The organism is Acetobacter musti (assembly GCF_011516835.1).
Taxonomy (GTDB): domain Bacteria; phylum Pseudomonadota; class Alphaproteobacteria; order Acetobacterales; family Acetobacteraceae; genus Acetobacter; species Acetobacter musti.
This window is the reverse complement of record NZ_WOTB01000016.1, coordinates 57672-108106: the sequence shown is the minus strand read 5'-3', so window position 1 is coordinate 108106 and position 50435 is coordinate 57672. Positions and strand designations below refer to the sequence as shown.

The 50435-nt window shown below is 59.8% G+C and carries 50 protein-coding genes, 1 tRNA gene and 2 pseudogenes (1 of these 53 only partly in view); 25 read left to right on the top strand and 28 right to left on the bottom strand.

Annotation, left to right across the window (positions count from 1 at the left end; genetic code table 11):
• Window positions 1-63 precede the first annotated feature (63 nt).
• On the bottom strand, window positions 64-372 hold the full coding sequence (locus GOB93_RS12795) for a hypothetical protein (RefSeq protein WP_173583888.1): 309 nt from the start codon (window positions 370-372) through the stop codon (window positions 64-66).
• Window positions 373-458: 86 nt separating this feature from the next.
• Here GOB93_RS12795 and GOB93_RS12790 point away from each other — a divergent pair, with 86 nt between their 5' ends.
• The 8 genes and pseudogenes from GOB93_RS12790 to GOB93_RS12755 all read left to right on the top strand — a co-directional run bounded on the left by GOB93_RS12790 (window position 459) and on the right by GOB93_RS12755 (window position 4879).
• Window positions 459-980 (top strand): hypothetical protein, encoded by a 522-nt coding sequence (locus GOB93_RS12790; protein ID WP_242010753.1) that lies wholly within the window; start codon window positions 459-461, stop codon window positions 978-980.
• Window positions 981-1128: 148 nt separating this feature from the next.
• Complete coding sequence (locus GOB93_RS12785) at window positions 1129-2562, top strand: DUF6880 family protein (protein ID WP_173583887.1); 1434 nt, start codon at window positions 1129-1131, stop codon at window positions 2560-2562.
• Window positions 2563-2654: 92 nt separating this feature from the next.
• Entirely contained in the window at window positions 2655-2891 is a 237-nt protein-coding gene (gene vapB / locus GOB93_RS12780) for a type II toxin-antitoxin system VapB family antitoxin (RefSeq protein ID WP_456304266.1), read from the top strand.
• Window positions 2891-3295: a type II toxin-antitoxin system tRNA(fMet)-specific endonuclease VapC gene (gene vapC, locus GOB93_RS12775; protein WP_173583886.1), complete on the top strand. Its 405-nt coding sequence runs from the start codon at window positions 2891-2893 to the stop codon at window positions 3293-3295. The genes vapB and vapC overlap by 1 nt, the downstream gene beginning before the upstream one ends.
• A 150-nt stretch (window positions 3296-3445) precedes the next feature.
• The gene (locus GOB93_RS12770) at window positions 3446-3691 is read left to right on the top strand and encodes a type II toxin-antitoxin system CcdA family antitoxin (RefSeq protein ID WP_194300056.1); all 246 of its coding nucleotides are present in this window, start codon (window positions 3446-3448) and stop codon (window positions 3689-3691) included.
• On the top strand, window positions 3692-3997 hold the full coding sequence (locus tag GOB93_RS12765) for a CcdB family protein (RefSeq protein ID WP_173583885.1): 306 nt from the start codon (window positions 3692-3694) through the stop codon (window positions 3995-3997).
• Between the two features lie 87 nt (window positions 3998-4084).
• A pseudogene (locus GOB93_RS22255) lies at window positions 4085-4144 on the top strand (hypothetical protein); the annotation flags it as partial.
• A 150-nt stretch (window positions 4145-4294) separates the two neighbouring features.
• Entirely contained in the window at window positions 4295-4879 is a 585-nt protein-coding gene (locus GOB93_RS12755) for a sce7726 family protein (RefSeq protein WP_173583884.1), read from the top strand.
• Here the strand turns inward: GOB93_RS12755 and GOB93_RS12750 are convergent.
• From GOB93_RS12750 to GOB93_RS12710, 9 genes are all read right to left on the bottom strand, one after another.
• Window positions 4845-5930: a beta family protein gene (locus GOB93_RS12750; RefSeq protein ID WP_173583883.1), complete on the bottom strand. Its 1086-nt coding sequence runs from the start codon at window positions 5928-5930 to the stop codon at window positions 4845-4847. The genes GOB93_RS12755 and GOB93_RS12750 overlap by 35 nt on opposite strands.
• The gene (locus tag GOB93_RS12745) at window positions 5917-7194 is read right to left on the bottom strand and encodes an XRE family transcriptional regulator (RefSeq protein ID WP_173583882.1); all 1278 of its coding nucleotides are present in this window, start codon (window positions 7192-7194) and stop codon (window positions 5917-5919) included. The genes GOB93_RS12750 and GOB93_RS12745 overlap by 14 nt, the downstream gene beginning before the upstream one ends.
• Entirely contained in the window at window positions 7191-7706 is a 516-nt protein-coding gene (locus GOB93_RS12740; RefSeq protein ID WP_198912699.1) for a DUF6932 family protein, read from the bottom strand. The genes GOB93_RS12745 and GOB93_RS12740 overlap by 4 nt, the downstream gene beginning before the upstream one ends.
• Before the next feature lie 51 nt (window positions 7707-7757).
• Complete coding sequence (locus tag GOB93_RS12735) at window positions 7758-7952, bottom strand: hypothetical protein (RefSeq protein ID WP_173583881.1); 195 nt, start codon at window positions 7950-7952, stop codon at window positions 7758-7760.
• Window positions 7953-8287: 335 nt separating this feature from the next.
• The gene (locus GOB93_RS12730; protein WP_173583880.1) at window positions 8288-9025 is read right to left on the bottom strand and encodes a M48 family metallopeptidase; all 738 of its coding nucleotides are present in this window, start codon (window positions 9023-9025) and stop codon (window positions 8288-8290) included.
• Between the two features lie 2 nt (window positions 9026-9027).
• Complete coding sequence (locus GOB93_RS12725) at window positions 9028-12324, bottom strand: type I restriction endonuclease subunit R (protein WP_173583879.1); 3297 nt, start codon at window positions 12322-12324, stop codon at window positions 9028-9030.
• A gap of 30 nt (window positions 12325-12354) precedes the next feature.
• Window positions 12355-13527 (bottom strand): restriction endonuclease subunit S, encoded by a 1173-nt coding sequence (locus GOB93_RS12720; protein WP_173583878.1) that lies wholly within the window; start codon window positions 13525-13527, stop codon window positions 12355-12357.
• Window positions 13517-15043 carry a type I restriction-modification system subunit M gene (locus GOB93_RS12715; protein ID WP_173583877.1) on the bottom strand — a complete coding sequence of 509 codons (1527 nt, stop codon included), beginning with the start codon at window positions 15041-15043 and terminating at the stop codon, window positions 13517-13519. The genes GOB93_RS12720 and GOB93_RS12715 overlap by 11 nt, the downstream gene beginning before the upstream one ends.
• 35 nt (window positions 15044-15078) lie before the next feature.
• Window positions 15079-15675, bottom strand: a complete 597-nt coding sequence (locus GOB93_RS12710) for a restriction endonuclease subunit S domain-containing protein (protein WP_173583876.1) — start codon at window positions 15673-15675, stop codon at window positions 15079-15081.
• 654 nt (window positions 15676-16329) lie between these two features.
• On the opposite strand from GOB93_RS12710, the gene GOB93_RS12705 reads away from it, so the two are divergent.
• The 5 genes and pseudogenes from GOB93_RS12705 (at window position 16330) to GOB93_RS22135 (ending at window position 19591) form a co-directional block, all read left to right on the top strand.
• Window positions 16330-16527, top strand: coding sequence for a hypothetical protein (locus tag GOB93_RS12705; protein ID WP_173583875.1), 198 nt, complete (start codon window positions 16330-16332; stop codon window positions 16525-16527).
• Between the two features lie 123 nt (window positions 16528-16650).
• Complete coding sequence (locus tag GOB93_RS12700) at window positions 16651-17325, top strand: hypothetical protein (RefSeq protein WP_242010752.1); 675 nt, start codon at window positions 16651-16653, stop codon at window positions 17323-17325.
• 354 nt (window positions 17326-17679) lie between these two features.
• Window positions 17680-18279, top strand: coding sequence for a helix-turn-helix domain-containing protein (locus GOB93_RS12695; RefSeq protein ID WP_173583874.1), 600 nt, complete (start codon window positions 17680-17682; stop codon window positions 18277-18279).
• Window positions 18280-18359: 80 nt separating this feature from the next.
• Window positions 18360-18545: pseudogene (locus tag GOB93_RS22250) on the top strand (helix-turn-helix domain-containing protein); the annotation flags it as partial.
• A 14-nt stretch (window positions 18546-18559) separates the two neighbouring features.
• Complete coding sequence (locus GOB93_RS22135; RefSeq protein WP_173583873.1) at window positions 18560-19591, top strand: tyrosine-type recombinase/integrase; 1032 nt, start codon at window positions 18560-18562, stop codon at window positions 19589-19591.
• A gap of 58 nt (window positions 19592-19649) precedes the next feature.
• Here GOB93_RS22135 and GOB93_RS12685 read toward each other — a convergent pair.
• Window positions 19650-19725: transfer RNA gene (locus GOB93_RS12685), tRNA-Glu, on the bottom strand.
• Between the two features lie 82 nt (window positions 19726-19807).
• Window positions 19808-20929 carry an OmpA family protein gene (locus tag GOB93_RS12680; RefSeq protein ID WP_173583872.1) on the bottom strand — a complete coding sequence of 374 codons (1122 nt, stop codon included), beginning with the start codon at window positions 20927-20929 and terminating at the stop codon, window positions 19808-19810.
• Window positions 20930-21071: 142 nt separating this feature from the next.
• Between GOB93_RS12680 and GOB93_RS12675 the strand changes: the two genes are divergently transcribed.
• The 3 genes from GOB93_RS12675 (at window position 21072) to GOB93_RS12665 (ending at window position 23693) form a co-directional block, all read left to right on the top strand.
• Window positions 21072-21761 carry an ATP-dependent Clp protease proteolytic subunit gene (locus GOB93_RS12675; protein ID WP_173583896.1) on the top strand — a complete coding sequence of 230 codons (690 nt, stop codon included), beginning with the start codon at window positions 21072-21074 and terminating at the stop codon, window positions 21759-21761.
• 103 nt (window positions 21762-21864) lie between these two features.
• Entirely contained in the window at window positions 21865-22878 is a 1014-nt protein-coding gene (locus GOB93_RS12670) for a ferritin-like domain-containing protein (RefSeq protein WP_173583895.1), read from the top strand.
• Window positions 22875-23693: a hypothetical protein gene (locus GOB93_RS12665; RefSeq protein ID WP_173583871.1), complete on the top strand. Its 819-nt coding sequence runs from the start codon at window positions 22875-22877 to the stop codon at window positions 23691-23693. Before GOB93_RS12670 ends, GOB93_RS12665 begins: the two co-directional genes overlap by 4 nt.
• A 65-nt stretch (window positions 23694-23758) precedes the next feature.
• Here GOB93_RS12665 and GOB93_RS12660 read toward each other — a convergent pair whose 3' ends face one another.
• Window positions 23759-24277: a phage fiber-tail adaptor protein gene (locus tag GOB93_RS12660; protein WP_173583870.1), complete on the bottom strand. Its 519-nt coding sequence runs from the start codon at window positions 24275-24277 to the stop codon at window positions 23759-23761.
• A 424-nt stretch (window positions 24278-24701) separates the two neighbouring features.
• Here GOB93_RS12660 and GOB93_RS22030 point away from each other — a divergent pair, with 424 nt between their 5' ends.
• On the top strand, window positions 24702-24827 hold the full coding sequence (locus GOB93_RS22030; protein ID WP_277877266.1) for a hypothetical protein: 126 nt from the start codon (window positions 24702-24704) through the stop codon (window positions 24825-24827).
• Between the two features lie 262 nt (window positions 24828-25089).
• Here GOB93_RS22030 and GOB93_RS12655 read toward each other — a convergent pair whose 3' ends face one another.
• The 14 genes from GOB93_RS12655 to GOB93_RS12590 form a co-directional block, all read right to left on the bottom strand.
• Complete coding sequence (locus GOB93_RS12655; RefSeq protein ID WP_173583869.1) at window positions 25090-26016, bottom strand: 2-hydroxyacid dehydrogenase; 927 nt, start codon at window positions 26014-26016, stop codon at window positions 25090-25092.
• Window positions 26017-26037: 21 nt separating this feature from the next.
• Window positions 26038-26916, bottom strand: a complete 879-nt coding sequence (locus GOB93_RS12650) for a GNAT family N-acetyltransferase (RefSeq protein WP_173583868.1) — start codon at window positions 26914-26916, stop codon at window positions 26038-26040.
• Window positions 26913-28388, bottom strand: coding sequence for an NAD-dependent succinate-semialdehyde dehydrogenase (locus GOB93_RS12645; protein ID WP_173583867.1), 1476 nt, complete (start codon window positions 28386-28388; stop codon window positions 26913-26915). Before GOB93_RS12645 ends, GOB93_RS12650 begins: the two co-directional genes overlap by 4 nt.
• Window positions 28385-30253: an ABC transporter ATP-binding protein gene (locus tag GOB93_RS12640; protein WP_173583866.1), complete on the bottom strand. Its 1869-nt coding sequence runs from the start codon at window positions 30251-30253 to the stop codon at window positions 28385-28387. Before GOB93_RS12640 ends, GOB93_RS12645 begins: the two co-directional genes overlap by 4 nt.
• Window positions 30250-31059 carry an ABC transporter permease gene (locus GOB93_RS12635; protein WP_173583865.1) on the bottom strand — a complete coding sequence of 270 codons (810 nt, stop codon included), beginning with the start codon at window positions 31057-31059 and terminating at the stop codon, window positions 30250-30252. Before GOB93_RS12635 ends, GOB93_RS12640 begins: the two co-directional genes overlap by 4 nt.
• Window positions 31056-32042, bottom strand: a complete 987-nt coding sequence (locus GOB93_RS12630) for an ABC transporter permease (RefSeq protein WP_173583864.1) — start codon at window positions 32040-32042, stop codon at window positions 31056-31058. The genes GOB93_RS12635 and GOB93_RS12630 overlap by 4 nt, the downstream gene beginning before the upstream one ends.
• Window positions 32039-33625: an ABC transporter substrate-binding protein gene (locus GOB93_RS12625; RefSeq protein WP_173583863.1), complete on the bottom strand. Its 1587-nt coding sequence runs from the start codon at window positions 33623-33625 to the stop codon at window positions 32039-32041. The genes GOB93_RS12630 and GOB93_RS12625 overlap by 4 nt, the downstream gene beginning before the upstream one ends.
• On the bottom strand, window positions 33595-34902 hold the full coding sequence (locus tag GOB93_RS12620; RefSeq protein WP_173583862.1) for an NAD(P)/FAD-dependent oxidoreductase: 1308 nt from the start codon (window positions 34900-34902) through the stop codon (window positions 33595-33597). The genes GOB93_RS12625 and GOB93_RS12620 overlap by 31 nt, the downstream gene beginning before the upstream one ends.
• Window positions 34903-34958: 56 nt before the next feature.
• Window positions 34959-35627, bottom strand: a complete 669-nt coding sequence (locus tag GOB93_RS12615; protein ID WP_173583861.1) for a haloacid dehalogenase type II — start codon at window positions 35625-35627, stop codon at window positions 34959-34961.
• A 33-nt stretch (window positions 35628-35660) separates the two neighbouring features.
• Window positions 35661-35876: a hypothetical protein gene (locus GOB93_RS12610; protein ID WP_173583860.1), complete on the bottom strand. Its 216-nt coding sequence runs from the start codon at window positions 35874-35876 to the stop codon at window positions 35661-35663.
• 51 nt (window positions 35877-35927) lie between these two features.
• Window positions 35928-38366: a TonB-dependent receptor plug domain-containing protein gene (locus tag GOB93_RS12605; RefSeq protein WP_173583859.1), complete on the bottom strand. Its 2439-nt coding sequence runs from the start codon at window positions 38364-38366 to the stop codon at window positions 35928-35930.
• 289 nt (window positions 38367-38655) lie between these two features.
• Window positions 38656-39732, bottom strand: coding sequence for a tartrate dehydrogenase (locus tag GOB93_RS12600; protein WP_173583858.1), 1077 nt, complete (start codon window positions 39730-39732; stop codon window positions 38656-38658).
• Window positions 39719-40897 carry an amidohydrolase gene (locus GOB93_RS12595; RefSeq protein ID WP_173583857.1) on the bottom strand — a complete coding sequence of 393 codons (1179 nt, stop codon included), beginning with the start codon at window positions 40895-40897 and terminating at the stop codon, window positions 39719-39721. Before GOB93_RS12595 ends, GOB93_RS12600 begins: the two co-directional genes overlap by 14 nt.
• 15 nt (window positions 40898-40912) lie before the next feature.
• Window positions 40913-42397, bottom strand: coding sequence for an aldehyde dehydrogenase family protein (locus GOB93_RS12590; protein WP_338422370.1), 1485 nt, complete (start codon window positions 42395-42397; stop codon window positions 40913-40915).
• Window positions 42398-42665: 268 nt separating this feature from the next.
• On the opposite strand from GOB93_RS12590, the gene GOB93_RS12585 reads away from it, so the two are divergent.
• The 5 genes from GOB93_RS12585 (at window position 42666) to GOB93_RS12565 (ending at window position 47574) form a co-directional block, all read left to right on the top strand.
• Window positions 42666-42968 carry a (2Fe-2S)-binding protein gene (locus tag GOB93_RS12585; protein ID WP_173583856.1) on the top strand — a complete coding sequence of 101 codons (303 nt, stop codon included), beginning with the start codon at window positions 42666-42668 and terminating at the stop codon, window positions 42966-42968.
• Window positions 42950-44320 (top strand): FAD-dependent oxidoreductase, encoded by a 1371-nt coding sequence (locus GOB93_RS12580; protein WP_173583855.1) that lies wholly within the window; start codon window positions 42950-42952, stop codon window positions 44318-44320. The genes GOB93_RS12585 and GOB93_RS12580 overlap by 19 nt, the downstream gene beginning before the upstream one ends.
• The gene (locus tag GOB93_RS12575) at window positions 44317-45501 is read left to right on the top strand and encodes an NAD(P)/FAD-dependent oxidoreductase (RefSeq protein WP_173583854.1); all 1185 of its coding nucleotides are present in this window, start codon (window positions 44317-44319) and stop codon (window positions 45499-45501) included. The genes GOB93_RS12580 and GOB93_RS12575 overlap by 4 nt, the downstream gene beginning before the upstream one ends.
• An 18-nt stretch (window positions 45502-45519) precedes the next feature.
• The gene (locus GOB93_RS12570) at window positions 45520-46005 is read left to right on the top strand and encodes an Lrp/AsnC family transcriptional regulator (RefSeq protein ID WP_173583853.1); all 486 of its coding nucleotides are present in this window, start codon (window positions 45520-45522) and stop codon (window positions 46003-46005) included.
• A 207-nt stretch (window positions 46006-46212) separates the two neighbouring features.
• Window positions 46213-47574: an aminotransferase class III-fold pyridoxal phosphate-dependent enzyme gene (locus GOB93_RS12565; RefSeq protein ID WP_173583852.1), complete on the top strand. Its 1362-nt coding sequence runs from the start codon at window positions 46213-46215 to the stop codon at window positions 47572-47574.
• 174 nt (window positions 47575-47748) lie between these two features.
• Here GOB93_RS12565 and GOB93_RS12560 read toward each other — a convergent pair whose 3' ends face one another.
• Entirely contained in the window at window positions 47749-48303 is a 555-nt protein-coding gene (locus GOB93_RS12560) for a phosphate-starvation-inducible PsiE family protein (protein WP_173583851.1), read from the bottom strand.
• A gap of 254 nt (window positions 48304-48557) precedes the next feature.
• Between GOB93_RS12560 and GOB93_RS12555 the strand changes: the two genes are divergently transcribed.
• The 3 genes in view from GOB93_RS12555 to nuoC are tightly spaced (at most 4 nt apart) and all read left to right on the top strand, a layout consistent with a single transcriptional unit that may run on beyond the window.
• Window positions 48558-49007 carry an NADH-quinone oxidoreductase subunit A gene (locus GOB93_RS12555; RefSeq protein ID WP_173583850.1) on the top strand — a complete coding sequence of 150 codons (450 nt, stop codon included), beginning with the start codon at window positions 48558-48560 and terminating at the stop codon, window positions 49005-49007.
• Window positions 49004-49666, top strand: coding sequence for a NuoB/complex I 20 kDa subunit family protein (locus tag GOB93_RS12550; RefSeq protein ID WP_408742399.1), 663 nt, complete (start codon window positions 49004-49006; stop codon window positions 49664-49666). The genes GOB93_RS12555 and GOB93_RS12550 overlap by 4 nt, the downstream gene beginning before the upstream one ends.
• Window positions 49667-49670: 4 nt before the next feature.
• Window positions 49671-50435: the 5' portion of an NADH-quinone oxidoreductase subunit C/D gene (gene nuoC / locus GOB93_RS12545; RefSeq protein ID WP_173583849.1), read on the top strand. The gene runs 1017 nt beyond the window's last position; only the first 765 of its 1782 coding nucleotides appear in the window; its start codon is at window positions 49671-49673; its stop codon lies off the right edge, out of view.

Below are 50435 nucleotides of genomic sequence, written 5' to 3'. Positions count from 1 at the left end.
GAAAATGATCAAGCGAACCATGTTCGGAAGAGCAGGCTTCGAACTCCTCAGGGCGCGTGTCCTTCAGCCCGCATAATCAAAAAACATCATCACGAAAAGTGCGGAAGAACCCAGAATTGGTCCAAAATCGCTACTTAATTTTTGGATGGGATCGGGCACTCTGCCCGCAAGCCACTGATAACATTGCCAAATAAAATTGGCGTCCCGTACGGGATTCGAACCCGTGTTGCCGCCGTGAAAGGGCAGGGACAAATAGGCAATTTCAGGCAGATGAGCGCAATTATGCACAACTTCGGGCAACACCAAAACGGCAGAAAACAGCTCCGCGCAACTGTTTAAAGGTCCCATTGGACCACAACGGTTTTCCTGCACTTAGCATCCGCTTCATGCCTTGGGCGACAGGCCCGCCGTCATCTGCTGCGCACAAAATAGCCCGCAAATTTGAAGGAAACAGGATCATGTATGAAGACCGCGAAATGCGCGAAGAGATTCGGGGCAGAATGAAAGGCCGCATCCGTTTTAACGCCGGCACGGATGCGATCGAAGTCATCGTAGGGGAAGACCATGAAGTGCCCAGATGGCAACCGATCAACCGGCACACGATGGCTCAATACCTGCCTCCACTGGTCATAGAACGTCTATGGGACATGTTCGCCGATGCTGCTGGGAGCACCTATTATGCCGACGATCGTCTGGCGGGCGTAAAATTTCTTGGCTTGCATCGGGTCGCAGAGTTCATCGAGAAGGAAGGGTGCTTCCAGATCGAGGAAGACAACGCGCCACCGCTTTCCCTCCCTTCGCAGAAGGCTCTCAGTGTTGAGATCTTTCTGTCCGGGAAAACGAAAACGACACTGGCAGAAATCGCAAAGAATGTGAATGATCCTCCCTCAGAAAAAGATCTTGCAGAAATCCTGAAAAATGCAGGATGGGAATCACGAAGGACCGCCACGGAGCGCTTCTGGGCCAAAGGAACACAATAAAAAGAGGAATAATCGACATCGGATACGCCCGTCCTTTCCGGAGAGGCGTGTCTGATGAGGTTGTAGACAAAAATAGCAGGGACAAGCGCGTCCCCAGGACCAGCGCTGGGCGATTGTGCTTTCGGGGGTAGAGCCATAACCTGCTTCCATGACTCGAAATCCCTCTGAAAAGCCCAAGTCCCGTGCCTCAGCGAAAGTCGGCACGACTGTCACGAAGGATAATCTGAAGGCGCTTGGTGCGGACCGACTTGCGGACCTGCTCATCGAACTGGCAGGGCAGGACACCGCACTGACCCGCAGGCTTCGCATGGCGCTGACAGCGGTTCACGCGAAGGATAAACTCGGCAAGGAGATCGAAAAGAGACTGCGCACGATCCAGCGTTCCCGTGGGTTTCTGCCCTGGGACCGGATCCGTCCTCTGGCTGCTGAACTTGATACCTTGCGGCAATCCATCCTGGGTGACGTTGCCTCTGCCGATGTCGGGCAGGCCATTTCAGCCATGAGGCTGCTTGTGGAGATTGCCCCATCCGTCTACGAGCGCTCGGACGACAGTTCCGGATACCTGTCGGACGTCTTCCGGGAGGCCGCTTCTGATCTTGGCGTTCTCTGGGGACGACAGGCCAACCGGGATCCCGCCATCGTTGTCACAGACCTTCTTACGCTTCTCGATGATGACGGGTATGGCACCTGTGATCGTCTGCTCGCCGCGTGCGGCACGGCATTAGGCGAAACGGGCGCAGCCATGCTCAGAACTATGCTTCTGGCACGACTGCGCGACCTTCCTGCGTCAAAGGGGAATAGCGATTATCATACCGACATCGCGCGTATGCAGGTGATCAGGCACCTGCGGGATCTTGCGGATGCCATGGGTGACGTTGATGCGTATAGTGAAGCTGTCAGCCTGAGTGACCGCCAGTATGCCTATACCGGCGACGTCGCACGCCGCTTGCTGGACAAGGGGCGCGCCCGGGAGGCACTTGACTGGCTCGATCGGGAAACTGAAGAGAACTCTCGCTTTTACAAGGAAAACGACGATCTGCGGATTGAAGCATACGAGGCCGTTGGAGACCGAGACAAAGCTCAGGCTCTGCGATGGAACGTTTTTCGGGAACGCCTGAGCCTGCCGCACTGGAAAGCCTATCAGCGTCATCTCAGTGATTATGATGCGATCGACGCCGAAGAGCAGGCACTCGATCACATCCGGAATTTCCCGAATAGAAGCGTGGTCCTGTCTACTCTTCTGGAATGGCCCGCTCTCGACGAAGCTGCCCGTCTCGTGCGGCATCATACAGCGGAACTGGACGGACGGGACTACGGGACGCTGCGTCCGGCAGCGGAACGTCTATCTGAAGCTTATCCCAACGAAGCGACGCTGCTCTACCGTCTGCTGGTCGAGGCCGTGCTGGACAGGGCGCTTTCCCGTTACTACGCCTATGCCGCAAAGGATCTTGCGTCCTGTCAGCGACTTGCACCCATGTTGACCATGGCTGAAGGCATGGAATCCCATGAAACGTTCATGACCCGGTTGAAGGCTTCACATAAGCGCAAACTGGGATTCTGGTCATTGATCGCCGCGCCGTGAGAGCGGGCTTGGGGGAAACGGGTAGGTCAGTATGGCGAAGGAATTTTATTGCTACCCGGCAAGAGTTTGGATATACTATCGGCATATCCTTTGTGGAGGCTATAATGCTCACCCGCACGACGCTCTTCCTGTCCAATCGTTCCCAGGCCGTGCGCCTTCCCAAGGCGGTCGCGTTTGACGCGAGCCTCAAAGACGTCGTGATCATTCCGGACGGGGCGCGTCGCATAATCGCGCCTGCGAATGCCGCTTGGGACGATTTCTTTGCCGCTCCGGGCACTCCACTGCCTGAGCGCGATCAGCCGAGGATGCAGGAACGCGAAAGCTTCTGATGCTTCGTTATCTTCTGGATACAAACTTTTGCATCCGTGTCCTGCGCGATCGTCCGCAAGGCTTGCGTGAGCGTTTCAATGATAATGCCGAGGCGCTCTGCATCTCGGATGTCGTGCTTTACGAACTTCTCTATGGAGCCGAAAAATCTCACGATCCCGCAAAGATTCGACGTGAGGTTGAGCATTTTGCGGCACGTCTGTCTGTTTTGCCGTTTGATGATGACGCCGCAGCCCATACAGCGGAAATCAGGGCAGAGCTGGAAAAGCGTGGCTGTGTCATCGGCCCATACGATTTGATGATTGCCGGGCACGCTCGAAGCAGGGGGCTTGTCGTTGTGACTGGAAACTTACGAGAATTTACGAGGGTAGATGGGGTGCGATCTGAGGATTGGACGGCCGGTTAGGGGGTAAGAGGAGCTTCTGCCTTATGTCAGACGTAGCAGGAATTGCTGGAGTTTTCTGAAAGCAAGCATATAGCGAGATGATAATATAAGCATAGAAATGCGCATAAATATGTGCTATGTTTCAGTTCTCATGTAAATAGGATCAAAGCTATGGTTCGCGTGCATTCTACCACCCCGTCACGTCGTCCCACGAATGTGACGTTACCTGCTCAGTTACTCGAAGAAGCCAAATCGCTTGATCTCAATATATCGCACGCCTGCGAACAGGGGTTGAAGTCAGCGATCGCCTCGGTCCGTGCTCAACAATGGCTTGCAGAAAATCGCTCCTCTCTTGAAGCATCCCGACAATATGTCGAAAAGAATGGTCTTCCTCTGGCGGATTATCGGAACTTCTGAATGGCCCGTTTTGATGTGTATTGTTTGGCCGGACGAGGGGAGGCGCGTTTCGTTGTGGATGTGCAGGCAGACCTGCTGGACGAGTTGGGCACCCGCATCGTGGTGCCGCTTTTATCACAGAAAGTGGCACCCAAGCCGGCAAAGAGACTGAATCCGATTTTCGTAGTCGATGACCAGTCGTTCGTTATGATGACACAGTTTATGGCTGCTGTGCCTGACCGTGATCTGAAAAAAGTCGTGACTTCATTATCTCTTTATCAGGATGAAATCACTCAGGCTATTGATCTGCTTTTAACTGGTTTCTGAGAGACGGCCTTATAGCAACCGTTGATTGCTAGAACCTATGAGCCCAATCGCGCAGTCCGATTGACATGATGCGCCAGCCATGCCCGACAGGTTCTGACTGACTGGCGGGAAGACTACAATACGGTGCGTTCCCATTCCCAACTGGATGGCAGGACACCGGATCAGATCGCCAGACAAGGGTCTCGGGGCATGCCCCCGAGACCCTTGTCATCCCACCAACCCCAAGCCATAAAAAACGGGAACTCTCCTTTTGAGTGGATACAAAAAAGGGGGCACGTCAGCTCATATGTGATTGTGATGAAGAAGATCGAAACATCGGATTTAGAGATACGGAAGGCCTTGCACGCAAAATATTTGCGTCGTGCTAACTCACGTTCGAATACCCTTATCATTGATGAGCTCGGCCTGGTTCATGCAAAGAGTCGTATTGATATTGCAGTTATTAATGGGCATATTCATGGTTATGAAATAAAGAGCGAAAAAGATAATTTGGATAGGCTTGATATACAAATATCAACATATACAAAATCGCTTCAGAAGATTACTTTTGTCGCATCAAAAAAGCATTTGGAAGATATTGTTTCAGTTGTTCCTGAGTGGTGCGGTTTAATTTTAGCTGAGCGAGGTATAAGAGGTGGTATTAATTTTAGTGTTGTACGGACTGCTACCATAAACCCTTTGGTTGATCCGTTTATGATGGCACATTTGCTCTGGCGTGACGAAGTCGTCGATCTCTTAAAACAAGCTGGATACTCAGCTAAGGATCTTAGGCAGCCGAGAAAGCAACTTTATGAAATATTATGCAGAGTAATGACTCCTAAAGAGCTTACGGCCTCTATTCGATCTTTTATGGTCCAGCGCCGAACGTGGCGAGATCGCTGAGAACCTGCATAATATGATGGCTGATAGCAACTTCTTTCCATCTAGTCTGATTGCTATGTCCTTTTGTGCGTAAAGCACATTTATAAATGTAATCGTCGCCACTCGAAAACGCCGAACCTGAAAAGTCACCTGACGCTACAATTGATGCACAATGATCATGCATTTGTTCAGGGTGATCGCGGAAGGCGCCCCCTTTTCGGATTTCCCAGGTTTTAGGTGTCGTGTATACGAGTTTTCCAGACGCTTTAATCTTGCGCATGTCTACCGGCGCAAAATTTGGGTTAACTATTGCATAATCTCCATAATTAGGTCGCCGCATGTGAGTGGGTAAGGTTGTAATCAACGTCTGGTAAAATAGCCAATCGTGTCGCACAAGTTGATCTGCGCCGCGGGCAACATCCTTAAATGTTTCTGGGATCGCTGTGCTTATTATTGTGAAATTTCGGAATATTTCTAAATCGCCAAAACGTTGCAGTGCCACGGTCATCGCTCCCGCGAATGCACGATAAGGTTCGAAGTTTGGCGATCCAAGGTCAATTACGAGATCCGTTTCTTCAAGGCTAATCCCCAGCTTTGAACACAGAGTTTCGACGCGCAAACGAGCATCGGGCTTCATCAAATCTTCCATGCGTACCTTTATTGCAACTCCCAATTGATCGATAGCAATAATGTCCCTTACGACAGGAATAATGGCGAGTGGTGCATCTAATGGTAATGCTGGTACAGCATTTGTTTCGTATGCTCGAAGATTTTCAAAAATATACGTGAAAATATCCTGACCACTGTCCATCGGCTTTTCTAATATTTCAGGATGAACTGTAATCCATGCAGGTCTGTGTCCCCATTTGGTTTTAAAGCGATCCGGAAATGGTTCGACGTGCTCTTGAATGCTTTTTTTTGGTTTCCATAGTTCAAAGTCGAATTCGACCTCCGGTATAGTAATATAAGGGAAAATCAGATCTTTAGCTACGTTTGTTAGTCGATTGAGAGCTTGGTATTCTCCTAATCTCCAACGAAGTGCCGGTACGTACATTCCTTTAGTCAAGATCATGGGACACCTCTTCAAGCAATGATCGTACTTGCCCTTGGCCAACCAGATTGTTTAGAATGGTATAGTTATTTTGTTCTTTACGGATGCGGCCAGCAATTATGCTGGAATGAATGCCTACGGTTTCAGCATCAATTCTAACGGACTCTTCTGACAAGGCAAAACGAGAGAGGCATTGATCCCATAGATTTTCTGGTATCAACACATCCAGAGCAAACTTGTCGGCATCGATTTCAATTGTATCACTATCTCTCGCGTTCTCGTCGTCGAAGAAGTCAAAGCGTAATCCATCAAAAAGATGAAGAAAAATATGACCGAGTTCATGCATTAGCACGAACCAGAAGTTGTCGAGCCTATCATAACGTAATGTAAGGCCGATAACTGGTCGATCTCCATCAATGACCATTGCTGCGCCATCAAGATAAGAACCAGGCAAATGTGGTTCAATAATGAGAGTAATTCCATGCGTGGCTAATAAATCTCGCGCAAGAAGTGGTCCATTTTTCTTTTTAGTAAGTTGTGTAATCTGTCCAAGCCACGTGTCATCAAGTTCAAACTTTCCTATTTTGCCAAGTGCTATTTTCTGTCGTGCTCGATCTATTACGCGTGCTTGCCATGCGAGTAAGGCGTACTCATTAGGGGCATTGCCGCTATGCATTTTCTTGCGATGTAGCGCTGACGCGAATTGCGGCCCAGCAGCATGTAAAAAATACTCTTTGACTTTTTCTATTGGATTGGTGCCGCGTGGAACATCAAACCATTTGCGTTTGATCATTTCCTTATAGGGGAGTTGGCCCCAAACGATATCGTCCGCGGTGCCCCACGCATAGATAGCACTGTCAGTTTGTCTCGGTCCCTCAAAGCTCCCCGAGGCTTTTACACCGAGAGCATGCGCAATTTCGATTAAGCGTGAGAGACTAGCTCCCATATAGAAACTGGCCTCGTAGCGCTGAATTTGCTGCGGCTTTAGATGTAGTTTCTCAGCAAGTTCGGTTTGGCTCATGCCTGCCGCAATCCGTGCTTGAACTAGTATGCGCGGGAGTTCATCAAGAGCGTAAGCTTTCGCGAAGGAAACTTGACCAGACCGTAGTAGTTCATATTCTGTAATCTCGGCCTCGATATCCGATATCTGGCTTTTGAGTGCGTTTATTTCTGCTTGCTTAAGCCACGACTGGTCGGACACGTGTTCAGTTGCGGTGCGTAGTGCAGCCTGTAGATTTGAAAGCTGGGCTCTCGATATTCCACATTGCTTGTCGCTGTAGATCATGGCTGCACCTTTCCAGTCAAAAGTGGATCAGTCTGAAGTAAGATAGAGATGATTCCTTTCTGGTTCCCCGTGAAGCGATCTTGTTGGAAAAATTCGACGAATGTGCGTCCGACATCGGCACATGTCATGGATGAAGGGAAAAACTCCCCTTTGAACGCGGCTTTCTGTGAAGCGCGTCCATTGGTAAAGTCCAAGAACACCGGATCGAGCTTCGTCGGGTCGACACCTGTTGGATCCCAGCATGCATCGAAGTCACCTGGCTTTGGTTTCCCCGATATATAACTGCCGTCCAAGTAGATCGTCGGGCACCCCGCGTTACGCAATAGGTTTGATGCGTCAACCAGGCCATCAAACAGGCTGCGGCGCCAATGGTTTGTTGCGAATCTGGCGCTCACCTCATCAAGGCTTGCTGGATGGATGCCGGGCGGTAGCAAGGACCAGGGCGAGCCAGCCGCAGGGATAAGGTCAGGAATCATGTTTACAACAATAATGTTGTATGATGTGACCTGCAAGCCATTTCATGTGAGCTTGCTGATCAGTGAAGTGTTTAGCGTTCTCACGTTTCAGATGGGCATATCTTCCAGATAGAAGTCATCCCGGCGCTTGAGGTTCACGTCCACCATCTGACCGTGATCTTCCACCATGCGAGGCACGAGCACGGCGCTAAACTGCTGGATGTCACTCCTGTTCTTCACGTCAGCAAAGATGGCCCACAGGGCTTTGTGTAGGGCAGGAAGTTCGCGGTATTCCGTGCTCATCTTAACTCGATTCTGCCAAAGTAGTGCTAGGCTGGCCACTGACTGGATGCAGCACGATAGTGTTGAAAAAGTCTCGACCGACCCTCTGTCTGAAATTTAAGTTCGAAACAGAAACGGATAGAGTGTTGTAATTATGTGTAATTTTCATTCCGAATTGCATACGGAATCAAGGTCGGATACCATAAACTGACTTTTTCAACACAATCAGCACCTGATCAGACCGATAGCTAAGGATTGGTAGCCACTTAAAGCGTCCTGCATGCAAATATCAGCTTTCTGGTGATTCCGCCCCAACAGCCGACATTCAGCCTTCCCCCCATTGCAGTCAAAGCGCACTATTTTTGCAGCATCATTTCCGCCATCCCGTCCAGCCGTGCCTTATGGCGTTCCCAGTCCGGCATGATACGCGCCAGAAGTCCCCAGAATGCCGGGCCATGATTGTGCTCCTTCAGATGGCACAGTTCATGCAGGATGACATAATCGACGCAGTCACGCGGAGCTTTGACCAGATGTGGGTTCAGCGTGATGGTGCCTCCAGGTGAGCAGTTGCCCCACTGCGTCTGCATGACCTGAAGCTTCAGAGCGGGAGATGTTCTGACCCACAATGTTGTGGGGAGGAGGGCAGACAGGCGATGGCGGAAGACTTCCTGCGCCCGCGCAAAATACCAGAGTTCCAGCAGCTTCTGTATCCGCAGAGTGTTGCGCTCCTGCACGGAAACTTCCAGCCGCCCACGCAGCATCCGCACCGTCTCTGGCGCATCAGGCTGATGCTGAACCTTCAGGAGATGTCGTCGCCCCAGATAGAAGTGGCTTTCCCCACTGACATAAGCACGCGGCGAGGCATGCTCCTGCACCGCCCGGAAGTCGCGCAGTTTCTGCCAGATCCAGCGAGTTTTCTGGTATAGCGCCTTGTCCAGATCCGCATCGGATGTACCGTCAGGGATGACAACCTGCACAGTCAGGTCAGGATGCACCTTGATGCGCAATGTCGTACCGGGGCGAGCACGGGGCAGCAGTTCCACCCGGATCTGTTCTCCCCCATAGGTCAGGACGCGAGTGGGAGTTTCTTCCATGCTCAGCCGCGTAGGGTATCAGCAGGTCCGGCCCGCATGATCTGGATGACCTGCTCAATGATCTCCTGCGCCTTGTCCACGCCAAAGCCCGCTTTCTGGCCCGTGCTGAACAGAAGGGGCAGCAGTTCCTTCCTAACCGCCTTTTCCATATCCGGGCGGCTGAGGGAGTTCTCCCTCACCGCCTTGTCCACGATTGTGTCAATCTGGAACGCCAGATCAATCCAGCGCTGGTTCTCCGCATCGGTCTGCTTATGGTTGAAGATGGCCGCGAGTGTTTTGAGGAACACGCCATAATAGGCCTGTGCATGCCGGTGCCCGTCAAAAACAGTCGGAATGTTCTCCAGCTTGCGGTTGGCTACCTGTTCCTCAAACTCCTGAAACAGCATGAACTGCTTGAGCGGATGGTCGAACAGGCTTTCCGCTTCCGCGATGACCTTGCGCAGCAGGGCCGAGAAGGCTTCCTTCGCGTAAGGGTCATCCTGCATCTCGTGGTCGATCATCTTTGTCACACGGGTGCGGATCAGATCCGTCTCGTTGCGGGTTTTCTCCTCACTCCAGTTTTCTGGTTCGTTGTCTTCCGGCTTCTGGCCCATCTTGCCGACCGCATACAGTCCATTGGGCTCATGGACTTTCACCCCCGCCACATGCCGGTCCAGCAGCTTTTTGACCTGCTCGGCATACTGGTCGAAGTCCACGGTTTCACCGGTATCCTGCATGACTATCTGGCGCAGACTGCTCATCTGCTTCAGGGTTTCCTTGTAGGTTGCGCGGTCCTTTTCCGTAAAGCTGGTGTCTTCAAAGAACGCCACGGATTGCAGCGCCACCTTCAGGCAGGCGGCAAACTTTGTCAGCGCCTCATAGAAGTCATCCCGGCGCTTGAGGTTCACGTCCACCATCTGGCCGTGCTCTTCCACCATGCGCGGCATGAGCACGGCACGAAGCTGCTGGAGGTCACTCCTGTTCTTCACGCCCTCAAAAATGGCCCAGAGCGCTTTGTGCAGGGCGGGGAGTTCGCGGTATTCCGTGCTCATCTGGCTATACAGCCCGGCAATGTTCTTCGGGTCATACCCGCCGACATTCTCGGCCGCCAGTTCGTCATAGCGGGCCAGGGTGGTGTCCAGTTCTGCCAGAATGCCGCGATAGTCGATCAGCAGTCCGTGCTTCTTCTGGTCATGCAGCCGGTTCACGCGGGCAATGGCCTGAAGCAGATTGTGCTGTTTCAGCGGCTTGTCGATATACAGCACCGCATTCTTTGGTTCATCAAAGCCGGTCAGCAGCTTGTCGACCACGATGATCAACCTGAGGTCCGGGTCCTTCTCGAAGCGCTCGATAACCCCGCGTGTGTAGTCATCCTCGCTCTGGCTGCCGACATTGTTCTTCCACCAGTCCTGAATTTCGGGCTGCTTGCGCTCATCCACTTCCGTATGGCCCTCGCGCGTATCGGGCGGGCTCATGACGATGGCGCTTTCGAACAGCCCGACCTCGTCCAGATACTGCTTGTAGCGGATGGCGGAGAGCTTGCTGTCACAGGCCAGCATGCCCTTGAGGCCGCTGTCGATGTTGCTGTCGAAATGCGTTGCCAGATCCATGGCGATCAGCCGGATGCGGTCATCCGCCTTGTAAACCTGATTGGCGCGGGCAAAACGCTTCTTGAGGTCCGTGACCTGCTCCTCGGTCAGCCCCTGTGTGATGCGTTCGAACCAGGCATCAATGGCCTCATCATTCACGTTCAGATCGGGCTTGCGTTCTTCATAGAGCAGGGGTGTCACGGTTCCATCCGAGACAGCCTGCTGCATGGTGTAGGAGTGGATGATCCTGCCAAAACGGTTGGTGGTCTCACTCCCTTTGAGCAGCGGTGTGCCGGTAAAGGCGATGAAGGCGGCGTTGGGCAGGGCGTGCTTCATGCGGGCATGGTTCTCACCGCCCTGACTGCGATGGCCTTCATCCACCAGCACGATGATGTCCGCGCTGTCATTATGGCATTCGGGCAGAGCGGTGGCGGTGTGGAACTTGTTGATGAGCGAGAAGATGATCCGTTCCTGCCCATGCCCGATTTGCTGCGCCAGACGGCGGCCTGAGGTCGCGAGCGCCTCTTCCTTGTCCTTCTTGTCCGCCAGTTCGCCCCCCGTGGAGAAGGTGGTGCTCAACTGGCGTTCCAGATCCTTGCGGTCTGTCACGACAATGATGCGACATTGCTTGAGATCATCATCCAGAATAAGGGCACGGCTGAGGAACACCATGGTGAAGGACTTGCCCGACCCTGTGGTGTGCCAGACCACGCCGCCCTCACGCCCGCCATCGCTGCGGCGGGACTTGATGCGTTCCAGCAGGCGCTTGATGCCGAAAACCTGCTGATAGCGCGCGACGATCTTGCCCGCTTTACGGTCGACCAGCGTGAAGAACCGCGCCATCTCCAGCAGGCGCTCGGGCGAGAGCAGGCCGATCAGCAGCCGGTCCTGATCCGTGACATGCAGCGGGCGGGAGGCCCAGTCCTCGAACCATATCCGGGCCGGGGGCTTTCGATCGGCAAACAGCGCGTCTTTTTGCGCACCCGAAAGCGGCGTGTTCTTGAGCGTCTCCATCCGGCTTTCAGGAATGTCCTCTTCCTTCCAGCTTGCCCAGAATTTTTTGGGTGTGCCGCAGGTGCCATAGCGCCCGTCATGCCCGGTGATGGACAGCAGAAGCTGGCTGTAGGCAAAAAGCTGCGGAATTTCGTCCTTGTTCTGGTTGCGAATACTCTGGGAAATCCCGGCCTCCACGGTCGGGCCTTTGCCCGGCTGGCCGTCGGGGCGCTTGGCCTCGATCACGGCCAATGGAATACCGTTGACGAAGCAGACGATGTCCGGCCTGCGGGTCTGCGTCAGATCCGTACGCAGAACGCTGTATTCTTCGGTGAAGGTAAAGCTGTTGTTCTGTGGGTTCTGCCAGTCGATCAGCGCGATGGTCGGGTTGGCTTTGCGCCCGTTGATGAACTCGGTAATGGCAATGCCGAACAGCAGATGCGTGGTCATCTTGTCATTGGCATCGCGCAGGCCGGAAACAAAGTCTGGATGCGTGACGTGGGAGACCAGCGCATCAATGCCCTGATCGGACAGGGCGTGGTCCTGGCCTTCAAATGTGAAGCGGCGTTTTTTCAGTTCCGCCCGCAGGAGAGAGTCCAGCACCACGGCGTCCTGTTTGCCGCCCCGCAACGCCAGCGCCTCGGATGGGGGCAGAAACCGCCAGCCGAGGGTGCTGAGCAGGGCCAGTGCGGGCAGTTTGGCGCTGTATTCTTCCTGAAATTTCGGGGCGGGAGCCATGGTGTCAAATATCCTGAGAACTGAAATGACTTAATCGACCGTCACGCGGCGCTTGCCCGTGAGAAGCTGCTGCATCAGGGCTTTCTTTTCCTGACGCAGGTGGGAGAGGTCGGATTCAATGGATGTGATTTCTTCATCTGCGGTGGTCAGGACAGCAGCGATGGCTTTCTGTTCAGGGAGAGATGGAGATGAAATTATAAAGTTTGAAAACGTTTTTTTGTTTATAATTGGAACAGCCTGCTTGGCCGTGAGCTTATCCATTTGTTCTTTGTTAGAAAAAATCTGATAATAAATGAACTCATTATTATAATTTTCTTTAACCTCTATAGCGTTAATTTGTTGATTTGTAATGCAATCCCGTGTTGCAATTCCCATTTTTCCAATGGTTCCGATACATGAGAAAAATATTGATCCTGCAGGGATCATACGAGAGATCGATGCACCTTTTTCACTCAACATCCGTTCTGATTTCTTTACATACTTGCAGTTGCCCAAATCAACAGGCGTAATAAATAGAAATTTTTCTCCGTACAGGCTTTCATCTTTTGTAGAAGGTGTGTTTCCTGTTGTTATATTTCCTACTTCATATAATTTGTAATTCTTCCACTCCCCCGTGAACCCCGGCAGGCGTTTTTTGCCTGTGAGGAGTTGCTGCATGAGGGCTTTTTTCTGCTGCTGGCTGTTGGCCAGAAGCTTCTCAGTCCCCTCAATCGCACGATCCCACGTCGAGAGGATCGCCGCGATCTTCTTCTGTTCGGGGAGAGGGGGGAGTAGAATGGAAACATTCGAAAATGTTTTTTTGTTTATAATTGGGACAGCCTGTTTGCCAGCCAAGGTGTTTATTGATGGCTTATTTAAAATCAAACTGTAGTAGATAAAATCAGAATTATTATGTGTATTTGGGAATATAGAGTTTATCTGCTGATTGGTGGCGGCGTCCTTTGTGTTGATTCCTGTTTTCCCAATGGTCCCTATGCAGGAAAATAAAACCGAATATTTTGGTATTAAGCGTGTACATTCTGCGCCAAGTAAGCTAAGAGTTCTCTCTGTTTGGGTAACATATTTATTGTCACCCAAATCCGCAGGGGTGATAAATAAAATATCTCCGTTATAAAAGCTTTCATTTGTTGTGGTAGGAGTGCTGCCAGTTGTTATTCTGGCTATTTCACCCAATTTACTAATTTTCCACCCATCAGGAAGCATAACCCAGCTCCTTCAGATAAACGTCCATCTGGGCTTCCAGCTTTGCCAGTTCCGCCTTGATTTCCGCTCGTTCCTTGCGCACGGCGTTCAGGTCGATCTCCTCTTCTTCTTCAAATGTATCGACATAACGCGGAATGTTCAGGTTGTAGTCGTTCTCTTTGATCTCGTCCGGTGTGGCGAGATGGGCGTATTTGTCCACGTCCTTGCGGGCGCGGTAGGTGTCCACGATTTTTGAGATGTTCTCTTCAGTCAGCACATTCTGGTTCTTGCCCGCCCTGAACTCGCGGCTCGCATCAATGAACAGCACGTCCTTCGTCCTGCGGTCCTTGCGGAAGATCAGGATGGCCGCCGGAATGCCTGTGCCGAAGAATAGCTTTTCCGGCAGGCCGATCACCGCATCCAGCAGATTTTCCTCAATCAGCTTCTGGCGGATCCTGCCTTCCGAACTGCCCCGGAACAGCACGCCATGCGGCACGACCACGCCCATGCGGCCCGTGCGATCTTTCAGGGTGCTGATCATGTGCAGGATAAAGGCATAATCGCCCTTGGTCTTGGGCGGCACGCCACGGGCAAAGCGGTGATGCACGTCTTCCGCCGCGTCCTCATGGCCCCATTTATCAAGGCTGAAGGGCGGGTTGGCCGTCACCACGTCAAAGCGCATCAGGTGGTTTTTGTCATCCAGCAGCTTGGGGTTGCGGATGGTGTCGCCCCATTCAATGCGATGGTTGTCCTCGCCATGCAGAAACATGTTCATCTTGGCAAAAGACCATGTGGAGCCAATGGCCTCCTGCCCATACAGGGCGTAGTCCTTGCTGCCGTTGTGGTTCTGCGTCACCTGCTTGCCGCACTTCATGAGCAGGGAGGCCGAACCACAGGCCGGGTCACAAATGCTCTCACCCGGCTGGGGGCTCAGGATACGGGCCAGCAGTTCACTGACTTCCGGCGGCGTATAGAACTCGCCCGCTTTCTGCCCGCCGCTGGCGGCAAAATTCTTGATCAGGAACTCGTAGCCATTGCCGATCACGTCCAGATTGCCAACGCGCGAGGGGCGCAGGTTCAGGTCCGGCTTGTGAAAATCTTCCAGAAGATGCCGCAGAATGGTGTTCTTCTGCTTCTCATCGCCCAGCTTGTCAGAATTGAAGCTGATGTCCTGAAAGACGCTCTTGCCCGCATCCTTCAGTTTGGTGCCGTTGGCTTCTTCAATGGCGTGCAGGGCCTTGTCGATCCGCTCGCCATTGCCGGGGGCATTGCGCTCTTGATAGAGCGTATAGAAGTCCGCGCCTTTGGGCAGAACAAAGCGTTCCTGTGCCATCATGGCTTCGATCAGATCAGGATTGTCACCATACTCTTTCTTGTAGCTGTCATAATGGTCCTGCCACACATCGGAGATGTATTTCAGGAACAGCATGGTCAGCACGTAATCCCGATACGTGTCAGGGCTGACGGTGCCACGAAAGGTATCGCAGGCGTTCCAGAGCGCCTTGTTGATGGTGTCTTGAGAAATCTGTTCGGTCACGAAGTCAAATCCTGTTTCAATATATGCGAGAAATATCAGTCCGCCAGAAGGTCTCTGGCAAGCCCGGTCATGATCTGCTGGTTGGTCTGGTGCAGGCGGTGCAGAAGCGCATCCTCGCGCTGCATGGCGTTGGCCAGTCCCACAATCTGTTCCTGTCGGGGCAGGGGAGGCAGCACAACGGGCGTGGCCTCCAGCACTGGCCGGGCGATGTTGCGCACAAGGGTGGAACTCTGGGCGTTCTGCTCCAGATGCCGCTGTGCGGGTTCCTGATTGAGCCACCAGGCCAGATAAGCGGGCAGCACGTCTGGACGCGACACGCGCAGCAGAAAGAAGTGCGGTGCCGCAACAGCCTGAAGGCTGCCAATACTCTCATCGATCAGAACGGCTAGTGATACATTGCCACGGGCTGGAAAGAGAATATCGCCCGGTCGCAGCCAATCTGGCTCACGCCGTCCGGCTACCTCGGTGCGCACGCAGGACGTCCAGTTCACGCCTGAAGAGGAAGTATCCCGCATCTGCACGACAGCCGTTTCAACCCCAGCAACGGGGTCAATCCGTCCTCTGAATGGGTGCCCCGCCGAGATGCTGGCGACTGCCACCAGATCCGTTTTCTGTGCGCCATTTGATTTCATGTAATTTTAATAGGCAATCAGGAGAGTGCCGTCAGCAGGTTTTTGCCATTAGCTTTCGTGCAGAGAAACGCTCCCGAAAATTTTGTCTTTATGGGGTAATGACGCGTCATGACGGTGTCACTTGGGTGTCATTTCTATCGCACCTTTGGTGCTCTCTGAGAGGCCGGAATGACGGCGTCATGACGCCACCTTAAATGACGTCATGGAGCCAGTGCCCCCGTCAGGGCCTGTCATCTGCGGTGTCATGACAGGTGTCACGCAAAGCGTCGTTGGTGTCACAATTCCTGAAAAACGGCAGAAAACAGCCATTTTCCTTTTTCTTGGCGTGTCCCGGTTTTTGGGTGTGTGAGGGCACGCTACCGCAATTTCATATGCATGCTGTGCAAGCATATGAAATCGCTACGTTTTTTTCTTTTCTATCGCGGCATTTTTGCGACGCAAAAATCAAAGCCGCTCTTTTTCGCTGTTTCCACTGCTCTTGCACCTGCGGTGCGCCCTGATGACGGGTGTGAAGGTGTCATTTTTCGGGGTGGGCGTTGTGAGGCGCATGACCCTTATTGCCCCAGGGGAGGTCGGTTGCTCCGGCTTCGTTTCTGTCTTGGCGTGGGTCGTGGCGTCTCATCCTTATCCCTCAATCGGAAAGACCCCAAACCCATGTGTAAATCTCATATGCCCTGTGACGTCTTCGATGCGCTCGCCCTCCATCGCATCGAGAGCTTTTTGCTGTCGGAACTGCTGAGTAGTGGCAGCCCGGATCTCGCGCTGATTGAAGGGCTCGTCATCCTCAGCCGCGAGGTTGACCGCAAACTTGGGCAAGCCCTGAAAGTGGATCAGGATCCTGCGGTCGGTTAAGCGCATCGCCCGACAGCTACGTCTCCTTCTTCATTCGTAATTAACGGCACTGAATGCCGTTTTTATCCTCCGACATGATGTGGGACAGTGCCCCGCGTCATGACGCGACATCAGGAACCTCTCATGTCATCGATATCGTCTTCGCAGTATTCTACTCGCGCATGTGAAATGCGTGGAAAGAACGACTTTTTCCCGGATCATGCCGATCTTCAAACCTATTACGATTTCGCCGTGGAACTGGGGGCACCCCCCAACCACCAGATGTGTCGCTATCGGGGTGTGCGGGCCCAGCACCTCGTCTTCCTCGGGGAAAGCGGCACGTATGCCTGGGCGCGGATGGACGCCATGGCCCGGCAACGCTGGCCAGACCTGCCGGTGGCAGGAAAGGTCGCCGCTGACAAAACTCTTCTGGCATCGCTACCAGAGCGGATTATTTATCAGTTTCTAACTGCTGGCCGGTTTCCTGGCGTTGCAATTGACCTCCATCAGCCCATCGACGACAGATCGGATGATTTTCGTGCCGATATTACGCTGCGGTGTCGTGATGCCGCCCATTTCATCGAAGTGGTGGGCTGTTGTGCCAGAGACCGTGTTGTAAGGAACGCCATTGAAAGACGTGGTCTGATCAGAACGGAACTGCGCGAAAAATTCTATGAAAGTCAGGGCATCCAGCCCACCTTGATTTTTCTTGATGATTTTGCTCACCCGGAAGAATTGAGGGGCTTGTGTACTGCGTTGATCCAGCGTGTCAGGGAGGAAGCCGTGCAACTCCCCTATGGCCCCAATACAGGTCTTTAGAAAAGAAGAGGCATTTGTAACGAGGTGGATGGCGGATCATGCGGGTAGCTTTTTCCGAAATGCACCTGTCGTTCATACCGGCAATCGTCCAACGGCCGGAGAAGGTCCTTCACTTTGATATCGTGAAAAGTTCTTTTTCAGTGTTTTTGTCGGAGCCAGAGTTACTGGAATACTATCAGATTATAGTCATTCCAGTGGCCATGTGTGTATTTCGTGAGCGATCAGCCATCAAAGAGTCCATTAGCAAGATTACTAATAGCGTAATTATCGCGTTTTATGGTTGTTTGTGTATTGAAAGCGTTGTTGATCTTGTTAGTATGATGCTTCCTGTCCAGATGAAACGGATTATCCCGAATGCGCAAAACACCAAGAGCGACCCAATCTGCGGCGAGGGAGGAAGGTGAGCAGAAAGCCGCCGTGCGGGCCGTTATCGGCGCTGCTATCAGGAAGGCCAGAATAAATGCAGGCCTGCGTCAGCCTGAGCTTGCGGCGTCGCTTGGCGTCAGTGTGACCGCAGTCAGCGAATGGGAACTTGGCAAGAAGCAGCCCTCATTGGCACGGCGTCAGCAGATCGCCGAGCGACTTGGTGTGGAGCCAGAGACGCTTGGGCCGGCAGTTTCACAGATTGACGCGACATGGTCGCACGGGGACACGAATTTTGTGCGGCTGAAAATGGCTGACGGCAAGACCAGAACGGTCGTGATGGGACCCAACAAAAAACAGACAAGCACTTCGGCACCATCATCTGAACGCTCTTCTTCCTTTCTTGTCGAGGCAGGGAAGCTGCAAGGTTTATTAAGCGCTTGGAATGATGAAGAAAAAGACCTTCTGGAGCAGTTGGAAAAAGGGGATGATATAACTCCGTCACAACGCCGGGATATCATTCAGAAACTTCAGCAGAGCAGATCTCGGCGGGAGAAGGCGGTCAGCGAGTTTATTGCTAACCTCGCTTAGGTTTATTTTAAGCGAAATAATGCTTGAAAACTGACAAAATAAGCCATATATAATCCTTCAGTAGTTTACTGGAGGGCGGCATGTTTGCATCAATCTCTTCCCTGGCTGAGTCCGTTACCGTGAGGCGGCTGATGACGGTTCAGGAAGCGGCAAGCATTGTCTGCTGTGACGTGGAAACGGTCCGGCGTGCCATTCGCAATAATCAACTGGCTGTCTATAGGATCCGGGGGTGTATTCGTATCGCCTACGATGACCTGATGGCCTATCTGGAGGCTATGAGGTGCCCCGCATTCGCAACGACAAACCGCATCTTGAGAAAAGGCGTGGAAAATGGGCCATCGTCTGGCGAGAAGACGGTAAACGCCGAAGACTTTCGACGGGAACGGATGATGAGAAAAATGCTCGACAAGCCTTAGTTGATTTTGAAAATGCGCTTGAAAAGAAACCGCTCAAAATGTCGCTGTCGACGGCTTTTGAGCGGTATGTGGCCTCGCGTAGCGGAAAGATCTCGGATCTGAAGCGCCTGCAAGAAGCCATTGTACCGTTGAGTCAGGCAATGGGTTATCTGCGTGTCGATCAGGTCGATCAAAGGGCTTGGGACATTTATGCAGCAAACCGCTTTAAAAAAAGCGGACGATCAGAAACCGAGAATGTTCCAGTTTCGCCGGGGACACTGAGGCGCGAGTTCAATGTTTTACGCGCGACCATGAGGCGGGCGTGGAAAGATGGCTTTTTGCTCAGGCCTCCTGAAATTGAGCCGCCCCGGGATTCTGCGCCGCGCGACCGGTTCCTGAGCAAAGAAGATGCACGGCGTCTGCTGGATGTGTGTAAAACGCAGCATGTTCGTACTTTCATGGCAATCGCGCTTTTCACAGGGGCACGTAAGGGGTCAATCCTTGCCCTGACCTGGGATCGTGTGCACTGGAAAACCGGATTAATTGATTTCCAGGAGCCGGATCGTCCCATCACGAACAAGCGCCGTGCGGTGGTGCCAATGACTCGAATATTAAGAGAGGAACTGGAAAAGGCGCAGAGTACGGCGAACGGGCCGTATGTTGTGCAATGGCATGGCAAACCAGTTCCCACCGGTCTGCGCTGGTCATTTGCTAAGGCATGCGAGCGTGCAGGGTTAACATGGAAGCCAACGCCACATCACATAAAGCACAGCGTCGCATCGTGGTTTGCCATGGATCGAGTCCCAATCGATCAGGCCGCAGACTGGTTGGCCACTGACCCGACGACTCTTCGCCGAGTTTATCGGAAGTTTGATCCGGCATATTTGCGGGAGATAGCAGATGCCTTTGAACTGTAGTGGTCCATGTGGACCAGTAAGCCATCTGTGGATAAGTAAAATTATCCAGCAAAATCAATGGCGTCCCGTACGGGATTCGAACCCGTGTTGCCGCCGTGAAAGGGCGATGTCCTAGGCCTCTAGACGAACGGGACGAGGCGGGGTGCTGAATAGACGGGGTTCATAAACGCGTCAAGCGCTCCTGGAGAGAAAGTGGAAAAAAGACAGCCGGAACGCTCACCCGTTTTTGCTGACACGGGCACTGACACCGAAAGCGGCGCTGCTGACCCGCATGGCGGCGTCAGGAACGCCAAGCTTCTTCAGCGCCTCGGAAAGCGTCCTGGCCCGCAGAAGCCCCAGCTCAACCGCCTGGGCCTGATCCGCGGCGCTCATGGACACGGCCTCGCCGCTGCAATGGAGGAAGAGCGTCGCGGTGCCCCTTGAGGTCGCGAGTTTGCTCAGAGCGTTGTCCTGTCCGGGACTCAGCTGATCGGAGCCGGGCAGGAAGTGGATGACGACACCGCTCTGTTGGGAAAGATCGTAATCAGGCCGCACCCGGTCCGGCAGGCCGGCATCGGACGGCACGCTGAAGCCCGGAAAAGAGGGCGCAGGCGGTGGCCCGGCGGGAATTTCCGGCAAAACCTGCGGCGCAGAAGCGGCGGGAGCACCTTTGTCACCCACGAATACCGGCATGGCGACTTCCGCTTCGTCAGTCCCGGCAGGCGTTGCCGCCGGAGACTTCGCCGCTGGCGCCGGAGCTGCGGGTGCGGCCGCCGGCGGGGCGGAAGGCTGTGAATCCGCCGCGTCGAGCACGGCCCCCATGGCGCCGGCGGGGATTGCGGATTGCGCCGGCGCGCCCGGACCCGGCTGAGCTGTTCCGCTGGCGGCCTGGGTTCCCGGCGCGCCCGGCTTTGCGCCCGGAGCCGCTTTGGCCGCCGTCGCCTGACCCGTCGCCCCCTGCCCTGTCTGAGCCGTCCCCGTCTGACCCATTCCCGCCTGGCCGGGCGGCGGCGGGATGACGGGCGTGAGTGTGCCGTTCTGCGCCTCGGTCCGGAGACTGAGGTTGCGCGCCGTGATAAGATTGGTGGTGATCGTCTGCCTGAGCGCGGGGGAAGGAAGCGGTGGCGCTTTGGTCGGAGTCAGGCCGACTTTGGGGAAAGGCGCGTTGAGACCCGGTGCGGGGGGGCGCTGCTGGGCGATCAGGCCGCCCTGATACTGATGATACCAGTCGAGGGTGGTATCGACGACATCGCGATGATGGCATCCGCCAAGCATCACCAGCGAGGCTGGTAACAGCACACTGAGCAGGCCGCGCAGGAAGGGTCGGTGTGAAACGGAAGAAGGCCTCGGTGCTGTCATTCGCTCTGTCTTAAACGGTCACGGGCTCCATATAAGAAGCCGGGGCTGCGACTCTGAAGCAGCCACCCCTCTTGGCATGAGCTGCGTAGCAGAGCAGGATAGCATGATGAAGCTGTATCACCGAACCGGGAACGGCACCCGGATGGAAGCCAACCGCATGCAGGATGACGTTATGAAAGATCGGGTCAGATTCGACGATGAGGACCCCGATGGCCCCGATATCCCCGAGCCCCAGGGACCGGAGCCGAAGGAGCCGGACGATAACAAGACTCTCTCGTCCCCGATCAGCGAGCTTGAGACGCGGCTGTTCGATCAGCGTAAAGTCCTGATCTTCGGCGGCATCAACGACAAGATCGCGCGCGATGTCACCGGGCGTCTGCTTGCCCTCGCCGGTTCGTCCGACAAGCCCATCGATGTCTACGTCAATTCACCGGGCGGCCATGTGGAAAGCGGCGACACCATCCACGACATGATCCGCTTCGTGGATTCCGTGGCGCCCGTGAACATGATCGGAACCGGATGGGTGGCCTCGGCGGGCGCGCTGATCTTCTCGGCTGGTCATAAGGACCGTCGATTCTGTCTTCCGAACACCCGCTTCCTGCTGCATCAGCCGATGGGCGGCGTCAGGGGGCCGGCGACCGATATCGACATCGAGGCGCGCGAGATCGTCAAGATGCGCGAGCGGCTGAACAAACTCTTCGCGCGCGAGACCGGACAGCCTTACGAGAAGATCTGCCGGGACACGGATCGCAATTACTGGCTGTCCGCCGAGGAGGCGATTTCCTACGGTCTCGTGACCAGGATCATTTCCGCTCCGTCCGACATCCATTAACCGCTGGATACCCCGTGCTTCGGCGCGGGGCTGATCCAACATGCGTACAGATCCGCCGCTCCGGCATCGGATCTGTCGCCCTGAAAACGTGAGCGCACCGCAAATGAATGCTCTCGCCGATATTTATACACGGCTTCCCGACAGTATCGATGATCTGCCCCCGCCGCCCAGCGAGGCTGCGGTCGAAGAGGCGGATTACAGATCCCGGCACTGGAGTTCTCCAATCCCCGGACCGCTGAAACCCGGCTCTCCGGAGCATAAGCGCGCCGTTGCGGACATGTTTCGCGAGACCTTCAACCCGTATCGCCCTTCGGTCATCAACTGGCCGAAGCTCGATCCCGTGACCCTGAAACGTGTCACGTCGCTTCCGATCTGGGACATTGCGGTTCAGACCGAGGGCAAGGCGCGCCTCCGCATGGCCGCCTATGCGAATCTGGTCACAGATCCCGACATGAAGGACGCCATCTCACGGAACGCCTGGGAGGAAAACCGCCACAAGGAAGTTCTGAGCAAGCTGGTCGAGGCCTACGGGATCAAAATGGCTCCCGAACCGCCTTACATCGAGCCACGCGATGTCGAGTGGGCTTACCTGGTGACCGGCTTCTCCGAATGCGTCGACAGTTTCTTCGCGTTCGGCCTGTTCAAGGTCGCGCAGACGTCTCACTTCTTCCCAGCGGAGCTGATCGAGACGTTCGAGCCTGTCATGCAGGAAGAATGTCGCCACATCCTTCTTTTCGCCAACTGGCTGGCCTGGTATCGCGCCGTGATGCCTCTGTGGAAGCGTCCATGGTTCGAACTCAAGGTTATCGCTGTTCTGATGTTCCTCGTCTATGAGCGGATCGGTCTGGCGAAGACCGTGGACGACGAAGGCAACGAGCATACGCAGGACAATAATTTCACCGTCACGGGCACGAAGGAAATGTCCAGCCAGGACATTACGCTGGCTGATTTTCTCGAAATCTGTCTGACGGAGAACGACAGACGCTTCTCCGGCTACGATCCGAGACTGCTCCGCCCCAGACTGGCACCGGGTCTCGCCCGCACGGCGCTGTGGGTGCTCGGTCTGTTCGGAAAGAAGCCCCACATCCGGCCTGAAGCATCACCCGCCGCCGCATGAGGATAAAAGCGGGATCGGACGCGCATAAGCGTCTGTTCTGTGAACAGTTCATCGCGACACATGAGCATTTCGAGCCGGAGACGCTTCCCTGGCCGGAACTCGGAGAAGGGGATCTCGCACGACTGCGCAGTATCCCCTTCTGGCAGGAAGTCTGGCACACGGAACGGCGGGCCGGCGCGATCGTCGATGCGTTCGCTCCCACGCTCGCCGATCCGCTCGTGCGTCAGGCGGTCGAACTGCAGGGTGTCGAGGAATCGCGCCATGCCCGGCTCATCAGGGTGATGATTGACCGGTACGGCATCGATGCCGTCGAGCAGCCCATCGAAAAATTCCCCTCTGATCTCGAAACCGCCTTTATCGATTTCGGCTTCGGAGAATGTCTCGACGCCTTTCTCGGCTTCGGCGCTTTCAAATCGGCCCGGCAATCGCAGTTTCTTCCCGAATCCCTGTTTGAAATTTTCGATCTGCTCATGTTCGAAGAGACACGACATATCGTGTTTTTTATCAATTACATGGCCTGGCGGGAGCATCGGCGCGGGCTTGGAAATCTCCGGCGCAGCCTGAAATCGGCCCGTTTTTACGGGCGCGCGGCCGGCCGGCTTCTCGGCATGGTCAGACGCGGGCGTGATGAACACGGGCGGGACTTTGCCGTGACGCAGGCCAGCGTGTTTCTCGACGGCTTTGCGTTCCCGAAATTCGTCGAGGACTGCTACCGGGAAAACGCCCGCCGCATGGCCGAATTCGATCCGGATCTGATGCAGCCCCGGTTACTGCCCGCCGTCGCCGGCCTCGCCCTCAGAGGCCTTCGTCTGTAGTCCCGGGCCCGCGCGTAACACGGTCCGGTTTCCCGTAAGCATATGTGCGGGCAGGCGTGCCGTTCTTATTTCAGCGTGTCGGAACTGTCGCCACCGGTGCCGGTCGTCGACGATGATGCCGGCGGGTCCACCGTTTCCGTCGCGCGGCTGACCGGCACAATGATCTGCTGGGTACAGGTGCGCCCCTGTTCCGTTATCGCCTGCACATTGACGATCTGAAAACTGCCGGCGGGGCCGGAGGCTAGCATGATGATGGCCTGCGTTCCGTTACAGACATCCGCCCAGACCACCGTGAGATCGTACGGAAAGCCCGCGGCTGTCGTTACGGTTGCGGAAACGCCTCCGGCCTGGATCGTGTCGCCGGTATCGACGAGCCAGTCCGTGAAATCGACTCCGTAATCGAGCACGGCGGCGCTCGACTTGGCCGGCATTTCAGGCACGAAGCCGGTCATCGTCGTGATTCCGCGCGGCTGCACCGCCGGCACGGAGCAGCCGCAGCCCTGTGTCGTCGCCGGAAGCCCAGGGACAGTATAGAGACGAAGCGGAGAGGGGATCAGGCTGTCAGGCAGTTCAGAGGCGGTCATTCCAGGCCTTGTCGATAAGATTATGGTCCACGATCTGGCGGCCGGCTCCGGAGGGGCATTTTCCCTCCGGTCCGGTATCCGCGAAGCCGCGCGGATAATCGATCACCTTTTCAGGCAGCCAGGCCGCGTGGTGACCGGATCATAGCTGTCCATGGTCCGAAGAATTTTCCGGTGAGAGACCACGATGAAGGCAGGCACTGATCCGGGCGGGGGATCGGGCAGATCAGGCTGGCTGAAGGGGAAGTCAGGGCGTTTATAATATTTTTATGCGGGGCGGTTTTGCGGGGCTTTGCCCCGGACCCCACAAAGGGACTTGGTCCCTTTGATCCCGGTTTGTTCATCTGAAAAAGGGTAAGAGTGGCCCCTGCCCGAAACCGGCCCCGCCGGAGCGGGGCCGGGACCCGCGCTTATCGCGGACGGGGCGGTGGTGGTGGCGGGAGTCTCCGGCGTCTTCTTCTCCACCTTCTGCGCCGGGGTGGCGGTGGTGGTGGCGGATAAGGGACAGGCTGTGCCGCTGCCATCTCCACGGCTCCGGGCAGGGCGAGCATAATCGCCAGCGCCACGAGACTTCTTCGGGTGATGTTTTTCCGGATAATATTTTTCGTTGTCATTGGCTCACTCCGCTGCTGAGCCCCACTACAACGATATCGACGGGGTCCGGTTCGACTGCCCGCCGGCCCGGAAAAGTCCCGCAGAGAAAAACAGGCCTGGGCAGCGCCGCTTCCCTCACCCAGGCCGGAAGCGATCCCCGGCGGCTCCTTCACCCCCCTGTCGCCTTGTCCGCGTCTCTGACGCCAGACCGCGTGACCGGGTCAGTAACCGACAGTCAGATCAATGGCGCCCCGCATCGCCCGGCCGCTGCGATAGCGGGCAATATTATCGACCAGAGACCGCGCCGAGGTTTCCGCCTGCGTCATGCTCGCGATATGCGGCGTAATCAGCACATTCGGGTGCGACCACAAGGCGCTTTCAGGCGGAAGAGGCTCGGGCTCGGTGACGTCGATCACAGCCGCGCCGATCCGGCCCCGGTCGAGCGCCGCGATCAGATCGGCCGTCACCAGCTGTCCGCCGCGACCACAATGCACCAGCCCGGCGCCATCAGGCAGGCGGTCGAACAGGGAAGCCGAGAGAATCCCGGCTGTCGCGGGCGTCAGAGGCAGCAGGCAGATCAGAATCGTCGTTTCCGAGAGAAACGCATCCAGTTCGCCCTCGCCGGCGAATGTCTCAATGCCATCGACCTCTCTGCGACTGCGCGCCCATCCCCGGCAGGCATAACCCGCCCCGAGCAGATCCTGCGCCACCGGCAGGCCCAGTTCCCCAAGCCCCATCACCCCGACCGTGACTTCTGACGCCGGAGGATACGGCCAGGCCTTCCACGTCGCCGTGCGCTGCTGGGCGATATAACGCAGCATTCCCCGGTGGATGGTCGTAACGGCATATCGCGCATAGGAGACCATGCCCTCCGTCAGGCCCGGCTCGATCATCCTGACGACCTGAACGCCCGCCGGCACCCGCGACAGATCGAGCTGGTCCACCCCCGCTCCGACCGAAAACAGAACCTTCAGATTCGGATACAGCGTTATGAGATCGTCCGGCATGGTCCAGGCCGCGAGGAATTCGACGGCTTCCGGATCGGCGACGTCGGGCCAGATCTCGACCGTTTCTTCCGGCAGTCCGGCCGTGATGACGCGCTTCCAGACCGCCGCGCGATCCGGCCTGGTCATGATAACGAATGACATGATTTTCTTCCCTGCTTCGCTCTAGCCCAGAGCCTGACTGCACAGCGCGAACGTGACCGGCCCGGCGGCTGCGCGCTCCGGCCGGACGCCGGTGCTCATCGTCGTGACGGAATCGACCTTCAGCAGGCCGGCTTCATCCAGCCAGGACGACAGGCCGCCGGACAGCGGAATATCGATCCGGATGAACTGTCCGGCAAAGCTGCCGATCCAGTAGGCGATCATCGCCATGGCCGAACGACTGTCCTCCGCCACCACCGGCCCGATCGCATTCCCCCAGCCAAATTTCCGGCAGAAGGCGAACCCCTGCGGCGCGACCCCGTCATCCGCTCCGCCATCGACCATGATGCAGTCGCCCTCCATCAGAAGGCGCTCCATCAGAGTGCTGCGATCCAGCCCGCAGGCCGCGCTGTCCATCCGGATCAGGGTCTGGAGATCCGCAAGCCCGGCGGGCCGCAGACGCGCGCCCTCCGGAAGCGGTACGACCGGCTGGATCGTTGCGCGGGCCTGGCGCTGCTCGACGATCCCGCAGGGCAGAAAGCCCATCTTCTCGTAAAGCGGCAGCCCGACCGCCGTCGCATTCAGATGCAGCACCCGGCCCGGCAGAGCGTTTTTCGCGCTCCTCATCAGCCGGCCGCCGATGCCGTGCCCCTGCCACGCATCCGCGACGATGATCATCCCGAACGCCGCGTCCGTCGTGCCGTAAGACCACCACATGATCGTGCCGATCAGCGCGTCGTCCGGTCCCGTCGCCACCATTCCGTCGCCCAGCGCGAACATGAACTGCCAGTCCTCAAGCCGGTGCGGCCACCCGAGAGCCTTCGACAGGCCGCTCGCGGCATCCAGATCGTCCGCGCGCATGTCGCGAAGGCTCACACCGGACAGCAACGAAGACGCGCTCATGACGTGCGGGACTTTCCGGCCAGACCGGCCATGTGAAAGCTCTTCATCTCCAGAAATTCATCCAGCCCGGCATGGCCGCCCTCGCGGCCGAGCCCCGACTGCTTCACACCGCCGAAAGGCGCCGATTCCATCGAAATCGCTCCTGTGTTCAGGCCAACCATGCCGAATTCCAGCGCTTCGCCAACCCGCCAGGCGCGATCCAGATCGCCCGTGAAGAAATAGGCCGCCAGACCGTAAGGCGTTCCGTTGGCAATCTCCAGCGCCTCGTCCTCGTCACGGAACCGGAACACCGGCACCACAGGGCCGAACGTCTCCTCCTGCGCCACCGCCATGTCGCGCGTGACCCCGGTGAGCACGACGGGGCTGACGAAACATCCCTCGGTTTTCAGCGGCGCCGACACACAGACCGCGCCTTTCGACAGCGCGTCCTCCACATGGCCGCGCACCTTGGCCACCGCCGCCTCGCTGATCAGCGGCCCCATCGTCGCCGACGGGTCAAACCCGTCCCCGACCTTCAGCCGCGCCACCTCGTCCACCAGCCGCGCGACGAAACGGTCATGGATCGCATCCTGAACCAGCACGCGGTTGGCGCAGATGCAGGTCTGTCCCGAATTGCGGAATTTGCTGGCCATGGCCCCGCTGACCGCCAGATCGAGGTCGGCGTCGTCAAAGACGATGAACGGCGCGTTGCCGCCCAGTTCCAGACTCAGCCGCTTGATCGTGTCCGCCGACTGGCGCATCAGCAGCGCCCCGACCCGGGTCGAGCCCGTGAAGGACAGTTTGCGGACCACGGCGCTCGACGTCAGTTCCGCGCCGATCTCCTGCGGCATTCCGGTAACGACGCTGACCAGCCCGGCTGGAACCCCTGCCCGCTCGCCCAGGGCGGCGACGGCCAGCGCCGAGAACGGCGTGAGTTCCGACGGCTTGATCACCATGCTGCAGCCCGCCGCCAGGGCCGGCGCGCATTTGCGGGTGATCATCGCCAGCGGAAAATTCCACGGCGTCACCGCCGCCGTCACCCCTACGGGCTCCTTCAGGACCAGAATCCGGCGATCCTGAGCGGGCGCGGGCAGAATCCAGCCATCCGCGCGCCGCGCCTCGGCTGCGAACCAGCTCAGGAACGACGCCGCATAGCGCACTTCCCCTTTCGCCTCGGCCAGCACCTTGCCCTGCTCCAGCGTCATGATGGCCGCCAGGTCATCGAGATTCGCCATGATCTGGTCATGCCAGTCCATCAGCACCTGCGCCCGTTCGGCCGCCGGCCGCTGCTTCCACTCCCGCTGCGCCGTCTGCGCCGCCGCAATCGCCGCGCGTGTCTCCGTCACGCCGCAGGCCGGCACATGGCCGATACTCTCTCCCGTCGCCGGATTATCGACGGAAATTACCCCGCCCCCGGTCGCGTCTGCCCACATACCGGCGATAAAGGCCTGCTGACGAAAGAGATCCGGGTCTTTCAGAACCGATGTGCTCATATCATTCCTCCAGTCTGTTCCATGTCATTTTGAAAATCCGGCATCAGCCGCCCCAGCGCCTCCGGCGTATGCGTGCAGGCGATGTGACGGTGCCCGGCCGGTTCGACCCGCACCGGCACCGGCCCGTTCACACACAGATCGCCATTGAAAACCCCGCATCGCGGGACAAACGGACAGCCATCGCGGCCGGCCTGACGTCCGATCCCGTTTCCGGTTTCCGGAAGCGCCATCACGCGCTCCGCCATCACGTCGTCGAGCCACCCCACACGCATTTCCGGCACGGACCCGGACAGAAGCCGCGTATAGGGATGATGCACACCCTCCAGAAGCGAAGCGGCGTCGCATTCCTCGACGACATGCCCTCCCAGCAGAACCGCCACGCGATCGCACACAGCCCGCAGCGCGTGAAGATCGTGCGTGATGAAAATGCATGACAGGCCAAGCGCTTTCTGAAGTTCCGCCAGCGTGTCCAGAATTGCGGCCGCCACCACCGGATCGAGAGCCGCCGTGATCTCGTCGCACAGAATCAGATCCGGCCGCGCTGCCAGCGCCCGCGCCAGATTCACCCGCTGCTTCTGTCCACCCGACAACGCCCCCGGACGCCGCTCCGCGACGGAGGGCGGCAGTTTCACCAGCTCCAGCAGCCGGAGCGTTTCCGCCCGCGCCGACACCGCATCCATGCCATGAAAGAACACCAGCACACGATCGAGAATGGCGCCGATCGTCCAGGCCGGGTTCAGCACGAGATCGGCATTCTGCGAAACAAGCTGCAGCCGCCGGCGCTGTTCCGCCGTCCGGCGGGCCACATCGCCCGCAAGCGCCTCGCCCCGGAACGTCAGCGAACCGGCGGCCCGGCTTTGCAACCCCGAAATCGCCCGCGCCATGGTGCTCTTGCCACAGCCGGACTCGCCGATGATTCCCAGTGTCCCGCCCGCCGGCACCGTCAGGCTCACACGATTCAGAATCCGCCGGGCCGGCAGTCCTTCCTCATCCTTCGGGCCGTAGCCGACGACCAGATCCGAAACGGTCAGCACCGGCGCCGCGTCCTGATCCGGCATCTCCGCCGCCGCGCGGGGCGCGATCCGGCTCGCCGCGACGAGCTCGCGTGAATAAGGCTCGCGCGGCGCCAGCAGGATCTGCTCCGCGGAACCGGCCTCCTGCACCGTCCCGTGCCGAAGGACCACGGCCCGGTCGGCAATCTGCGCCACCACCGCCAGATCATGCGTGACATACACGCCGGTAATCCCGCGATCCGCGATCACCGAACGGAACGCCTGCAGCACATCCACCTGAGTCGTCACGTCCAGCGCCGTCGTCGGTTCGTCGAAGATGACAATCTCCGGATCGGTCATCAGCGCCATCGCCGCCATCAGACGCTGAAGCTGGCCGCCGGACAGCTCATGCGGATACCGCGCTCCGATCCGCTCCGGGTCTGGAAGCGCCATCGCGCGAAACAGCTCCACGGCTTTCCGTTCCGCCTCGCGGCGCGGCATCACCCAGTGCGCCAGCGCCGGCTCCAGAACCTGCGCCATCACGGTCAGGGCCGGATTGAACGCCGTTCCCGCATTCTGCGCCACGTAGCTGACCGTCTTTCCGCGAAACGCCCGCAGTTCCTGGATGGTCATCCGGTCAACCCGGTATCCGGCCACCAGAATTTCACCGGCGGAAATCCGGCAGCCCGGCCGGGCATATCCCATCAGGGTCAGCGCGATCGTGGTTTTGCCCGAGCCCGACTCTCCGATCAGCGCCAGAACCTCGCCCTGCCGCACATCGAAGCTGACATCGCGAACGATCGGAACCGGCTGCGCGTGCCGTCCCGATCCGGTCACGCAGAGCCCGCGCACGGAGATCAGCGGCGCACTCATACGCGTCCCCTGTCCAGGGTCAGATTGATCCCCACCGTCAGCAGCGCGATCACCAGCGTCGGCACCACGACCGCGGGCGCGCCATAGGCCATGCCGAGAATATTCTCCCGGACGAGCGAGCCCAGATCCACCATCGGCGGCTGAACCCCGAGACCGAGAAAGCTCAGATTGCTGAGCAGCAGAACCGCGTAAATGAATCTCAGCCCGATATCCGAGAGCAGCGGATCGGTCATATTCGGCAGAATCTCCCACAGAATAATGAAAGATCGCGTCTCGCCCCGCGCCCGCGCCGCCGTGATGTAGTCCATGCGCACAATCCGCAGCGCCAGCGCCCGGCTCGTGCGGTAGGACCCGGGCATGTAGATGATCGCCATCGTCAGAATCAGCGCCGGCGCGGACTCTCCCGCCGTCGCCACGACCAGAAGCGCGAACAGCAGGCTCGGGATCGACAGCAGCCCGTCCATCAGGCGCCCGAGAACCCGCTCGACCCAGACAGGTGTCACCGTCGTCGCGATACCGAGGAAAATCCCGGCGCAGCAGGACAGCGCCGTGGACATCATGCAGATCGCCACCGTATAGCGAATGCCCCAGAGGAGGCGGCTGCACAGATCCCGCCCGAGATAATCCGTGCCGAGCCAGGCATGGGCGGAGACCGGCCCGAACACCTCCCCGCTGATGATCTCGCCCGGCGGATGCGGCGCCAGCATCGGACCCAGCAGGGCCAGCAGCAACCAGGCCGAGAGCAGCGTCAGGATTCGTCGTGTGCCCGGCGGTATTTTTCTCCGGAGCGCGAACAGATCCCTCATGCGTCACGCTTCCGGCTGGCCGAGGCGATCCCGACGATATCCGCCGTCGTCGTCAGCGCCAGATAGGCGACGCAGAACACCAGCGCACAGCACTGCACGACCGGAATATCGCGCGCGGCCACGGATTCCACCATCAGCCCGGCCATGCCCGGATAACTGAACACGGTCTCGACCACCACCACGCCCCCGAGCAGTGAGGACAGGCTGAGCGCGATTGCGTTCACCACCGGCCCGATCGCGTTCGGCAGGGCGTTCAGCAAAACGATCCTCTGCGGAGAAAGACCTTTCAGAACCGCCATCTCAATATAGGGCGCCGAAAGCACATCGATCATGCAGGCCCGGATCATGCGCACCATCTGCGCGACGGTCACACTCGTCAGCGTCAGAACCGGCATCAGAAACACCCTGATAAACTGCCAGACCGAATGAATGGAGCCGATATCGGACAGGGACGGCACGATCTTCAGCTGGACCGCGAACACAAAGACCGCGAGTGTCGCAATCAGAAAGACCGGAACCGACACCGTCGCGAGGGTGAGAAACGTCACGATCCGGTCGAACCACCCGCCCCGGAACATCGCGCAGGCCAGCCCCGCCGCCAGCGCCAGCGGCACCGACACAGCCGCCGTCGCGCCGGCCAGAAGCAGGGAATTATGCAGACGGGGCAGGACAAGTTCGGAAACCGGGTGTCCTGTCAGCAGCGAGCGTCCCGGATCACCGGTCAGCATCCCGCCCGCCCAGTGCCAGAAGCGCAGCCAGGCCGGCTGATCCAGATGCAGCGCCTCCCGCAGCCGCGCCGTCGCCTCCGGCGTCGCGCCCTGCCCCAGCAGCGTATCGGCCACATCGCCGGGCAGCGCCGAGGTAATGACGAAAATCGTCACGATCACGAACACCAGCGAAAATCCCGCCGCGCCCAGACGACTCATGACCAGACGGCCCATGACCGAACGTCCGGCGCTCAGGGAGCCCGGCCGCCCCTTCATGCCGGCGCCCCGTCATCCGCGAGCCGGACATGACGGAGAAAATTATACCCCATCAGCTGCCCGGCCCGGTCCGGACGCAGCCCCCGCACCCGCGCGCTGAACGCATCGAGGCTGGTCGTGAAAGCCGGAATGCAGATCCCCGCCTCATCGCGAATCATCGCCTGCATATCGTGACAGATCTGCCGACGCCGTCCGCCGTCCCGCTCGCGCCGCGCCTGCAGCAGCAGCTGATCGAAACGCGGATCGGACCAGCGCGATTCATTCATCGGCGCCCGGCTGGCGAAGCTCTGTGCAAAGGCGATATCGAGCGAGGGCCTGGCATTGGTGTTGCCGAAACTCATCGGCATCCTCATCCAGTACTGACTCCAGTAGCCATCGACGGGCATCCGCCGGATCGTCATTCCGATCCCCGCCTTCTGGGCCGCATACTGAAGGACAACCGCGATATCGGCCGAGGCCAGCGCCGCCGGAGAACAGAAAAGCGCCGGATCAGCCTCCGCAAATCCCGATTTCCGGATAAGATACGACGCCCGCTCCGGATCGTATTCCCGCAGCGGCAGATCGGCCGCGTAGTCCGGATCTTCAGGCGGCACCGGATGGTCGTTGCCGATACGCGCGAAACCGAGAAAGACCGAATCACGGACCTGTTCCCGGTTGAAAAGATATTTCACGCCCTCGACAAAGTCGCGCGATGAACCCGGCACGCGGTCCAGACGGAGACCCAGATTGGTATAGCTGCCGACAGGGCTTTCGATGATCCCGAAACCATGCTCGCGCAGAAGCCGCACCAGGCGCGGGTTGGCCGAACCGATCACGTCCACATCGCCCGACAGCAGCGCATCATGCCGCGACATATCGTCAGGAATCGCAATCAGGCTGAATGTGTCCACCCCTGGCGCCACACCCCAGTAAGCCGGATTGCGCCGCCCGGTCGTCACGATCCCCGGCCGGAACTCCGTGCAGATAAACGGGCCGGTGCCGTTCGCCGTGGCAAAATCCGTTGTTCCGTCGCGCGTGATCGCAAAACTGTCGAGCGCGAGAATGGAAGGGAAGCCGATATTCGGCTCCTCCAGCACGATCCGCACCTCATACGGGCCGACAGCGCGGATCTCCGCCATGTCGCGCGCGAAAAACTGCTGCTGCGAGGCCACGGCCGGATCGCGCTGCCGGCTCAGCGAATAAACGACATCCGCCGCCGTAAACGGTTTTCCGTCATGAAACGTCACCCCGCGACGCAGCGTCAGATGCCAGGTGACGAAATCGTCACTCTCGATCCGGGTCGCGAGCGCCGGATGCACCGCCAGCTGATCGTCAAGCGCGACCAGCCCGTCGTAAAAAGACCGGCCCCGGATAAAGTCGTTCCCCACCGCCATACGGGCCGGATCGAGCGTGTCGGCGGCCGATCCGACCAGACCGGCGAAACGCAGATGGCCGCCGGACGCCGGCGAGGCGACAGCGGAACGGGACGAAAAAGCGCAGGCCAGCGCCGCCGCCCCCAGAACGCCGCGCCGCGACATCCGGGGCTGCGTCCCGGCGAGGCGGCCTCCCGCCATCAGGAAATCGCGTCCTTCAAGCGGTACCATGCACCGACAGCCGGCAGAAACCACGGCTTTCCGTAATGCCCCGCAATCGCCGGCCAGCGATCGCGATTCCAGACGACATCATGACTTTTCCCGGTCATGAAACCGGCCATCGCCTCACCGAGATGCACCGACATCTGCGTGCCATGCCCGCTGAATCCGGTCGCGAAATACAGACCGTCATGCAGCCCGGCATGCGGCAGGCGATCCTGCGTCATGTCCACCACGCCGCCCCAGCAATATTCGATGTCCACATCGGCAAGAGACGGGAACATCGTCGCCATCGTGCGTCGCAGCACAACGCCGCTTTTCACATCGTCCTTCGGTCCCGGCCGCGCAAACCGTGCCCGGCCGCCAAAGACCAGCCGGTTATCCGGCGTCGTGCGGAAGAAATTGCCCACAAGCCGCGTGGTCGTGCAGGTCCGCTGCCGGGGCAGAACGCGCCGCAGGACTGCGTCCGGCAACGGCGCCGTGGTGATGATGAAGCTGCCGATCGGCACGATCCGGCGCCGGAACCAGCTGAACGGACCCCGTTCGGACGCGCCCGTCGCGATCAGCACGCGATCCGCCGTCACGACACCGCGTGTCGAGGTCACGCGATATCGGGTGCCGCCCAGAGAGTCGAGGCCGCTGACAAACGCATTCTCAAAGACGGACGCGCCTCTGCGGACGGCGGCATCCGCAAGCCCGGTCCCGAACCGCCCGACATGCAGGGACGCGCTGCGCGGAAACAGGATCGCCGCATGAAACACATCCGACGCCACCTCCGCCTGAGTCGCCGCCCGGTCGAGAAACTCCACGTCGGGATCGATCTCTTTCCGCAGCAGGGCCGCCGAGGCCTCCAGCTTCGCCACGTGCTCCGGCTTCGCCGCGAGCTTCAGCTTTCCGCCCCGGAGAAAATCGCAGTCGATCCTCTCCTCCCGGACGATGCGCTCAACACTCGTCACGGCTTTATCGAAATCGGCGTAATACGCTTTCGCCACGTCCATGCCGCGCGTGGCCGCCATCGCGCCGAAATCATGCGCCAGACCGTTATTGCACTGTCCGCCATTGCGACCGGACGCCGCCTGCGCGACACGCCCCGCTTCCAGCACCACGACGCGCGCCCCGTCGGCCGCGAGACGCCGCGCAGCCGCCAAGCCGGTGAATCCGCCGCCGATCACCACGACATCGGCCGTCTCCGGCGGCGCCCCCGCCGCGCCCTGCGCGAAGGCGGGCGCCGTATCGGTCCAGTAGCTGCTGGACCGGCTGTTGTTGGGCCGGTAGCTGTCGGGCTTCATACGCACACTCCCTGCATCCTGAACGGACAAGTCCCCGCCCGGAGCGGGGCGCGGCCTCAGAGACCCAGGACGCCCGGCAGACCGCCGATATCCTTAATCTCCGTGTAGCCATATTCCGGTGTCGAAGGCTCATGGCCACGGGCGACGAAAACCTTGTTGCGGATACCGAGATCCCGCGCCGGCATCAGATCGTAGCGCAGGGAGGACGACACGTGCAGAACGTCTTCCGGCCCGCAGCCCAGCTCGTCGAACATATACTCGAAGGCCCGCATGCGCGGCTTGTAGGCGCGGGCGTCCTCGGCGGTCAGCACGCGATGGAACGGCACGCCGATATTGGCGACATTCGAGTGAATCTGCGAATTCATCGCGTTGGAGAGAATGACGAGCGGAAACTCCTTCGCCACGCGCGACAGCGGCTCGCGCACATCCGGCCACGGCCCCCAGGTCGGGACATCGTCATAAAACCGGTTCGCCAGCGTCACGTCGAACGGGATGTTCCAGCGGCGGCAGGTACGCTCCACCGCGTTCAGCACGACATTGCGGTAAGGCTTCCACTCGCCCAGAACCTCGTCGAGCCGGTAGCCGGCGAAATCGGCGACGAACTGGTCCATCCCCCCGGCGGGAACGAGATCGGCGAACAGCCGGCGCGCCGTCGGCCCCATCGCGAAGTTGATCAGCGTGCCGTAGCAGTCGAAGGTGATGAATTTCGGCTTGAAGAGCGACATGTCTGGACAGAGCCTCCTGAATGACAGTTCGAGTTAAGCACGCTGCACGGGCAGCGAAATACCTGTTTCGCGGCGATCCCCCGCACATAGTATCGAATACGCAACAGCATGCAGAAGAACCTGCTGCCTCCCGCCCGGGCGACGGATAATCCGCCTTTCCACGCCAGGCGAGGACGCCCGGAAGCCGGCCATTGTCACGGTGAGCATCACTTTCGGCTTCCGTTTCCCTGCCAGGCGTGCGGTCGCCACTTGTCGGAATCCCGCGCGCTTCATGCCTGAACGGGAGCCCGGAGAGCATCCTCAGAGTTTAAAGTTGACCTGAAGATAGTAGAATCCACCATTATATCCGATCTGCTCGATATTGGTGTCGTAGGCATACGCGCCGAGATAGCGGAACTGCTCCGGAATCTTCTTCTGCCGCGCGTTGCCGACATTGTTGGCGCCGACAGCGACACGCCAGCGCGGCGTCACCTGATAGCCGATGACGAGGTTGGTTTCGTAGCGCGGCGGATTGAGGAATCGCATGAACTGCGTGTTCGAATAGGCCAGCGCGCCGGTGTAATACTCCAGTTCGGACGTCGCACGTCCGTAGCGGATTTCATGCACCGTGACGTCGAGATCGCCATAATGCCACGATCCGCCGAAGATCAGCCGGTTGCGGGGCGTGTAGCTCGTCAGATAGGCCTGCTGCTGCGCGTTCAGCAGCGGATTGTTGTTGCCGTCCCGCGCCACGTTCCGGACACTGGTCTGATTGAAGTTCGCCGACACATCCCAGTTGATGCGGCCATATCGCCCCAGCTTCGTCAGATAGGACGCCGTGATATCCATGCCGCGCGTCCGCGTGCTCGCCGCGTTCGCATAATACTGCGCCGTCACGGCATTGGCGGAAATACCGGACGGGATGGTGAACCCGTCCGCCTGCAACGCATCGATCGCGGCCTGCCCGTTATAAACGCCGGCCGCCATGATCCGGTCGCGCAGGTCGATCTGATAAGCGTCGATGGAGGCATGAAGATTCGGCAGCGGATTGATGACGATGCCGGCGCTGAAGCTGGTCGAACGCTCAGGTTTGAGCGACTGCGCGCCCAGCATCTTCGCGCCGGCTGAATCGACGGGAATATACCCGGTCACGGTTGTCGGCGCCACGGACACGTTCGTCCAGTGCTCTTCAGCCAGGGTCGGCGCGCGGAAACCGCTCGAAACGGTGCCCCGGAGGCCGATGAAACGGTTGATGTCATACCGGGACGAGACTTTTCCCGTCTCGGTGTCTCCGGCATCCGTGTAATGCTCGAACCGTCCGGCGAAATCGACCTGCCATTTCGGCAGAAGCTGTGTCGAAAGATCGATATATCCGGCCGTGACATCGCGGTTGCTGTCGCTGGCATTGGCGGGACTCAGACCATGGAACGCGGTGGACCCGGTGCCGTACCATGAACCGGTGTCACCGGCCCCGATATGGTAGGAATCGTAACGATACTGTGCGCCGATGGCGAAATTGAGCGGCGCCGCCAGCAGCGGCACGTTGAACGCGTGCCGCAGGCCGGCATCCGTCGTCCACTGCGTGTTGTTGAACGACATCAGATGGAAACGCGTCGGGGAACTCCCTGTTTCGGAATACATCGTCGTATTGATGCTGTCGAACAGCCCCAGCCGGTCCGAATCTCCGCCATAGGTGGTGCTGACATCCCAGTCCCAGTCGAACTTGCGGCCCTTAAATCCGACGGTCACACCGAAATCGTTTTCATCCAGCGTCTCCTGCGGGCTGAATCCGTAAGGATACATCGGCAGGCTGGCGGACGGGGTCCGGTAATCCTGATAGCTTTCTCCGTTGCGATGCCCGTAGGTTCCGAACGAATAAAGCTTCACATCATCAGTAATGGCGAATTCCATATTGTAGGAAATGGTCTCCCGCTGCTTGCGCGGATCGCCGATATCCATGATGTCTTTTTGCCCCGTCCGGTTGTCCGCCGTCGCCCGGAAGGTGTGGTCCTGATACTGATATTCCGCGCTGAGATCGAAAAATCCCCGCCCGTAAAGGGATGTTCCCCAGTTCAGGGACTCGCCGGAGGTGAATCCGTCCCCGTCATAGCGCCCGCCGTTGATCGCCTGCGCCTGAAGTCCGTGCGTGTCGTGTTTCAGAATGATGTTGACGACACCGGCAATGGCGTCGGACCCGTACTGAGCCGCGGCCCCGTCCTGAAGAATCTCGATGTGATCGACGGCCGAAACCGGAATCATGTCGATGTCCACAGGCGTTGTTCCCTGCTGGGGGCCTGCGTTGTTGGACAGAACGGCCGTTGTGTGGCGGCGTTTGCCGTTTACGAGAATCAGCGTCTGATTCGGTGTAAGGCCCCGGAGGCTGATGGCGTCCGTCATGTTCGCGCTGCCATTCACGCGCGCCGAGCGGGCCACGGACGGCGCAAGCTGGACCAGCGCGTCCCGCACATCGGCCTGTCCCGTCGCGGCAAGCTGGGCCGCCGATACAACCTGAATGGGACTGACACTTTTGCGCGCCGTCTGATGCGGATCGCGCGTTCCGGTCACGATGACCTGCTCGTCGGATGCCGCCTCAACCGATTTTTTCTCTGACTGACTGCTCTTTTTCGTGGCGGCTATCACACGGGCCGGCCTGTCGGCCGGTGAGGACACCGCCACGTCCGCCGCAAAAGCCGCCGGCGCAAGAAAAGCCGGGCCAGCCAGCATCGTGGTAGCAGACAGCATAAGGAAAGATGTTCGCATTTACCCGCTCCACATCAGAACCGGAGATCCGGTCAGAACATTGCCTGTGATACGATCAGAATATTTCACCATGTCTCCGTCTCATGCGGAGAGCGGACGGTGACCGGTTCTTCGTATTTCGTGTCTCTCGTGACCGGCGCTGTCGCCTCTTCAGGCTCCGCTGCCGGTAAACCATTATCATCACGAAACGACAGGCAGATCGTATCGAATCTGCATCATTGTGCGGAAGAAGATGCGGCGGGAACGGCCTTCCGCGGGACAGGAAGGCCGCTTTCCCGGGGTTCAGCCGTCAGACGGCCTGCTCAAGCGCGGCGACGACAGCGTCTCCGCAGGTGGTGGTCGAGGCCGTGCCGCCCATATCGGGCGTGCGCAGCGCGACGCCGGGTGTTGCGGTCACCTGTTCGATCGCCCGCAGAATCATCGCGGCCGCCTCCGGCTCGCCCAGATGGTCCAGCATCATCGACGCGGCCCAGATCTGGCCGATCGGGTTGGCAATCCCCTGCCCCGCGATATCCGGCGCCGATCCGTGCACCGGCTCGAACATCGAGGGAAATTTCTTTTCGGGATTGATGTTGGCCGAAGGGGCGATCGCAATCGTGCCTGTCATCCCCGGTCCGAGATCGGAAAGAATGTCACCGAACAGATTGCTGCCGACCACCACATCGAACCGGTCCGGATGCATCACGAAGCGGGCGGCGAGAATATCGATGTGATGGCTGTCCGTGCGCACATCCGGATACGCCGCGGCCATCGCGCTGAACCGCTCGTCCCAGTATGGCATGGAATGAAAGAGACCGTTCGACTTGGTGGCGGACGACACATGCGGACGCCCGAGTTTTCGCGCCAGTTCGAACGCATAGCGGATGATCCTGTCCGTCCCGCGCCGGGTGAAGACGGAAGTCTGGACGACGCCCTCGGCCTCGCTTCCTTCCGCGAAACGGCCACCGATTTGGGAGTATTCTCCCTCGGTGTTTTCACGAACGATCCAGAAATCGATGTCCCCCGGCTCACGTCCGGCCAGGGGACAGGGCACGCCGGGAAGCAGACGCACCGGACGCAGATTCACATACTGGTCGAAATCCCGCCGGATCGGAATCAGCATCCCCCAGAGCGAGATATGATCGGGAACGGTCGGATAGCCGACAGCGCCGAGCAGGATCGCGTCATGCTGCGAGAGACGGTCCATCCCGTCCGCCGGCATCATGCTGCCCGTCGCCAGCCAGGTCTCGCAGCTCCAGTCGAAATGCGAATACCCGAAGGAAATGCCGCAGAGTTCCCCCACGCGGTCCAGCACCTTCAGCGCCGGAGCCATCACCTCTTTACCGATCCCGTCTCCCGGAATGACGGCGATTTTATACGTTGTCATGAGATCGTCCTTTCTCATCCGGCCGCGCCATGAAGCGCCGGGCGAGTGTTGTCCAGTATGCGACGCCGCGCGGAATGATCGCGTCATTGAAGTCGTAATCCGGCGCATGAAGCGGCGCCGAACCCTCTCCGTTGCCCAGCATGGCATAAACACCCGGCCGCGCTTCCAGAAAGAATCCAAAATCCTCCGACGCCAGGCTGGGCGGAATATCCGTCATCGCCGCCGGATATCCGTCCGTATCGAGCGCCCGGATGACCCCGCGCACGAACTCCGTCTCCGGAACGGAATTGACCGTGACCGGATACGGGCTGTGAAAACGGATATCGGCCTCCACCCCGCAGGACGTCGCGATCCCCGCCGCGATGTCCTTCAGCCCGTCTTTCAGAGTTTCCAGAACCCCGCGATCGAGCGCGCGGATCGTGCCGGCCAGTTCCGCGCCGTCGGGGAGAATATTGTCCGTGCTCCCCGCATGAAACATGCAGACCGAAACGACAGCCGGAATCAGCGGATCGGTCCGGCGCGACACCAGCGTCTGCGCCGCCTGCACGAAAGCCGCCCCGGCCACAACGGAATCCGTCCCCCGGTGCGGCTGCGCCGCGTGTGCCCCGCGCCCGCGAAGACGCAGGGCGAACCGCCATCCGCCGGCCATGACCGGCCCGGCGCGGACACCGAACTGCCCGGCCTGAAGACCCGGCCAGTTGTGAAGTCCGAAGCAGGCGTCAGCCGGAAACCGCTCCAGCAGACCCTCGCGGATCATCACATCCGCACCGGCGCCGCCTTCCTCGCCCGGCTGAAACACGAAATGCACGATCCCGCGCTCCGGCGGCGCCACGGCAAGCGCGGCGGCCGCGCCGAGCAGCATGGTCGTATGGCCGTCATGCCCGCAGGCATGCATCCGTCCTTCATGACGGGACGCATGCGCCTGTCCGCCGCGCTCGGTGACCGGAAGCGCGTCCATATCCGCGCGCAGAATGATGGACGGTCCAGGCCGTCCCGTATCCAGCGTTGCCACAACGCCGGTCTTCGCGAATCCCCGGTGCGGGGTATAGCCGTGCGTCATCAGATAATCCGCGACGATGCCCGACGTCCGCACTTCCTCGAAACGCAGTTCGGGATGGGCATGAAGATCGCGACGGATTGCGATAAGATCAGCAGGCGCCTCCATTGTCGTGACCTCCGCTCACTCACCAAACGCCATCAGCACGCTTTTATGCCGCAGATTCGCCTCCACGGCCTGACGCCCGAGATCCTTGCCGATCCCCGAGCCGCCGAAACCGCCGGTCGGAATCACGAAATCCGACGACCGCCCATAACGGTTTACCCAGACCGTCCCCGCTTTCAGCGACCGCACCGCCCGCATCGCCCTGCCGAGATCGGAGGTGTGAACGCCCGCCGCCAGCCCGTAGACAGGATGCGCCGCCAGGGAAAGCGCCTCGTCCTCGTCCTCGAATGTCTGCACCGTCAGAACCGGGCCGAAAATCTCTTCCCGCACTGCCGGCGTCTGCTCCGAAACGCCGGTCAGCACACAGGGAGACAGAAACCGCCCGTCTCCGGGGCACGCCAGACGCCGCAGCGGCGCCACCGCCGTCGCCCCCACGGCGAGGCTGCGGGCCACAATCGCCTCAATCCCGTCCGCCTGCCGCGCGGAAATCACCGGCGAGTACGCCGTATCCCCGTCCCACGTCATGCCCGGAGCGACCGTCCCCGTCAGGGAGACCAGACGCTCCACCAGCTCGTCCGCCACCTTCCGGTGCACGATCAGCCGCGACCCGGAAACGCAGACCTGGCCGGCATTGCCCGTAAACGCCCGGAAAATCCGCGCCGCCACCGTTTCGACGGAACGGATATCGTCATGGACGATCTGCGGGCTCTTCCCTCCGAGTTCCAGCGTGACCGGTTTCGGACCGCTTTCCGCCGCCGCCGTCATCACCGCCACGCCCGTCCGCGTCGAACCGGTGAAGGTGAGTTTGCCGCAGAGCGGATGACGCGACAGCGCCTCCCCGACCACGCCGCCTTCGCCCTGCACCACATTGAACAGCCCTGCCGGCAGCCCGGCCTCGATCCCGAGCTGCGCCAGCCGGACGATCGAAAACGGCGTCATCTCCGAGGGCTTGATCACCACCGCGTTGCCCGCCACCAGCGCCGGCGCCACTTTCCAGCTTCCCATCACCAGCGGGAAATTCCACGGCGCGATCGCGCCGATCACCCCGTAGGGCTCGCCGATCACCATCCCCAGCAGGTCGGACTGTGTCGCCGCGACTTCTCCGCCGAGCTTGTCGGCGTATTCGGCGAAAAACCGCAGACCCTCCGCCGTGAACGGCACGTCCCAGGCCGTGGTCTCCCGAATGGGGCGCGTCGAGCAGACGGATTCCAGCCGCGCCAGCTCGTCGCGATGCGCTTCCACCAGATCGGCCCAGCGCCGCAGTACCCGTCCCCGCTCGCGCGGCGCGCAGGTCGCCCAGCCGCTGGTCGCCTGCGCGTGAGCCGCGTCCTGCACGGCCCGGTCCACCAGCGCCGCGCCGCCAGCGCAGACCTCCGCCCGCACCTGTCCGTCTGACGGCGAAGCAACGGACAGCGTGTCACCGCTTTCGACAAAACGCCCTCCGATGAAATGCCCGCGGGGCATATCGACCAGAGACGGATCGAAGGTTATCGGGCTGGTCACAGGCTTTTCTCCCGGAAAGACAACAGGGCAGGTCTGACGATGCGTCGGCGGGTAATAAAGTCATGAAAAACGCGCGCATGGCGTCCGCCGTCCTCACTTTCGCAGCGGAGGCGGCCAATTTTGTTTCGTAATTGGAACGCTAAACGCAGCTTATGCTGTCCTGCCGGCCTTTTCCTTTCACACATTCCGCGTCTCCGGCATGATGATCGGACCGGACACGCGGAAACCACCGACACCTTCCGCGGCCCGGAAGCATGGAGAGCCCTGAATGCCAGCCCTGTTCTGCCGCGTGGATGAGACGGACCGCCAGCCGATCCGCCTCTTCGTGGACGGCAAGGAAATCGAAGCCCTCGAAGGCGACACGCTGCTGGTCGCCGTCCTCTCGAATGCCGACAGACTGCGGAAAAACGAATTCGACAACAAACCCCGCGCCGGTTTCTGCCTGATGGGAGCCTGTCAGGACTGCTGGATCTGGACGGAAGACGGACGGGAACTCCGGGCCTGCTCGACCCAGGCGGAAGACGGAATGCGCATCATGACAGGAGAAGTTCCGTGGCTGCTGAACCGGTAATCATCGTCGGCGCCGGGCCGGCCGGAACCCGCGCCGCGCAGCGCCTGGTCAGCGCCGGACTGCACCCTGTCGTCGTGGACGAAAACGATCGCCAGGGCGGGCAGATCTACCGCCGCCAGCCCCCCGGCTTCCACCGCTCCCACAAAAAGCTCTACGGGACCGAAGCCGGACGCGCCCGCTCGCTGCACGACGATTTCGACGCTCTGCTCCCCTCGATCGGCTACATCCCCGGAACGACCGTCTGGGGCGTCTCCGATGAGGGCCTGCTCACCATGCGCGGCAGCGAGGTGACCATCCTCCCCTTCTCCGCCATTATCATCGCCTCCGGCGCGACGGACCGGATCATGCCTCTTCCCGGCTGGACGACACCGGGCGTCTACAGCCTCGGGGCGTCCCAGATCGCGCTGAAGGCCCAGGCCTGCACCATTGGCCGGCGCCCCGTCTTCATGGGAACGGGACCGCTCCTCTATCTCGTGGCCTGGCAATATCTCCAGGCCGGGGTGAAACCCGCCGCCGTGCTCGACACCAGCAGTCTGGCCACCCGCCTGCGCGGCCTGCGCGGCATGGCCGTGCGTCCCCGCGCCGTCACCAATGGCCTGCGCTACATGGCCGCCCTCGCCCGCGCCGGCGTGCCGCTGCGCTCCGGCATCACGCCCTGCCGCATCGAAGGGCAGGAAGCCGGTGTGACGGCCGTGATCTGGCAGGATGCGAAAGGCACCCTGCATCGCACCGCCTGCGATTCAGCGGGCATGGGCTATGGCCTGCGTTCGGAAACCCAGCTCGCCGATCTGCTGAAATGCGAATTCATCTATGACACCCGCTTCAGCCAGTGGCGCCCGAAGACCGATCCGGACGGACGTTCCAGCCGGGCCGATGTCTATCTCGCGGGAGACGGCGTCATCCTGCGCGGCGCCGACGCCGCCGAGGCGGCCGGGAAACTCGCCGCCTGCGCCCTGCTGCAGGACCGGAAAATCCCAGTCCCGGGCGAGGAAATTCTCGGCCTGCGCGAGACGCTGAACACCATGACCAGCTTTGCCGACGGCCTGGCGAAAGCCTTCCCCTGGCCGGCCCGTCTTGCCGCCGCCCTGCCGGACGACACGGTCGTCTGCCGCTGCGAGAACGTGACGGCCGGCGACATCCGCCACGCCGCGACCGCTTACGATTCCCCGGAAATCAACCGGGCCAAAGCCCTCGCCCGGCCCGGCATGGGCCGCTGCCAGGGGCGGATGTGCGGACTGGCCGCAACGGAAATCCTCGCCGCGGCGCGCGGAGAGCCGGTCGCGTCGGCCGGCCGCATCAGGACGGCGGCGCCGCTCAAGCCCCTTCCTCTCGACTGCAAGGTGACGTCATGAAAACGTATCTTCGCGAACCGGCACGCGCGGACGTCATCGTCGTCGGCGGCGGGCTGATGGGCGCTGCGACGGCCTTCTTCCTGCGCACCCACGGGCTCTCCGTTATCCTGCTCGAACGCGACCTCGTCGGCCAGGCCGCCAGCGGGACCAATTTCGGCAATGTCCGGCGCCAGGGCCGCTACCTTCCGCAGCTTCCCCTCTCCAACCGCTCCCGCGACATCTGGGGCAGGCTGCCCGAACTGATCGGCGAGGACGCCGAATTTCTGCCCAACGGCCATATCCGCGTCACGACCCGCCCGGAAGACGGCGAACGGCTGGAGCAGTATGCCCGCGACTGCAAACCCTACGGTCTCGACCTGACCATCATGACCGGCGACCAGGCCCGCAAAATGTTTCCCATGGTCGGCCCGGACATCACCACCGTCTCGTATTCCCCGCATGACGGGCATGCCAATCCGCGTCTTGCCGCGCCGGCCTTCGGTCGCGCCGCCCGCCGCGCCGGCGCCCTGGTCGTCGAACGGTGCGAGGTCACCGCGATCAGCAAGGACGCCAGCGATTTCGTGGTCGAGGCCGCGAATGGCGGCCGCTATATCGCGCCGATGCTGCAGATCTCCGGGGGCGCCTGGGGACGATGGATGGCGAAATCCTTCGGCGAGGACGTGCCCATGGCGCCGCAGGCGCCGCAGATGGGCGTCACGGAGCCTCTGCCCTACCGGATCGCGCCCGTCATCGGCTCGGCATCCGGCGTCACGGAGGAAGTCGTCTATCTGCGCCAGGTGAAACGCGGCAATATCATTTTCGGCGGCGGCCGCCGCGGCACCGCCGATCTGGTCACGAAGCGCGCCCGCCTCGATCCGATGAACACGCTGCGCCAGATGCCCTGCCTTGCCAGACTTGTTCCGGCCGTGTCACAGTTGCGGGTCATCCGCACATGGTCGGGCGTGGAGGGGTATGTCGAGGACAGTCTGCCTGTCATGGGAGCAAGCCCCACCGTTTCAGGGCTTTTCTATGCGTTCGGATTCTGCGGCCACGGTTTCCAGCTCGGCCCGGCCGTCGGCGCCACAATGGCGGAGCTGATCGCGACCGGCAGCACCGATATTCCGCTCGACCCTTTCCGCATGTCGCGCTTCACACAGGACGCCGCGACAGGCCCCGCAGCCACAGCAACACGCCAGACATGAGACAGGTGACCGCTTTCGATGACGTCATCCTCGAAACTTGACCGGATCGACCTCCGCATCCTTGCCGAACTGCAGCGGAACGGGAGACTGACCAATGTCGAACTGGCGCGACGTGTCGGTCTCTCCGCCAGCCCCTGCCTCATCCGCGTCAAACGGCTGGAAAAAAGCGGATATATCGCCAGCTACGGCGCGCAGATCGATCTGAACCGGATCAGCAGCCTGCTCACCGTCTTTACGGAAGTCACGCTCTCGGATCACCGCCGCGACGATTTCTCGCGCTTCGAGGCCCATATCCGCAAGGTCTCTTCCATCGTCGAATGTCATCTCGTCAGCGGCGGGTATGACTACCTGCTGAAATTCGTGACCCGCGACGTCGATCACTACCAGCAGACCATCGAAAGCCTGCTCGACAGCGGGATCGGGATCGAGAAATATTTCAGCTATATCGTGATCAAATCCCCGATCGTGAAACCCGCCGTGTCTGTCGACAGCCTGATCGAATAGCCCTCCGCGCCGGACCCCAGGCCGGCCCCGCGTCCATCATTCCGGTGTCGTCATCAAAACAGCAGGTTCTGCTGTCCCCGCCCGCGAGTCCGGTCGCATCTGCCGCCGGCTTTTGCCAGAGTGGTCTCACAGAGCGCCCTCATCCGGAGCGCCCTCAATGGCATGTTTCTGTAACCGGCATTCCTCCATAAGCGGACTGGGACCATCATGAACAAGGATCGCCTGATCCAGGCAGACCGGAACCATCTCATTCATCCCGTATCGGCATGGCGCGACCATGAAGAAACCGGCCCCCGGATTCTGAAATCCGGCAAAGGCGCCTGGCTGACCGATATCGACGGGAAGGAACTCCTCGACGGATTCGCCGGCCTCTGGTGCGTCAATGTCGGATATGGCTGCCAGAGCGTGGTCGAGGCGGCCACCGCCCAGATGACGGCGCTGCCCTACGCCACGGGTTATTTCGGTTTCGCCGGCGAGGCCGCGATCGAACTCGCCGACCGGCTGGCCGCCCTCACGCCCGGAAACCTTAACCGCGTCTTCTTCTCGCTCGGCGGCTCGGACGCCGTGGACAGCGCGCTCCGCTTCATCCGCTTCTATCAGCACGCCCGCGGCACGCCTGAAAAGAAACACGTCATCGGCCTCACTCGCGGCTATCACGGCTCCACCTATACCGGCGCCGGTCTGACGGCCCTCGCCGCCTTCCACCGCAACGCCGACGTGCCGCTCACATGGCAGCACCACATCCCCAGCCCGTATCCTTACCGCCATGAGGGCGACAGTTCCGACGCGGCGATCATCGCCTCCTCCGTCGCGGCGCTGCATGCGAAAGTGGAGGAACTCGGCGCCCGGAACGTCGCCGCCTTCTTCTGCGAACCCGTGCAGGGCTCCGGCGGCATCATCGTCCCGCCCGCCGGCTGGCTCACCGCGATGCGCGAGGCCTGCCGCGCCCTGGACATCCTCTTCGTCGCCGACGAGGTCATCACCGGTTTCGGCCGGACCGGCCCGCTCTTCGCCTGCGAACACGAGAATGTCGTGCCCGACATGATGACCGTCGCGAAAGGACTGACCTCCGGCTACGCCCCGATGGGCGCGGTCTTCATGTCCGAAGACATTTACACGACCATTCGTGACAACAATCCTCCGGGCGTCGCCGTCGGCCACGGCATGACCTACAGCGCCCACCCCGTCAGCGCCGCCGTCGGCCTCGCGGTGCTCGATCTCTATCAGAACGGCGTGCTGGCCAGCGGCGTGACGGCCGGCAAACGTCTTGCCACGCGACTGGACGCCATGCGCGGCCATCCGCTCGTGGGCGATGTCCGGATCAGCGGCATGCTGGCGGGCATCGAACTGGTGACGGACAAGACCCTGAAGACAAAACCGTCACCCGAACTCGGTATTTCAAAGAAGCTCGCGGCGGTCGGATACGAGGAAGGCGTCCTGTTCCGGGCCTTTGGCGACGATATCATCGGTCTCGCCCCGCCGCTGTGCTGCTCGGAGGAAGAGATCGACATTCTGTGCGACCGGATCACCCGCGTGCTCGACAGGGTCGGCGCCGATATCGGACGGTGACCCGAAGGATCGCTGCCTCTGACGGAACGGGAACAACGCCCGTTCCGTCACCCGTTTAACTTAACAAAACGGGATCAAAGGGACTGCGTCCCTTTGTGGGGTTCGGGGCAAAGCCCCGAAAAGCCACCGCACCTGCTCTCTGCAAAGCCTGCAAACGCCTTTTGAAACAGCCTCTCAGTGTTTCGGAGGAAAATCCCGAGGCACTCTCTCCCCGGAGGAAAGCTGCGCGGCCTGAGCGGCGACCCGCGTGTCCTGCTCGCGAATCAGCCAGTAGACGACACCCAGTGCAAGCACGGCGGCGGAGAAAGCCATCATCTCCATGGGCCGGACCTCGTTGAGATCGAGGATGATAAATTTTCTCGACACCGCCAGCAGCGCGATCAGCACGATCGTCCGGACACGCACCACGTCCTTGTTGTGCGAGAGGCTGATCCGCAGCGAACTCTTGAACTCCAGAGCGATAATGACCGTGAAGATGTTCCCGAAGACGCTCTGAAAGGTCGGCGCGTTCTCCAGGCTGATCTGACCGAACCACATCAGCCGCCAGACCTCCCTGGTCAGATTCCAGGTCGCGACAGTCGTGACAACCATGATCAGCGCCGTCAGGATCAGCATGATCAGAAGCTCGAAGCCTTCGTAGAGATTCATTTCCCGAAAACTGCGACCCAGACGAAGCGCCTCGCGGGAGAAAGGATCGTGGGGCTCGCCACCCTCTTTCGGGTTGTCCATAACTCTGCGTCCCTTTCCCACCATGATCCTTAAAAAGATTCGTTCCGGCCCGAATCTTTGCGAAACTTACCCCGCAACGCGGCGTATAGCGATCAGCAGCTCCCTCCGGTTTTCCTCCCGGTCACCCCAGGGCAGCATGTCAGCGTCCGGCAGCTCCCGCACTGATCGCCGTCACCGGACTTCGATAGCATTACATAAGACGTCTCCGTTCAGACAAAAAACAAATACAACAAATACAAACGGATGGCCCTGACATGATGGATCTTTCCGACATCCGGTCCCTGCTCGTCTATGCGCTTGTGATCGCAGGCCTTTCCGGCTGCATGCTGGGATTATCCGCCATGACCGGGACCAGACGGGCCGGCGCGGCGAGAGGCCGCTCCATGTCGCTGCCGTTCGAATCAGGAATCATCCCGACCGGCTCGGCCCATCTCCGTCTGCCGGTGCAGTATTATCTGGTAGCCGTGTTTTTCGTCATCTTCGACGTCGAAACGGCTTTTCTCTTTTCCTGGGCGACGGTCGTCAGGGACGCCGGATGGGCCGGATATGGCGCGGCCCTCGTTTTCATCCTCTTCCTCGCGGTCTCCCTGGCCTGGCTCTGGCGGGCGGGCGCGCTCGACTGGGGTCCCCTGCCCCGCGTCCTCCCCACAGACACTCTGGCGCCCAGCCCGGCACCCCCCGGCGAAAAGGGACGCACGGCATGACCTGGTCCCTCAGGCCCGCCACGGGCACACCGGCGGGGGCAAAAGCTCCGGCAGGACAGATGCCCACGGCGTCCGTCAGCTTCACGGAAACCATACGACGCAATCTCGTCATGGGACGGCTTCAGGATTTCGTCTCATGGGGTCAGAAGAATTCCGTCTGGCCGCTGAATTTCGGCCTGTCTTGCTGCTATGTCGAGATGGCAACCGCCTTTACCAGCAAATTCGATATCGCCCGCTTCGGCTCGGAAGTGCTGCGCTCCACCCCGCGCGAAGCCGATCTCATCGTCATATCGGGGACCGTGTTCGTCAAAATGGCGCCCGTGATCCGGCATCTTTACGACCAGATGCTGGAACCGCGCTGGGTGATCTCGATGGGGTCCTGCGCCAATTCCGGCGGCATGTACGACATATACAGCGTCGTGCAGGGCGTGGACAGCTTCCTGCCGGTCGATGTCTATGTCCCCGGCTGCCCGCCACGGCCGGAAGCTCTCCTGGAAGGGCTGATGCTGCTGCAGAAATCCATTGGCGCGCACAGGCGTCCTCTGAGCTGGATGGTCGGAGAACAGGGCGTGGAGGCCATCACGCCTCCCAGCCTGCGGGACGCGAAACGCAGCACCCGCCGGACCATGCGGGATCTTCGCTCGCCGGACGGGATCTGACGCCATGACCCTCACCGCCACCGTCTCAGCCGGACTGACCAGACCGGACGCGCTGACGGGAGCGGTTTCCGATCTGTGTCATTCTCCCGTCATCCTGGCATCGCAGCAGGAACGCGACGGCGTGCGGGTCCTGTGGATCGCGGCGTCCGATCTGCGTCCCGCCCTCGCCAGGCTGAAGGAACAGGGCGCCGACGCGCTCATGCTCTTCGACGTGACCGCGATCGACGAACGCGGGCGCCTGCACCGGAACGGTCAGCCCGAGGCGAGCTTCACGGTGGTGTATCACCTGATGTCCCTGGCCGCGCGCGCCGATGAAATCCGGATCAAGGTTCCGCTGACCGGCGACGCGCCCGAACTGCCGGGGATCAGCGACCTCTGGCCCAACGCCAACTGGTATGAACGGGAAATCTGGGACCTGTTCGGCATCCGGTTCACCGGCCACCCTTTCCTGCGCCGTATCCTGACACCGCCCACATGGACGGATCACCCGCTGCGCAAGGATCATCACGCCCGCGCCACCGAGATGCCGCCTTACAGCCTCACGGAAGATCAGGAACAGCACGAACAGGAGGCGCTGCATTTCGATCCCTCCCTGTGGGGCATGAAGCGGCACAGCGACCACAGCGACTTCATGTTTCTCAATCTCGGCCCCAATCACCCGAGCGTGCACGGCGTCTTCCGGATCATTCTGCAGCTGGAAGGCGAGCGCATCGTCGACGCCGTGCCCGATATCGGCTTTCACCATCGCGGCGCGGAGAAGATGGGAGAG

What these genes read in the sequence shown, in the direction of transcription:
- GOB93_RS12645 (WP_173583867.1), bottom strand. Translation starts at nt 28,388, where the DNA reads ATGAGCACATCGGTTCTGAAAGACCCGGATCTCTTTCGTCAGCAGGCC.
- GOB93_RS12750 (WP_173583883.1), bottom strand. Translation starts at nt 5,930, where the DNA reads ATGATCTTGACTAAAGGAATGTACGTACCGGCACTTCGTTGGAGATTA.
- GOB93_RS12595 (WP_173583857.1), bottom strand. Translation starts at nt 40,897, where the DNA reads ATGGAGGCGCCTGCTGATCTTATCGCAATCCGTCGCGATCTTCATGCC.
- GOB93_RS12710 (WP_173583876.1), bottom strand. Translation starts at nt 15,675, where the DNA reads ATGAAATCAAATGGCGCACAGAAAACGGATCTGGTGGCAGTCGCCAGC.
- GOB93_RS12640 (WP_173583866.1), bottom strand. Translation starts at nt 30,253, where the DNA reads ATGAGTGCGCCGCTGATCTCCGTGCGCGGGCTCTGCGTGACCGGATCG.
- GOB93_RS12630 (WP_173583864.1), bottom strand. Translation starts at nt 32,042, where the DNA reads ATGAAGGGGCGGCCGGGCTCCCTGAGCGCCGGACGTTCGGTCATGGGC.
- GOB93_RS12670 (WP_173583895.1), top strand. Translation starts at nt 21,865, where the DNA reads ATGAATGCTCTCGCCGATATTTATACACGGCTTCCCGACAGTATCGAT.
- GOB93_RS12705 (WP_173583875.1), top strand. Translation starts at nt 16,330, where the DNA reads ATGTGTAAATCTCATATGCCCTGTGACGTCTTCGATGCGCTCGCCCTC.
- GOB93_RS12695 (WP_173583874.1), top strand. Translation starts at nt 17,680, where the DNA reads ATGCGCAAAACACCAAGAGCGACCCAATCTGCGGCGAGGGAGGAAGGT.
- GOB93_RS12570 (WP_173583853.1), top strand. Translation starts at nt 45,520, where the DNA reads ATGACGTCATCCTCGAAACTTGACCGGATCGACCTCCGCATCCTTGCC.
- GOB93_RS12625 (WP_173583863.1), bottom strand. Translation starts at nt 33,625, where the DNA reads ATGGTACCGCTTGAAGGACGCGATTTCCTGATGGCGGGAGGCCGCCTC.
- GOB93_RS12635 (WP_173583865.1), bottom strand. Translation starts at nt 31,059, where the DNA reads ATGAGGGATCTGTTCGCGCTCCGGAGAAAAATACCGCCGGGCACACGA.
- vapC (WP_173583886.1), top strand. Translation starts at nt 2,891, where the DNA reads ATGCTTCGTTATCTTCTGGATACAAACTTTTGCATCCGTGTCCTGCGC.
- GOB93_RS12680 (WP_173583872.1), bottom strand. Translation starts at nt 20,929, where the DNA reads ATGACAGCACCGAGGCCTTCTTCCGTTTCACACCGACCCTTCCTGCGC.
- GOB93_RS12720 (WP_173583878.1), bottom strand. Translation starts at nt 13,527, where the DNA reads ATGCTTCCTGATGGGTGGAAAATTAGTAAATTGGGTGAAATAGCCAGA.
- GOB93_RS12660 (WP_173583870.1), bottom strand. Translation starts at nt 24,277, where the DNA reads ATGACCGCCTCTGAACTGCCTGACAGCCTGATCCCCTCTCCGCTTCGT.
- GOB93_RS12770 (WP_194300056.1), top strand. Translation starts at nt 3,446, where the DNA reads ATGGTTCGCGTGCATTCTACCACCCCGTCACGTCGTCCCACGAATGTG.
- GOB93_RS12565 (WP_173583852.1), top strand. Translation starts at nt 46,213, where the DNA reads ATGAACAAGGATCGCCTGATCCAGGCAGACCGGAACCATCTCATTCAT.
- GOB93_RS12560 (WP_173583851.1), bottom strand. Translation starts at nt 48,303, where the DNA reads ATGGACAACCCGAAAGAGGGTGGCGAGCCCCACGATCCTTTCTCCCGC.
- GOB93_RS12650 (WP_173583868.1), bottom strand. Translation starts at nt 26,916, where the DNA reads ATGAGCGCGTCTTCGTTGCTGTCCGGTGTGAGCCTTCGCGACATGCGC.
- GOB93_RS12600 (WP_173583858.1), bottom strand. Translation starts at nt 39,732, where the DNA reads ATGACAACGTATAAAATCGCCGTCATTCCGGGAGACGGGATCGGTAAA.
- GOB93_RS12665 (WP_173583871.1), top strand. Translation starts at nt 22,875, where the DNA reads ATGAGGATAAAAGCGGGATCGGACGCGCATAAGCGTCTGTTCTGTGAA.
- GOB93_RS12725 (WP_173583879.1), bottom strand. Translation starts at nt 12,324, where the DNA reads ATGGCTCCCGCCCCGAAATTTCAGGAAGAATACAGCGCCAAACTGCCC.
- GOB93_RS12555 (WP_173583850.1), top strand. Translation starts at nt 48,558, where the DNA reads ATGATGGATCTTTCCGACATCCGGTCCCTGCTCGTCTATGCGCTTGTG.
- GOB93_RS12700 (WP_242010752.1), top strand. Translation starts at nt 16,651, where the DNA reads ATGTCATCGATATCGTCTTCGCAGTATTCTACTCGCGCATGTGAAATG.
- GOB93_RS12790 (WP_242010753.1), top strand. Translation starts at nt 459, where the DNA reads ATGTATGAAGACCGCGAAATGCGCGAAGAGATTCGGGGCAGAATGAAA.
- GOB93_RS12785 (WP_173583887.1), top strand. Translation starts at nt 1,129, where the DNA reads ATGACTCGAAATCCCTCTGAAAAGCCCAAGTCCCGTGCCTCAGCGAAA.
- GOB93_RS12615 (WP_173583861.1), bottom strand. Translation starts at nt 35,627, where the DNA reads ATGTCGCTCTTCAAGCCGAAATTCATCACCTTCGACTGCTACGGCACG.
- GOB93_RS12675 (WP_173583896.1), top strand. Translation starts at nt 21,072, where the DNA reads ATGGAAGCCAACCGCATGCAGGATGACGTTATGAAAGATCGGGTCAGA.
- GOB93_RS12735 (WP_173583881.1), bottom strand. Translation starts at nt 7,952, where the DNA reads ATGAGCACGGAATACCGCGAACTTCCTGCCCTACACAAAGCCCTGTGG.
- GOB93_RS12765 (WP_173583885.1), top strand. Translation starts at nt 3,692, where the DNA reads ATGGCCCGTTTTGATGTGTATTGTTTGGCCGGACGAGGGGAGGCGCGT.
- GOB93_RS12605 (WP_173583859.1), bottom strand. Translation starts at nt 38,366, where the DNA reads ATGCGAACATCTTTCCTTATGCTGTCTGCTACCACGATGCTGGCTGGC.
- GOB93_RS12550 (WP_408742399.1), top strand. Translation starts at nt 49,004, where the DNA reads ATGACCTGGTCCCTCAGGCCCGCCACGGGCACACCGGCGGGGGCAAAA.
- GOB93_RS12655 (WP_173583869.1), bottom strand. Translation starts at nt 26,016, where the DNA reads ATGTCATTCGTTATCATGACCAGGCCGGATCGCGCGGCGGTCTGGAAG.
- GOB93_RS12585 (WP_173583856.1), top strand. Translation starts at nt 42,666, where the DNA reads ATGCCAGCCCTGTTCTGCCGCGTGGATGAGACGGACCGCCAGCCGATC.
- GOB93_RS12745 (WP_173583882.1), bottom strand. Translation starts at nt 7,194, where the DNA reads ATGATCTACAGCGACAAGCAATGTGGAATATCGAGAGCCCAGCTTTCA.
- GOB93_RS12575 (WP_173583854.1), top strand. Translation starts at nt 44,317, where the DNA reads ATGAAAACGTATCTTCGCGAACCGGCACGCGCGGACGTCATCGTCGTC.
- GOB93_RS12620 (WP_173583862.1), bottom strand. Translation starts at nt 34,902, where the DNA reads ATGAAGCCCGACAGCTACCGGCCCAACAACAGCCGGTCCAGCAGCTAC.
- GOB93_RS12755 (WP_173583884.1), top strand. Translation starts at nt 4,295, where the DNA reads ATGAAGAAGATCGAAACATCGGATTTAGAGATACGGAAGGCCTTGCAC.
- GOB93_RS12730 (WP_173583880.1), bottom strand. Translation starts at nt 9,025, where the DNA reads ATGGAAGAAACTCCCACTCGCGTCCTGACCTATGGGGGAGAACAGATC.